Here is a 57,671-nt window from a genome sequence, read left to right on the forward strand (position 1 = left end):
GTTCCCATACCGAACACGGAAGTTAAGCTCTTCAGCGCCGATGGTAGTTGGGGGTTTCCCCCTGTGAGAGTAGGACGTTGCTAGGCATGCGAAGCCATTCCCTTTGGGGAGTGGCTTTTTTGTGTTTAATTATGAATATGAGCTAAATTTAGAGTTGAGTGATTGTAGATTTTAGTTAGTTGCTCAATAAATCTTGTTAAGCGCTCTATTGTCTCGCATATCTGCTCAATGAGTCGTGCTAAGCGCTCTATCACCCTGCCTAACCGCTCAATGAAACACACCAGGCACACTATCGCCTTGCCACTTACCCACTATAAACCTTGCGAACCAAGCACCAATCAATCATTCCCCGTAGCGAGACGATAAAAAAATCCATGTCGGAAAGCCCATGGATTAGACAGCGTATGTTTCTATTCGAGATGATTGAAGCTGGCTAACTAATCATACGGGGTAGTAAATATCGTCTTCGCTTTCATAGCGTAATGCAATGGATAGTCCATTGTCTGACTTGAATTTAAGTGTAGTTGTGTCCAGATAACCAGTTAGAATAGAAAATGAATGGCGATCTTGTTGTGGAGGCAAAAGAGAATAGTGGATAATATCATGAATAAGCGAAGACATTTCCTCGTACGACGTAAAAACGTAATACTCATTGACCATATAAGCCGGCATACTGCTCATCTCCTAAACAAATAGAATGAAGACTTGAGCGACGGGAGAAGGAGAGTAAACGATTGCCTATTCAGCAAGTATTTTAGAAAAGGCTTCAAATATAAAGCTGAAATTATACTTGCGAATAGAAGAATCTTTGTACAGTTATTATATAGTAAAATGTTACAAAATACTATTGAGTATTGTCGAAAAATTTAAAATGGTAAAAAAGATTAATTTTTAAAATTATACATAGTTTGCATGAATGCCAACAAAGCATTTTTATCAGCGTTGGATAACTTTATACCATTAAAGGATACTGGCTTTTGCAATAATTTCTCTAGCTCAATTTCTTTGGACGCCTCATCACTTTTTGAAGATGAAATGGCTTGATCTACTGTTTCATTCGGTAGGTAACCTGCCAATATTAGTAACTCATTCTTATCTGCCTCCAAGGCAGCTGCTAGTGCACAAATCGTTTCACGAGAAGGATTGTATCTACCTTTTTCCAATGAAGCGATGAAGGAGTAACTCAGATTAGCTAGATCAGCTAAATAACGTAAAGTCATTTGTCTTTGTTCACGTAATTTTCGTAGGCGAATTCCAAATTTGTTCAAACATATTCCCTCCTTAACTTCTTCATGACTAATATTGCAAAGTATGTACTTCTATCATAACCTATTTACTTATAAAAAGCAGAAAATACTTACCTAACACTTTTAGGTAGAAAGACTTTAAATGAAAAATCGTAAAGCAGTTTTTGAATTTAATTTAAAAGTCTATATTACTAGTGGATAGAATCTGAGAAAAAAGTTGTATATTCTATCACTAACACATTATATTGTGAGCGGCATTATCATTTTACAACTTGTTTAAGTGCAACTATCCTCCAAAGCCCCAAGTTTAATGACCTTTAGTGTAATGTTCAGTGCATTGAGAATAAACTAGGACTAAAAAATAGATGTCCGTGGTATTCCAAAAGTAATTGGCAGAATTAACTAACAAATGTGTTGACAAAAAGAACAAACCAATTTAATATGTGTTGTAACGCTAAACAAATGGTTTTTTTAACCTGTTTGTTTAGAAAAACAACACGAAAGTTAATGGTAAAAAGGAGGTGGTAAAAAACTTGATTATAATTGAACACGCTCTTGTAATATGCAAATGTCTGCCCTGACTTTTATCCGTATTTACAAGGTTTTCTACTTACTAACAACAGCGCCAGTGGTGAAAGACATAAACTACATTATTACGATAAAAAGATAGTGTAAAAGTTGTTAAGTAAAGAAAATGTACTAATAAATTAGCATAACAGCTGCTCTAAATTCTCTATTAACATTGGTTGATCAGAATACACATACAAGGAATGCGTTTGTTTTCAAGAATTACGCATAAAAGTATAAAAATTATGATGATACGGAAAGTGTAGGTGTTGAGAATGCGTTATGAATATCGGGAATCTCATAATCTTAACAAATTGAAATCTACCTCTCTTTTATTACTTCTAAGTTCTTTATTGGTAGTAGGTGGATGTTCTCCATTGTTTGAAGGTAAAAAGAGTGGTGATTCAGCAGCCGTTGCTCTAGCTAGTGAAAAGGTCGCTCCATACGTGGAAGGGAAAAGTGAAGTTCTTTCTTATGTATGGACTACTAGGAAGGAGTTATCCCTTACGTTTAATGGTATGGCTGACAAAAAGACAATGGTGGAGCTTTTGGATGCACTAGAGGAAAACAATATTCCAGCTACATTCTTTTTACCAGGTATACGAGTAGCAGAAGAGCCCGAAATTGCCAAAATGATTTTGGATCGCGGTCATGAAATAGAAAACAACACACTAAATCAATTGGATCTTCAGAATATGAGTTATGAGGAATTGTATAAAGAAGTCAAACTCAGCAATGAAGTAATTCGAAAAGAAACTGGTATAACGCCCCGTTATGTCAGAACACGATCGGGTGAATACAATGAGGATCTTCAAGCCGTTACTGCACAACTTGGTATGGATGCCGTTATTAATTACACAATCAACCCACGTGAAGGGGAGATGCAAGGAGCTAAGACAATCGGCAAATATATTGAAAGGTATATAACGCGTGGATCAATTATCTCCATGCATACGGATATTAATCCCGAGGTGGTTGGAGCCATACCGTATATCGCGAAGGCTGTTGAAAATACAGGTTATAAATTAATCCCGTTAAATGAACTAGTTAATAAAGGTACCAAGCATAAACCATTCGAACAAATAGCCGGCTATGATCGAATCAAAATCAATCCAAACTATAGCGATATTAAACCAAATATCTTTTACGAAGCACCTACAGAAGAAAAAGTGATCGCACTGACATTTGATGACTGGGCAAGTGATTACACAGTTACAAAGATTCTTGAGATCTTGAAAGAAGAGAAAGTTCCCTCCACCTTCTTCTTGATTGGTAAAGGGGTAGAGAAAAATCCAAACTTAGCTAGAGCAATTTATGAGCAAGGTCATGAAGTGGCTAGTCACTCATACGGTCATGAAGTAGTGACAAAAATCACACCTGAAGAACTGCAAGAGGATTTGGTTAAAGCGCATAAAGTCATTACTGAAGCGATTCAAGCAAAACCGACCATGCTATTCCGTCCAGCTACAGGTGAAATAGATGAAAAGACAGCAAAAATAGCTATGGCAACAGGTTACAAAAGCATTGCATTGTACGATGTCACGCCATTTGACTGGGATATAGAAAATGATGCCGATGAAATCGTTAAACGTATCATCAACAAACGCGGAGATGGAAGTGTCATTGTACTTCACATCCTAGACGGCACGCACACTATCGAAGCCCTACCCAAAGTTATCCATACTTTACGCGAAGAAGGCTACACATTTAAACATATGACGGAGTTAATGCGAATGAAGAATAACTAAATGACAGAGGTGGTATGAATGGTGAATTCATTATACGAGCGAATCATGTATAGACAAGAAAAGATTGCAGTAGTTGGATTAGGTTACGTCGGACTACCGGTAGCTATAGCTTTTTCTGAAGTAGCTGATGTCATTGGCTTTGATGTTAGTGAAAAAAAGATTGATCAGTTATTTGCTGGTATTGACGTAACAGGTGATATTGGGGATGAACGAGTCCGCAATACGAGTATGCTCTTTACATCAAATGAAACGGATTTGCAGGACGCAAAGTTTTTCATTGTCGCCGTCCCAACACCTATTCAGTCTGGAAACCTTCCCGACTTGAAAGCCCTTCAGTTGGCCAGCCAAGTGGTAGGTCGAAATTTGAAGAAGGGGTCAGTCGTAGTCTATGAGTCAACTGTATATCCCGGAGTTACAGAGGAAGTGTGCATTCTCGAACTAGAGGCAGCATCTAACCTGAAATTCGGTACAGACTTTACAGTAGGTTATTCGCCAGAGCGTATTAATCCAGGTGATCAAGTCCACCGACTAGAGAACATTGTAAAAATTGTTTCTGGCAGTGATGAGGAAACACTAAATACTATCGCAAGTGTCTATGAAATGATTATCGAAGCTGGTGTATACCGAGCGGAATGCATAAAGGTAGCAGAAGCGGCAAAGGTTATCGAGAATGCGCAGCGGGATATTAACATCGCATTCATGAATGAACTCTCCATGTTGTTCAATCAAATGAAAATTGACACACAAGCGGTATTGCGTGCAGCAAAAACAAAGTGGAACTTCCTACCCTTTTCTCCGGGATTAGTAGGTGGTCACTGTATAGGGATCGATCCCTATTATTTAACGTTTAAAGCAGAAGATTGCGGATACCGATCTAAAATATTACTTGCGGGTCGCCATATCAATGATTCGATGGCGGCATATATTTCCCAGCAAATCCTTAAGATCCTTGTACAGCAGAAAGTGAATCTGAAAAATATCAAAGTAGGTGTATTAGGTCTTACTTTTAAAGAAGATTGTCCTGACTTTCGTAACACAAAAGTACTCGATATTATTAAGGAATTAAAAGAGTACGGAATCGAGCCAATTGTCGCAGATGCATTGGCGGATCCCCAAGCCGTTAAAGAAGAGTGTGGTATCACGCTTGTCTCCACAGAGGAATTCAAAGGATTGCATGCAGTCATTGTAGCAGTACCACATGAAGCATATAGAGGACTCACGTTGGAGGACTTCCAGCAAATGTTCGAAACGGATACTACTCAACTACTGGTGGATGTTAAAGGAATCTACGAGAAAAAAGAATTTGAAGATCAGAATATCCGGTATTGGAGTCTATAAGAAAGGTGTGGAATTATGGTGAAAGAAAAATCAAATGCCAAAACAGTAATTAGACACACTAGTGAATCGACCCTTCTTCCAAACGTCCCAATACTGCAAAGAGATGACGAAGGTAAAATGGTCGAAACAAATCGCCTGTTAAATAATTCCTACTCATGTAATTTTACTATCACAATGAAAAATAAAAATGTTGGTAAAAAAATGAAAACAAAAGCGATTGAATTATCCAAGACAGACCTACTTGTCGACTTCGACCCATCTATGAATTCACTGAAAGCCGGCGATGTAGTAAACCTACGTTTTAAAATTCCTAGAGGAACGATGGAAGAAGGATACGAGTCGACAGTGAGGATCCGTGGAACAGTTAGTTGGCAGGAAGTGAAAATGCCAAATGACGAAATCACTTGGAAGATGGTCTTTACATTCGTCGAGTCACTAGATTCCTACTTCCGGAGAACGAAGTGGAAGTTTATCACAACCTTCACCCTTGCCAGTCTCTTACTTGTTGCATTCTTTATTGTATTGATGCGCATTGAAAGTCTAGTCTATTTTAAATTTAATAAGTTTATTTACTTTTATAGTTTGATTGCAGCTACATTTTTGCTCACTCGATATATATTTGGAGCTTTCTATAGGAATGTACCAATCAATTCTAATTATCGTCCAGGTGTCTCCATTATTATTCCGGTCTTTAATGAAGAAGAGTGGATTCATAAAACGATATATGGTTGCCTGAATCAAAACTATCCAATCGATAAGTTGGAAGTAATCGTCGTAGATGACCAGTCTACAGATCTCACAGTCGAGAATATCTGGAAAGCAGTAGAAAGGTTAGAACAAGAAGATGAAGTATACAAAATCAAAGAACGTTTACAAGTATACGTAATGCCGCAAAACGGCGGGAAACGCAAAGCATTAGTAGATGGCGTGGCAATGGCCAAACATGATCTTGTTGTTTTTGTCGATTCAGATAGTTTCTTAGAACCAAATGCCATTCTGAATTTAGTCCAACCATTTCAAGATCCTAAAATGGGTGGCGTTGCAGGACGCACAGATGTGGAAAATAAATATGTAAATAGTATTACAAAATTACAAGTTGTCCGTTACTATATCGCTTTTCGTGTCATGAAAGCAGCAGAATCTTACTTCGATTGTGTCACTTGTTTATCGGGTCCATTATCTTGTTATAGAAAGTCTCTGATTCTAGACCACCAAGAGGATTGGCTTAATCAAACTTTCTTAGGTCAGCCAGCGACTTTCGGCGACGATCGCAGTATGACCAACTATATTCTACAAACACACCGCACCGCATACCAAGATAGGGCCATCTGTTCAACAGTTGTCCCGGATAAATTTGGCGTGTTTTTAAAGCAACAAATGCGCTGGAAACGCTCTTGGTTACGTGAATCACTACGAGCAGGAACATTTATTTGGAGGAAAGAAGTATTTATGGCTTTGTTCTTTTACGTAGGATTGATTGTACCAATTGCTGCACCAGTCGTCGTATTGTACAACTTACTCTATGTGCCGCTGTTTTACGGTATATTCCCCACCACCTTCTTGCTGGGACTATTTCTTATGGCCTTCATGATGAGTGCCGCCTACTTGTTCTTTAAGAAAAGCAGTCTGTGGGTCTTCGGATTTGTCTTCGTTTTGATGTATGAAGCCGTTCTATTATGGCAGATGCCTATTGCATGGGTGACATTCTGGAAATCTACTTGGGGAACACGCGATACGCCACAAGATATTGAAGCGCGCGATAAGAAGTTGGGCAAGAAGTTGAAAAAAGATCCTCTAACTATTAAATCATAACTATATGAGTTTGTAGATAAGGAGAATGACGTATGAAACGAAAAAGTGATGAAATATTAGATTATCAAAAGAAAAACCGACGGAAAGTCAGACGGTCAATTCTTCAAGTAGGTATTTTATTGGTCATTGTATTTCTTGTGTTCCAAGCGTTTGTTGAAATGAATCGTTATGATGCATTGAATAATGAAAAATGGAAGAACAGGCAAGGTTTTATAGCCCTTTCATATCCAGGTGTATCAAGGGATGGATCAGATTCTCTGTTTGCAAAAAAGCAATTGCAACGGCAGTTGGAAGCATTGAGAGACCAAGGATATGAGACGATTTCTCAACAAGATATACTGAATTTCTACAAAAACAAGAAACCATTACCTGAGAAAGCATTATTTCTTGCATTTGAAGATGGACGTACAGACACGAGCGTTTACGTCAATCCACTGTTGAAGAAGTATAACTACAAAGCGACATTGCTCTCTTTCGCCAACAAGTTAGATGAGAACGATAAACGTTTTCTTCAACCTTCACACCTAAAGCAAATGCAAAAAAGTGGGTTTTGGGAATTAGGTAGTAACGGTAACCGCTTAACATACATCAATATCTTTAATAAGGAAGGCACGTTCTTGAATATTCGTGATGATGAAGAAGTGCTAAGTAAAGATAAAATCGAATCGTACAATCACTTTTCGATGGACTTCATCCGCGATCAATATTTGATTCCAAGTGAGAATCGATTGGAGATGGAGAAGCGCATCACAAATGATTACAAAGCGATGCGCAAAATCTATCAAGAGAAATTGGGTGCTATTCCTGGGGTCTACATGATTATGCATGCAAATAGTTTGTATAATACAGCAAACAAATTGGTTACAGACGTCAATGACAATGAGATTAGAAAAACATTTGACATGCACTTTAATCAAGAAGGAAATGCACTTAACACTAAAAGAAGAGAATTATATAACCTAACCCGCGTTCAGCCAAAACCATCTTGGTCTACGAATCATTTACTCATGAAAATACAAAATGATACAAATCAAAAAGTAGATTTCGTAAAAGGTGACGAAAAACAAGCCAACCAATGGAAAGCAATTGAAAGCGCAGCGGAATTTCGTGATGGTCTGATCACCCTTACTTCAAAATCAAAAGAGGCTGGAAAACTGGTACTGAAGGAGAATACCGCAAAGAATATACAGTTTACAGGAAAAGTGGGGGGGAGTATCGAGGGCCAACAATCCATTTTCTTACGACATAGCGATAATGGCGACTCTTACGTGAAAATTACAGTTGAAAATGATTATTTAGTGATCGAGGAAAAGGCAGAGGGACAATTGAAAGAACTACTTGTAAAAAAGTCCATACCAAAAGTTGAAATCGTCCAAACAACAAATAATGAAAACCCCACTTCACGAAAAGAAGATAAAGCACGGAGCGAGGGACTGCCTAATGAAAAAAGCATAGACATCAAACTTCAGAATAATACATTAAACATCAGGTTAAATAACAAAAAAATTGTAAGTAATCTAGAAGTCAATCAAGACATTCAAGCTGGAAAGCTAGCACTGGGTTCTACCTGGGTACCGGGAGGCTTCAGTGATCCAATTCATGATGCACAGTTTAGTGAAGTGACGATTGCTTCATTAGCAGACAGTGGTGTTGAGCAGACGATCTTGTTCACAAATGAAATACAAAAGCCACAGCAACTGATGTATACATTTGTTGGTTCTATCAAGTCAGCAATGAACTGGGTAGTCGATAACTTCTAATAACCGGCATCAGTTGAAAAGGCGGGATTTCAATGCTTACCAATAAAAAAATACTATTCATGATGATTTCCTGCCTCTTTTTTAGTGGATGTCAGGATAAAAAACAGCAAACCGTAGATTTATCCATTCTAGATGAATTGGAACTTTCGGCTTGGGTGACTGAGTGGCAGTGGCAAAATGGAGTGGGAGACCTCCGACAAGTTCAAGGTCTAGATAGGGCACAGGTTTTTGCAGCCTATTTTGACGGGGAGGATCACATATATTTACGGGACAAAATGGACGATGCCATTGGTGCTATGAAAGTACTATCAAAGGAACGTGATATCCCACTCGATTTAACCATTGTTAATGATCAGTTTCTGTCTGATGGAACGGTCGTTCACAAAGACTCCGAACTAATTGGACGCTTGGTAGAAACGCCGGAAAGTCGAAAACGGCATATTGATAATATTTTGGAATACATCAACGCCTATCAATTTGAAGGGTTAGAACTAGACTATGAAAATGTAGATGGGGAAGATCTGCCAAACTTGCTTCAATTTTATAAAGAACTATATGATGCTCTGTTAGCACAAGGAAAGCCATTGCGTATTATATTGGAACCCAACTTAGACGTCGAACAATACAATTTTCCTGTAGGACCAGTCTACGTCATGATGGCCTATAACTTATTTGGCGGCCATTCAGGTCCAGGGCCAAAAGCAGACGATGAATTCATCCGCAAAGTAGTGGGTAAAATGAATACCCTTCCTGGGCAACCAGTTATCGCATTGTCGGCTGGCGGTTTTAGTTGGCAACATGGAAAGGATGAAACGAAAACCCTCACTGAAAAAGAGGCAGAAGAACTTGCTAGAAAATATGAGGTGAAGCCCATACGAGATCCATCTAGTGGCGGTATGTACTTTGATTATCAAGATGAACACAGTGATACGTACACAGTTTGGTACGGAGACCAGCAAACCTTGTATCAATGGATGAAAGTTGCGGCTGAAGAGGGACAAATGAGAGTTTCCTTATGGCGAATGGGTGGCATGGAAGACACCACATTGAAATTCCTAAATAACGCAGTCAATTATAAAGCGAAAGTGAAAGGAGAAAACGAGATGTTTGCCAATCATATAAAGGAACTCAGGAAACAAATGAACCTGACGCAAGCTGAATTGGCTGAGCGGGTGGGCATCGGCCGTACAGCTTTATCCAAAATAGAGAATGGCGCTTACTATCCAAGTGCTAAGACCATGAAGAAAATATCGGATGTGCTCAATAAGCCAATTGGCGAAATATTTTTCAACACTGACATTTCGTAAAGGTGCGTAAAACTAGTACGTATAGTTGAGTTCTAGTGAGAGTCGTAATGCAATCGAAGGGAGTGAAGATTTGTGAAAGTATATATAGCTAATGAAAAGATTAAAATGCCTATAGCAAACGAAGAAGTAATCAGTAGAAAAGATATAGAAATTCCTATTCACTCGAAGTTGGTGCGACTTACTATTGTTCGCGCACCGGAGGGATATGGAAAGACCATGTTGCTAAGTAAATCATTCTCCCAAATAACAGATTCGACGGCTTGGCTCACATTAGACGAAATGGATAACGACCCCATTCGTTTTTGGACCTATGTGATTACGTCATTAGAGAAAAGCGGCAATATGATTGATGCAGAAAAGGTATTGTCTTTCATCAAAACAAGTCCGCCCTATTACATGATTGTCGATATGCTGTTGAATGAACTAAATGCTCAACGAAGAAGAGTTACACTGATTCTAGATGATTATCATATGATCACGAATCCTGTCATTCATAACATGATGAACCAATTCATCGATTCTTTATCGCGTCATATAAAGGTTTTCATAACAAGCCGAAATGAAGTGCCGTTATCCGTTTCCAAGTGGCGGACAAAGGGCTGGGTATACGAAATCGGTATCCAACAACTGCAATTTCAATTGAAGGAAGTCCGAGAGTTTTTCGACAAGCGTCCTTCACTATCGAGATATTCAATATTTTTCTACGAGCAAGTATTACGTATTACAGAAGGTTGGCCTTTAGGTATTCAATTGATAAGTCTCATCGGATTAGCAGAAGATCCCCAATGGAATGTGGAGGAATCTTCCGTCCTATCACCTGTCGTAGCAAATTACTTAGTGTATGAAGTATTGTGCAGTCTCACTCCCTTCATGCAAGACTTTCTCATGCGTACATCGGTATTACAATATGTAACACCCGAAAGTTGTAATCAGTTATTGAATCGTAATGATAGTGAAGAAGTCTTGAGAGAAATAGAAAAGAGAGGTTTGTTTCTTAATCAGTTAACCGACAGTCAACTGACGTACACGTACCATAGTCTATTTTCAATTGCCTTACAGAATGAAAGACGTCGATATTTTTCGAATGACTGTATAAATGAGGTGTATGTTAAAGCAGCACATATCCGCTATGGACAAGGCGATTATGCAACAGGAATTGAGTTGGCGATTAAAGGGGAGTTATTTGATGTAGCTGATCGTTGGATTAAAGAGAATCTGGTAAACATCATTTTATCCAAACAGACCGAGACATTCATGCGATGGATGTTGATACTACGTAAAAGCTCTTTCGAACTCCATGCGGAAACGCTTGCAGTATATGCGTTCAATCTAGCCATTCAGTTTGAAATGGAAAAAGCGGGATTGATTATTCGAGAGCTTGACCGTAGGGATCAAAAAACAGGTTGGAAAAAGGAAGACTCGTTAGAAGATGCCACACTAATTTTAGACATTGTAAAAGTGTTTATGTTGTTTACACAGGGTGGTCTGACAGAGAAAAAAGACTTAGGTTCGCAAGAGCGAATTAACAATCATTCATTTTCCACTGATTTACGATGGAAAAACGTATCGATGACGTATAACCACTATCAACCTCAATTGCTGAGAACTTGTTTAGGCAATAGAGGTGGACTACAATCTGTCAAACGACTGTCAACACTGAATAACGTCTTACGTACTGATAAATTCCTTGTTCATAATTTGGCAGGATACAGTCAGGGTCTACAAGCGGAAGCCTTCTATGAAATGAATCTATTATCCGAATCCACACATTATATGAAAAAAGCTATGGAATATACTGATCGTCATAGTGATGCAGGCTTGTCTATACCCATGTACATTCTACAGGCTAAAATGTATCTGGCTAATCAGCAGTTCGTTAAAGCTCAGGCCATATTAAACCACGCGATGGAATCAACGGTTAATACGAACTGGCAATGTATTTTAATTATAATGAAAGCACTAGGCTATATTCGTGAAGGATCCTTCGACCAGGCAGAGATTGAATTGAACAGATCATATAATTTAACACATCGGCAAGCGAAATTTGATATGGAGTTCCGAGTGCTTGTACAAGCGCGACTGCATATGGCCAAAGGCAATACACGAAAAGCCCTTTATTGTATAGATCAAGTTACGCAAGAAGCTAAAGAAGCATTGTATATAGCAACTACTATTGAGGCAAAGATATTGAGATCCATCTGTATGTGGAATAACAGCAAAAAAAGGCTGGCAATTAATATACTTCATGAAGCATTGGAATTAGCGGTAAAGTCGGGCTTTAAACGCATGTTTTTGGACGAAAAAGCATTGAATCCAGTGCTAATGAGTTATATAAAATGTCGAATAAACTTTGAACAACCGCATTGGAAGACAGTTCCACTTGTCTTTGCACAGTCGTTACGGACGGATCATATCGCTCATCGTGCGGCTGCTCATCAAAGTAGTAAACCCAATTTAACTCCCCGCGAGGAAGAGTTGATTAAGGCACTCGCAACCGGCTCATCCAACAGGGAGATTGCGGAACAGCTTTTTCTTTCGGAAGGAACCGTTAGAGTGTACTTATCGAAAGTCTATAAAAAACTCAATGTTAGCTCACGGACTCAAGCAATACTGCAAGTCAAGGATTGGCAGTAGAACAAAATATACTACTATTGATTAGGAGGTGACGGTCATGACCACATTACTAGCCTCAAAATTACAAAAACCTACCGTACGTGATGAGTGGATTAGCGGAGAGAATATGATTGCTGTCCAACATGAAGCAGTGCAATCAAAAGTACTGTTCATTACTGCTCCAACAGGTTATGGAAAGACAACATTTTTGACTAGTTGGTCAGGTAATTTGAATGAAAACGTCGCATGGTTGACAGTCGATGAAACTGATAATGATGCAGAGCAATTTTTTCGATATATCCTCTATACAGTCTACTCGGCGTGCAATTTGCTTCCGCAAGAAAAATTACAGCTAAAACTTGTCGATGCAGACCGCAACGATTTGAACACGATGTGGAATTTCTACAAAGAACTAGGTAATGTAATGACAAAGCGGGTTCGATTAATTATTGACGATTTTCATCATATTACTGCTCCAGAACTGTTGGAAATGATTCAGTATTTTGTAATGGATTTACCCGAATCCTTGAAGATATGCTTTGCTAGTCGCCACCTCCCTCCTTTTACACTTGCACTCTGGCAATCCTTATTCACTGTTACTGAAGTGAAAATGCAGCATCTGCGTTTTACGGTCGTAGATATGAAAAAATATTTGAAAAACCAACCCGAACAGCAACAATCAGTATGGCAAGAATTCGTGCAGACAGAAGGTTGGCCTGCGGCACTACGAAATGTTGTGCAGTCACAAGATACGTATGATCTGCAGCATTCTAGAAGGTACACTATGAATGTGTTAATGAATGATCTATGGGGTGAATTTTCAAGCTCGGCACAGCATTTCCTTTTAACAACATCCATCTTGAATACAATGGATCAAAGAATATGCGACGCATTACTCGGGAATAATGAAAGTCTGGTCCATTTACAGAATTTAGAGGAAAAAGGCTTTTTCATAGAAATGGACACGCAAAAAAACGCATGTTATCGTTATCATCCCCTTTTTTCTATAGCCTTACAGCAAAAGTTGCAACAAACCTACTCAAAGGAGTTTGTATTAGAGCTTCATAAAAAAGCAGCAGGTGTATACTTCCGGCAAGGTGATATTGTCTGTGCAATCACACACGCATTGATAGGAAAGGCGTATCCACTTGCTAGTACTTGGATGATGAATCACGGCGTGGACATTATCAAAAGTCGAGAAACCTCTACTTTCATATCTTGGTGCCGTGAATTTGAAGAAGCTCATATTCCATTAGCTTTGGATCTTCAGTTACTGTATGCCTTTTCTCTTCTTTCCGAGCACCAAATAGATGCAGCGGATCTTGTCATAAGTAAAATGACAACACAAGAGAATCGAAAAGAATGGAATGCTTTTACCAGTAGAAGCCCATCCGCTCCCTACGACTATTTCTTAATCAAGTCCTACATTACAATTATCCGAATGGGCGGTGTGACAGAAGTAGGGGAGTGGCTGCAAAAAGGATTTGATTTTAACGTAGAAAAACGCTCTAAGCTATATTTACTGCCACTTCAGTTCAATAAAACCGAGCCTACGTTATCACGTACACCATTAGGTTCACGTAAAATGTCAGCAACCCCTGAACAACAGAAATACCTATTGGAAAAGCAATCTTGCCAAGCAAATAAACTTTCTATAATCGGTTACTATCACGGAATTCAAGCGGAAACATTGTACATGAAAGGCTTGATGAAAGAATCTAGAGAACACCAAGTAGAAGCACTTCTGTCAGCCCATCACTTCCAAGATCCAGGTCTGCTAATTCCTATGTATGTATTGAGTTGTAAGCTACATATGGCAAATGGCGAAATGGAAAATGCGCATGGAACGTTGCAGAGTGCCCTGTTTTATACAGAAGATAGCTACTGGAAAGACTTTTTATATGCATTTGAAGCATTTATTTACTTGAAGCAAAGTCGTCTAGAAGAAGCAGAAATCTCCTTTTTGAAATTGAAGGAGGATTTCGTGGATAATCTTCAACATCCATTTGTCACACTCGTAGATGTAAGACTACTGTTGCAAAAAGGCCAATGGGGGGAAGCGTTAAAGAAAGCAGTACATGTGAAAATTGAAGCGTTACAGGAAGGGCAAATTGAGACATTTATCGAAGCAACAATTTTAGAAAGCTTGTGTTACGCCTATCAAGAGCACTGGTTGGAAATGGCACATTCTTTACATGAAGCCATGGTTTATAGTAAAGAATATGACTATACTCAGTTATTTATCAAAGAAGAGACGATAGGTTCACTGTTGAAGGAATATATCAGAGTTCGTAAACAACAACATGATGTGAACTGGACGCACGTTCCGTATTTCTATGTAGATCGACTAGTACAGGCAACAAATAACAGAATTCTATCATAGTGTTGCTGACACTACGCGAAAAAAAAGTGACAATAAAAAATACAAGTTAGGTTAACAGCGTATAAACAATAGAATGTGACTTGAAAGCGATACTCCTTTAGTCAGGAGTGTCGCTTTTTGCTATACTGAGTAAAGGTAAAGGAGTGCGTAATAAATGAAATATCAAGATCGTCCACTTGTGCAAGCATTGCAGAATTTTCATAACCGAAAACCTGTTTCATTCCACGTGCCGGGACATAAAGGGGGCACATTATCTGATTTGCCGTCCGCTGTGCGTCAAGCACTTGCTTATGATCTGACGGAGCTGACAGGACTAGATGACTTGCATGAACCGACAGGAGCGATTAGAGAAGCAGAAGACAAATTGGCACATCTTTATAAAAGTGAACGGAGTTTCTTTCTAGTGAATGGTTCGACTGTGGGAAACCTGGCTATGCTGTATGCAACAGTTCAGCGGGGAGACTTGGTAATTGTGCAACGTAATGCACATAAATCGATATTCAATGCACTGGAACTGACAGGTGCCAATCCAGTGTTTCTATCTCCGGATTGGGATGAACAGACGCAGACGGCTGGAACGGTATCATTGAAGACAGTAAAAGAAGCACTCAAGCAGTATCCGAATGTGAAAGCAGCCGTTCTCACCACACCTACTTATTACGGAATAATAAATAAAGATTTAAAACAGATTATAGAAGTATGTCATAGCTACAGTATACCGATTCTCATTGATGAAGCGCATGGTGCACATTTTATAGTGAATGATGCATTTCCAACGAGCGCACTTGAACTCGGAGCAGATCTGGTCGTTCAGTCTGCGCATAAAACATTACCCGCCATGACGATGGCCTCTTTTTTACATGTTCGATCGCAATTTGTGAGGGTGGAAAGAGTAGCACACTTCCTTCAGATGCTACAGTCGAGCAGTCCATCCTATTTATTGATGGCCTCTTTGGATGATGCAAGGTATTATGCAGAGACGTATAGCGAAGATCACTATAAAAGCTTTCAAATATACCGAAATAATTTAATCCAAGGTCTGTGCAATATGGAGTGCGTCGAAGTAGTGGAGACTGACGATGAACTGAAGTTGCTGGTTCGTGCTACGGGTCATACGGGATACGTCTTGCAGGAAGCATTGGAGCAGCAAGGGATTTATCCAGAATTGGCGGATATATATCAAGTATTGCTTGTACTGCCCTTGGTGAAGGCGGGGGATGAAGAACGATGCGCTGACGTAATTGGTAAATTTAAGCGAGCGATGGACTGTGTAGCGGAGAAAAAAGCTACTTCAGTACGGGTGAACAACTTTTTATCGATCAGTTCTCCGTCATCGGTAGTATATTCAGCAACTCAGCTTCATACGATGGATACGGAGTGGCTAAATATCCAGTCGGCAACGGGAAAAGTAGCAGCAGACGCGATTATTCCATATCCACCCGGCATACCACTTTTATGTGCCGGAGAACGTATTAGCCAAGAACACACCGAGCAAATGCATGATCTTTTAATGGCTGGCTGTAGATTTCAAGGGGCGGTCAATATGGAGATGAAAAAAGTAAAAGTAGTTTTGGAATAGATAGGGGATAAGAAGATGGCAGGATTATTTATTAGTTTTGAAGGGCCAGAAGGGGCTGGTAAGACAACTGTATTGCAAGAAATTGCAGAACGCCTAAAGGCACAAGGACAAGACGTAATCATGACACGAGAACCGGGTGGAATTCCTATTGCAGAAAAAATTCGTGAAGTCATCTTGGATTCAAATCACAGTACGATGGACGGTAAGACGGAAGCGCTGTTGTATGCAGCTGCACGTAGACAACATTTAGTAGAAAAAATCATACCTGCACTACAACAGAATAAAATTGTTCTATGCGACCGTTTTATTGATAGTTCATTGGCATATCAAGGGTTCGCACGTAAATTAGGCATCGACGAAGTACTGGCAATCAACTTATTCGCGATTGAAGAGTATATGCCGGATTGTACTATTTTCTTCGATGTGCCGCCCGAAGTTGGACTAGCCCGGATATGGAGAGATAAGGAACGTGAACAGAATCGTCTAGATTTAGAAAAAATGGAGTTTCATGAGCAAGTGTACAAAGGCTATCAAGAAGTGATGTTACGGGATGAAGGGCGAATACAGATAGTTGACGCACAACAATTACCAGCACAAGTAATTGAAAATGTTTGGCAAATTGTAAGTACGGAAGTCAACTTACATAAGAATTCATGATATAATAAAGAAGAAATACGTTTTATGAGAAATCGGAAAAGGGGAGAGTACATTGAAACTGATTGTAGCAGTCGTACAGGACCAAGATAGTAACCGATTATCTTCCGCATTGACTAAAAGTGATTTTCGGAATACAACATTAGCCAGTACTGGTGGATTCCTTCGCGCAGGTAACACAACATTTCTAATGGGTGTGGAAGATGAGTTAGTCTCCAAAGCACTAGATTTAATTCGTGATAATTGCCGTTCTCGGGATCAAATGGTTGCACCGGTTTCACCAATGGGTGGTAATGCGGACTCATATATTCCGTATCCAATTGAAGTAGAAGTAGGCGGAGCTACTGTATTTGTCTTGCCAATTGAGCAGTTCCACCATTTTTGATTTAGAGGTGAATGCTGATGAAAGTCAATGGTGAATACCGTACAGGGATGGATAAATTATCGCCTGATCCTCTTCGGCATGCACAGGGTAATCCCAAGTTTGGACAAATGGTAGAAAAACAAGGATCACGTCTGCAAGGAGAACAGATTGCCCGGTTGTTTGGGGATATCTCAAGTGCTGGAGATCGTCTCGCAAGGTCTCGAAATTTACGTGACATGGCGAAATACAAGATGCTGATCAAACGTTTTTTGAAAGAGGCAGTAGATTCAGGTATTGAGTTAACACAATCTCATACATGGAACCAGTTCGGTGAAGGTCGCCGGTTAAATTTGGTGCAAACAATAGATGAAAAACTAATCGCGTTGACGGAAGCACTGTTGGATGAAGAAGAATCATCCATTGATTTACTCGCCAAAATTGGTGAAATCAAAGGTCTTCTGATCAATTTATATACGTGATCCCGTGCCGCACTCACATGTAGCACGGGGTTTTTTGCAACATCTTTACTAACTAAGGAGGAGCTTGCATGTCACAGACGTTGCACGACCATGCATTGCAGTCTCAGAAGCAAGTTATCGACAAATTAACTATGATTCACAAAAGACAGCGTATTGGACATGCCTATTTATTTGAAGGTTCGAATGGTGCAGGCAAAGAGGCAGTTGCACAATATTTCACGAAACTGCTATTATGCATGAATCCGAAAGAAAATGTTCCATGTGAAACATGTCACTCGTGTAAACGTATAGAATCAGGTAATCATCCGAACGTAGTCTGGATCAGACCTGATGGACAGGACATCAAAAAGGATCAAATGTCTGAATTAATTATAAAAATGACGAAAAAAGGGTATGAAGAGGGACGGAAAGTATATGTGATTGTTCATGCGGAGAGAATGAATGCCTCAGCAGCCAATACATTGCTGAAGTTCCTTGAAGAACCTGAAGGAAATGTCACAGCTATTTTACTTACGGATTCCTATCCATCCATTTTGTCAACAATTCAATCACGGTGCCAGCGAATTTCGCTTCAGCCGATGAATCGCCAAAATAGTATTGAAAGTCTCGTGGAAAAAGGAGTTACAGCTTCTATGGCATCTACTGTAACGATGATGACAGCAAATGTTGAAGCGGCTTATAGGATGGCTCAAGAAGATTCCTTTGTACAGAGACGGAAATTAGTGTTAAAATTAGTAGAGGCAATCGAACAGCGATCCCCAGGTGAGGCGTTGCTGTTCATTCAGACAGATTGGATGCCTGTCATGAAGGAAAAAAGTGATTGTGAACAAGGCCTTGATTTGCTTCTCTTCGCGTACCGTGATATTGTGGCGGTGAAAGCAGGTTTGCAATCAACTATATCGTATCCCGATCAATTAGAAGTCTTCACGGGACATTCTGTCAAAAATACTTATAGCAGTTTAACTGTTAAAATAGATGCCGTCTTGCAGGCGAAAAAACGATTGCATCAAAATATGAATCGTACGCTTTTACTAGAACAATTGGTGCTTACTATGCAGGAGGGGTTATCGTTTGTATAAAGTCGTAGGCGTCCGCTTTAAAAAAGCGGGAAAGTTATATTATTTTGACCCATTGGATATGCCGATTGAAATTGGCGACTATGTCATTGTGGAAACAGCACGAGGTGTAGAGTACGGTAAGGTAGCCAGTCGAAGTAATGAAATAGATGATGAAGATGTCGTCTTGCCACTGAAAAAGATCATTCGTCTTGCAGATGAGGGTGATCGTGAACGAGTCAAAGAGAATGAGCAAGAGGCAAATGAAGCATTTGATGTCTGCGTTGAAAAAATTACAGAACATCAATTAGATATGCGTTTAGTAGATGTGGAATATACATTTGATCGTAATAAAATTGTTTTTTACTTCACCGCTGAAGGCCGAGTGGACTTCCGCAACCTAGTAAAGGATCTCGCTGCGATTTTCCGGACTAGAATTGAATTGCGCCAAATCGGTGTACGTGATGAAGCGAAAATGCTAGGCGGTATCGGTCCATGTGGTAGAATGCTTTGCTGTTCAACATTTTTAGGTGATTTTGAGCCGGTATCTATCAAGATGGCGAAAGATCAGAACCTTTCATTGAACCCATCAAAAATTTCGGGTCTATGTGGTCGTTTGATGTGTTGTCTGAAGTATGAAAATGATGCATATGAAGAAGCGAAAGCGCTAATGCCCGATCTTGGTAAACAAGTAGTTACACAAGATGGAGTAGGAAAAGTAGTCGGACTGAACTTATTGGAGCGTGTACTTCAAGTGAATATGCCGGCATTTGAACGAGTAGTGGAATATGCGTGGAGTGAGATTGAGGATTTACAGAAAGAAACAGCTCAATTGACTAAATGATGAGGTGGAACAGTTGAAAGAAGTGAACTTTCTTGACAGGGTAATGGATTTTGAACAACAGTTGGATTCTATGCAAAAACAATTCCGGGAACTCATTGGATTTGTTGCAAAGATGACTGAAGAAAACCACTCGCTTCGTCTGGAAAACCATCATCTGCGAACGCGACTTGATGAAATCGATAAGATTACACAAGAAATAGAAGAGGCCGCGCGTGATGAACGTCCAAAGAAGCTTGACGTGGGCGAAGGCGTAGACAATCTAGCTCGTTTGTACAATGAAGGTTTTCATGTGTGCAATGTGCACTACGGCAGCAGCCGTAAAGGCGAAGATTGTCTATTCTGCCTGTCATTCTTAAATAAACAGAACGGTTGAGAGGTCAATTCCTATTTTTAGGTATTGGCTTTTTCTTTTGATTGAAGGAGTGTAGATTGTGAACTTAGAAAATGATGAACGAATGGACTATTTATTGGCAGAGGACTTGCGCATCATTCAAAGCTCTTCTGTTTTTTCCTTTTCACTAGATGCAGTGCTGTTGGCACGTTTTGCCTATATGCCGATCCGAGGAGGAAAGATTGTTGATTTATGCACAGGTAACGGTGTAATCCCTTTGTTCATGAGTGCCCGGACGAAAGGCGAAATCATAGGTATTGAATTGCAAGAACGCCTAGCGGATATGGCGCATAGAAGTGTAGTGCTTAACGGTCTAGAACAACAGATCACGATTGAAAATGGAAACGTCATAAATATTGCAAAAAAAATTGGTTATGAGTTATATGATACGGTTACATGCAATCCTCCTTATTTCCCGGCAAATGAAAAAAGTGCTAGAAACAAAAGTGAGTATTACACGATCGCTAGGCATGAAGTAGAGCTAACACTAGATCAAGCAGTAAAATCTGCAAGTGAATTATTGAAACAAGGTGGGAAAGCAGCATTTGTTCACCGTCCCGGTAGACTTCTTGACATCATCACATCCATGAGGCAGTATCGTTTAGAACCAAAGCGTATTCGTTTCGTCTATCCGAAAGAAGGGAAAGAAGCAAATACACTATTAATCGAAGCAATTAAGGATGGAAAACCTGATCTTAAAATTCTACCTCCTTTATATGTCTACCGTGAAAATGGAGAATATACGGATGAAGTAAGGCGGCTATTGTATGGGGAAAATTGAGCACTTCTTCTATGTACTAGTATGCAATGACGGATCATATTACGCTGGATATACGAATGATTTAGAACGCCGCTTACGTGTACATAATGAAGGAAAAGGCGCAAAGTATACGAGAGGGCGTCTACCTGTAAAGTATATTTATCAAGAATTATTTGAAACTCAACGGCAAGCGATGCAAGCAGAGTATCAGTTTAAGCAATTAACCCGAAAACAAAAAGAACAATATATAAAAAAGGAGCGGTCCACATGATTACGTCACAAAAGAGTGCTGAAGCAACAGAGTTCGGGAAGTTGTTCATCGTAGGCACACCAATCGGCAACCTCGAAGATATGACATTCCGTGCAGTTCGGATCTTACAGGAAGCAGATTATATTGCGGCGGAGGATACGCGTAATACGATTAAATTATGTAATCATTTTGAGATTACTACACAAATGATCAGTTATCACGAACATAATACACGTGTGGCGGGAGAAAAAATAATAGAACTCCTTCAAGATGGGAATAACATTGCTATTGTCAGTGACGCAGGGATGCCATGTATTTCAGACCCCGGCGCAGATCTTGTAGAATTAGCGATTGAACAGGGATTCGCTGTCGTTCCCGTTCCGGGACCGAACGCAGCTATTACAGCATTAGTAGCTTCAGGTATTACAGCGCAACCGTTTTTGTTTTTTGGATTTCTATCGCGTCAAAAAAAGGAATTAAAAACACAGCTTGAGAACTTACAGCACTATGAGGAAACAATAATATTTTACGAGGCTCCACATCGTTTAAAACAGACATTGCGCGGTTTAGTAGAACAATTTGGAGATGAACGAAAAATTGTGATGGCCCGTGAATTAACGAAGCGATTTGAAGAGTTCTTGAGAGGAACGATTGCAGAAGCAATAGAGTGGGCAGAATCCAATGAAATCAGAGGGGAGTTCTGTTTGATTGTGGAAGGTAATCAGAACGTGCAACACGAAGCCGCAATTGCTTGGTGGACAGACCTATCCATTAAGGAACATGTAGAACGTATAATAGAAGAAAAGGAAATTCGTTCGAAAGATGCGATCAAAGAAGTGGCAGATGTCCGTGAGTTGAGTAAACGAGATGTTTATCAAGCCTATCATGTAGGGTAAGAAAAAATCCTGAACGTGTACACGTTCAGGATTTTTACAAATTAATTGATTTTATTTTGAATTTCATCCATCAATTGCTTTGCACCTTCAGGACTCAAAATTAACTTACCATCGATCAAACGAAGATTATCATCCGACACTTCTCCTGTAATCGAACATGTCATATTAGGCATGTACTTTTTTAAGATGATTTTGTCGTCATCCACGTATATTTCTAACGCATCTTTTTGCTCAATACCGAGCGTACGACGAAGTTCAATCGGGATCACAACACGACCTAGCTCATCAACTTTTCTCACAATTCCAGTAGACTTCATGGAAAAAATTCCTCCTACACTCCAGATTTAACATTCGTCAAAATTCGACAGGATTCTCTTGCCTGTTAAATATCATACCAACTCTTCCAATAACCGTCAATTATCATAACTCAAATAAACACTATTAATATTTATTAATTATTTGATAGGTAAAAAATGAGAGATGCTGAAGGTATGGGGATCGTAGCCAATGAGCAAGCTGAAAGAAGTTATAAAAATATAAGGTTCGGAGGAGAACATGGCACTTTCGTGCAACATCCTATAAAATGAAAATATACATTAATTATTTGGAGGAATTACGCGTGGAGAATCAATCAAAAACATTTTATATCACAACACCTATTTATTATCCAAGTGGGAAATTTCATATAGGAACGGCATACACGACAATTGCATCGGATGCAATGGCGCGATATAAGCGTTTACGTGGCTACGATGTCAGATTTCTGACTGGAATGGACGAGCATGGCCAGAAGATTCAAGAAAAGGCAGAAGAAGAAGGTCTGTCACCAATTAAATACGTCGATGGCATTGCAGATATTGCGAAAGATTTGTGGAAACTGATGGATATTTCTTATGATGACTTAATCCGTACGACGGAAGATCGTCACAAGACAATCGTTGAAAAGATATTTAAGAAGTTTCTTGATAATGGAGATATTTATAAAGGAAAGTATGAAGGATGGAAATGCGTTCCATGTGAATCATATTTCACCGAATCGCAACTGGTAGATGGAAACTGTCCAGACTGTGGTCGTCCAGTTCACCGAGTAGAAGAAGAGTCATACTTCTTTAATATGAAAAAGTATGCAGATCGTCTGCTTGCGTATTATGAAGAGAATCCTACATTCATTGAGCCGGAATCACGCAAAAATGAAATGATCAATAACTTTATTAAACCAGGTCTTGAAGATTTATCTGTTTCCCGTATGTCATTTGACTGGGGAATTAAAGTGCCTGGAGATCCAAAACATGTTATTTACGTCTGGGTCGATGCATTGACGAACTACATTACAGCACTTGGTTATATGTCCGATGACGAGTCTTTATTCGATAAGTACTGGCCCGCGGATGTTCATGTGGTAGGTAAGGATATCGTTCGTTTCCATACGATTTATTGGCCAATCTTCCTGATGGCACTTGACTTGCCATTGCCGAAGAAAGTATTCGCACATGGTTTCATCATGATGAAAGATGGCAAGATGTCGAAATCTAAAGGCAATGTAGTTTATCCAGAAATGCTTGTTGAACGCTATGGCCTTGATGCTACACGTTATTTCTTGCTTCGTGAATTACCATTTGGTCAAGACGGTGTATTTTCACCGGAAGCATTTGTAGAGCGTATTAACTATGACTTAGCGAATGACTTAGGAAACTTATTGAACCGAACCATCTCAATGATCAATAAATACTTTGATGGCGAGGTTCTGACTGAAGGTCTTGTACCAACTGAATTTGATGCACCATTACGCGACATGATTCAGTATACAGTGAAGAAATATGAGGTTTCTATGGAAAAGATGCAATTTAGCGTCGTACTTTCTGATGTATGGGCATTAATTTCCCGTACAAATAAATATATTGATGAAACATCTCCGTGGATATTGGCGAAGTCAGAAGAAGATCGCATGAAATTGGCTTCAGTTATGTATCACTTAGCGCTATCCCTTCATCATACAGCGGTTCTCTTACAGCCATTCATGACAAACGCACCGAAACAGATGATCGAACAACTAGGTCTGTCCGAAGATTCATTAGGATGGAATACTTTAGATGAAGGCTATGCAATCAAAGCAGGCACAACAGTCATCAAGAAAGGTATTCCTATCTTCCCGCGTCTGGAGACAGAAGTAGAAGTTGAGTACATTCGCCAGCAAATGGCCATTACTGCACCTGCTGAAATGGAAGAGAAACTGGAAGAAGAAACAAATGAAATCACGTTTGAAGAATTCATGAACGTAGACATGCGTGTAGCGACTGTCACGGCGTGTGAAAAAATACCAAAAGCCGACAAGCTGTTAAAGTTACAAGTAGACTTAGGCTATGAGCAGCGTCAAGTAGTATCCGGCATTGCACAATATTACAATGCTGAGGATGTAGTAGGCATGAAAGTCATTGTCGTTGCGAATTTGAAGCCGGTTAAACTACGTGGTGAATTATCACAAGGCATGATTTTGGCAGGCGAAAAAGATGGCGTGCTAAAACTTGCGACAATTGATCCAGCATTAGAGAATGGCGCACAAGTAAAATAATTGATCGCGTAATAAAGCTGTCATTAGAGGTCGGAATCAACGACTTCTGGTGGCAGTTTTTTGCGTTTAGGTATCAATTAGGTCATTGGAGAGTAGAATGCGGAGTTATGTTGTTGCGCATGAGTGATTATGCCTGTCCTGTAATGGTTTGGAGACTTGGCAAGTAGGAGACAGTTGTCGGATGAATCCTCAGACTAGTTTTTTTACAAGGATACTGGTTCTGCCGGGAGACTTACGCGATGTGTCTAGTGTAGAAATGGAAGAAGTGTTTACCTTTTCAATCGCACTTTCTTGGTCTAGAAAAAAACAATTTCACTCAACCTAGAAAGCGATATACCCACTTTACTTGATTTTATGTCGCAAATGTTACAACAAACTTATAAATGTCAAAATTCTTCCATATACCCCCTAATACTTTTGCACGTCTAGTAGTAAAGCGTTTCGAAAACAGTAGACGGAATAAACAAACTATTTGTTACACAACTGTAATACAAATGAGATGAAAGACACAATCAAAGACAATAGAATAGAAAACAGTGTTAGGAGAGATACTATGTTTATTGATACACATGTTCATTTAAATGCAGATCAATACGAAGAAGACGTGGAAGAAGTCATTCAACGTGCAATTGATGCAAACGTAGAAAAAATGGTCGTAGTTGGGTTTGATACAAAGACTATCAACAAGGCTATGGAATTAGTAGAACAATACCCATTCATCTATGGTGTTATTGGTTGGCATCCTGTTGATGCAGTAGATTGCACGGAAAGTGATCTACAATGGATCAAAGAGTTGTCGGCCCATCCGAAAGTCGTCGGCATTGGAGAAACCGGTCTCGATTACTACTGGGATAAATCACCGAAAGATATACAGCAAGAGTTGTTTCGTAAACAGATCCAACTAGCAAAAGAAGTAGATTTGCCAATCATCATTCACAATCGCGATGCGACAGGAGACGTAGTTCGGATTTTGCAAGAAGAAAATGCGGCAGAGGTCGGTGGGATTATGCATTGTTACAGCGGTAGTGTTGAAACAGCTGCACAATGTATAGAAATGAACTTTCTTATTTCGCTAGGCGGACCTGTAACGTTTAAGAATGCTAGAATGCCAAAAGAAGTAGCAACAAAGATACCACTAGACAAGTTGCTGATCGAAACGGATGCACCGTATTTGGCACCACATCCTTATAGAGGGAAGCGCAATGAACCTTCCTATGTCCCATTAGTGGCGGAGGAAATCGCGCGGTTGAAAGAAGTGTCGGTTGAAGAAGTAGCAAAACAAACGACTGCGAATGCATTACAACTGTTTAAGATTCAGTGAACGACTTACGGCAATTATTTATTTAGTAAATCTGGAATGCCTCAAGTTAAGAATGATTAGTAGTTTAGAAGTTTGACAGTGTAAAACAAACGCTTTATACTCAGCCGTGTAATGAAAGGGGAATTTTTTAACATGTCTCAGAAGAATACAAAGGTTATGCGCATTGCGCTTTTATTTATGGCGATAGCATTATTCGTAACCACAACGTCACTCGTACTGATTGACGGAAAAAAGAAGAATATCTCAATGGATCTTAATGGCAAGCAAATAGAATTACGTACAGCAGCGGCTACAGTCGGAGAAGTACTAGCAGCAAATGATGTAAACGTACAAAAGCATGATCTAGTAGAACCAACAGTGAACACACCCATTGAAAATGATACTGAGATCAAATGGCAAAAAGCAAACAAAGTAGTAATTGACGTAGATGGCAAAACTCAAGAACTTTGGACAACAGAAGCTACAGTGAATGATGTACTTAAAACAGCAAAAATTGAAGTCTCTACACATGACGAAATTGAACCCGCTCTAGAGACGAAGATTACGGAAAATCAACCAATTACGATTGCTAAAGCATTCCCTGTGATTGTTAAAGACGGCGGTAAAGAGCATACTGTATGGTCAACACAAACAACCGTCAGAAAGTTTTTGACAGATCAAAAAATCCGTCTTTCAAACTTGGATAAAGTAGAAGGCGACACAAATGCAAAATTGACGGCATCTAATGCAGTGGTTAACATTGCACGTGTTGAAAAGATCACAGATGTAATTGAAGAAACAGCGGACTTCAAAACAAAAAGAAAAACAGATATGACTATGCTCAAAGGTAAAGAGAAAGTTGTCACGAATGGTAAAAAGGGTAAACTACAAAAGAAATTCCAAATTACGAAAAAGAATGGAAAAGTAGTTTCTCGTGAATTGATTGGTAAGACAATGGTAGAAGAACCTACACATAAAGTAGTTCACGTAGGAGCTAAAGCGCCGAAAGTAGAAGTTGCAACTGCAACGCCGGCTATAGCAAAAGCATCTACCAATACAACAGCAAAATCTTCAAGTACACCAGCACGGGCGCAAGTTGCAGTATCACGTGGTAACGATGGTGAACCAAGCGGCGGCAAAGAATTCTACGCCAATGCAAGTGCGTATACGGCTTATTGTAATGGATGTTCGGGTATTACCGCGACAGGTATTAACTTGCGTGCGAACCCGAATATGAAATTAATCGCAGTCGATCCACGAGTGATTCCATTAGGATCTAAAGTGTGGGTGGAAGGCTATGGTTATGCCATCGCTGGAGATACAGGTGGCGCTATCAAAGGAAACCGTATCGATTTACACATGCCTACCAAAGAAGCGGCTTACTCATTTGGTCGTCGTCAAGTGAAAATTAAAGTTATTAACTAATAGCAATGTACCGATAAGAAGAGAAAAACTCTCTCTCTTGTCGGTTTTTTCTGTTTCCTACCGGTATGGATGTACAGAATTGAAAAAACACAGTAAAATGGGAAGAATGATATCGTAAGAAAAGAGGAATAGTGTGAATATAGAAGAAGTAGTCGTGGTGGAAGGGAAATCCGACACTATTGCTGTCAAACGAGCGACAGGAGCAGATACGATTGAAACAAACGGTTCAGCGATTTCAGATAAGACGATCCAGCGCATACGCCATGCACAGCAGACGCGTGGAGTCATTGTATTTACTGACCCCGACTTTCCGGGCCGACGTATTCGGGCAATTATCGAAGAGCAGATTCCCGATGTGAAGCATGCATTTTTACCAAAGAAAGAAACTATAGCAAGAAATGGACGGGGAGTAGGAATTGAACATGCGAACGATGAAGCGATTCGTCAAGCGTTGGCTTCTGTTTATACGGTGAGTGAGCATACAATAGAAGTGATACCGATGGCAATATTATTGGAAGCTAAATTAATCGGTCACACCGACTCAAGAAAGCGTAGAGAATGTCTGTCGGAGTTATTAAATATTGGGCAGGTAAACGGCAAAGGATTGAAGAAACGACTGGAGATGTTCCGAATTTCTATCGTAAAGTTGAATGAAGCGATACAAGTTCTTGATGAGGAGGAAATGAAAACAGATGTATAAAGATATAGCAACGCCAGTGAGAACGAAAGAAATTTTACAGAAACACGGGTTTTCCTTCAAGAAGAGTTTAGGCCAGAACTTCTTAGTAGATTCGAACGTATTGCATAATATCGTTTCTCACGCAGCGATCACGAAAGACACAGGTGTCATTGAAGTGGGACCGGGAATCGGTGCATTAACTGAACATCTCGCACGACAAGCAGGGAAAGTTGTGGCATTTGAAATAGACGGTCGACTGTTACCTGTACTCGAAGATACGATGTCTCCTTATTCGAATGTCACTGTGATTCACCAAGATGTACTAAAAGCGGATATTCATCAAGTGATTGAAGAGCAATTTGCAGACTATGAGGATATCGTGGTTGTCGCCAATTTACCGTATTATATAACAACACCAATCATCATGAAGTTCCTGATGGAAAAAGCCCGCGTAAGTCAGCTTGTCATCATGATGCAAAAAGAAGTAGCAGATCGAATCACAGCAGTACCAAGTACAAAGGCATATGGGTCATTATCAATCGCTGTCCAGTACTATATGGATGCAGAAGTATCTATGATTGTGCCTAAGACGGTGTTTATTCCTCAACCGAATGTCGAATCTGCCGTACTTAGTCTGACGCGCAGAGAAGTGGCACACGCTCCTGTAGTGGATGAAGACTTCTTATTCACTGTGACACAAGGTTCGTTCTTGCATCGTCGTAAGACGCTGTGGAACAATCTCCAGTCCTCACTTCCTGAAGGTAAGGAAAAAAAGGAATTGATTCAGCAAGCGTTTGAACAATCTGGAATAGATCCAGTCAGAAGAGGGGAAACATTATCGATTCCGGAATTCATCAAACTGGCCAATGCACTATACCCTTACTTTGGCAAGACAAAACTGGAATAAAATTAATGACAATTTCATACGAAAAAATAGTGAATTTCATCATAAAGTGATTGACAAAGACATATACAAACTGTTAAAATAAAAATTTTGTTGACAAACGCTTGGGAAAATGTTATGCTTGTATTTAGTGAGGTGTAAGTAACATGCCAAAAACATTAGCAGACATTAAAAAGTCACTGGACGCTCATTTAGGGAAACGTCTCCACTTGAAAGCAAATGGTGGTCGTAAGAAGACGATCGAACATGCTGGAGTCTTGCGCGATACGTATCGTGCCGTTTTCGTAGTAGAGTTGGACCAGGATGACAATGCGTTTGAAAGAGTTTCTTACAGCTATGCTGATATTTTAACCGAAGCGGTTGAAATAACAGTCCTTGATGGTTCGGACCAAACGGCCTTTATCATCAAATAATTTATCATGCTATTTTAATTTATTTCCTAGTGAATCCGCCCAGAACGTTCAGGCGGATTTTTTATTACGTTAACTAATTGGAGTGTAATTTTCTCTGTTTGGCGCACACTATAGATGTCAGCCGAAAAGGAGGAAACTAAAATGGCGAGAAAAGGCGTCATGTCAGATCAATTGAAAATTGAAATCGCGAAAGAGCTTGGCTTTTATGATGTAGTACAGAAAGAAGGCTGGGGCGGTATCCGCTCTCGTGATGCAGGGAACATGGTAAAACATGCAATTGAAATGGCAAGTAGACAAGCGGAGGAAAGAAAATAATCCAACCGATGTCCGTAGAATCCAAAACAGGCTGACAAATGGAACTGCAAAGGAGAAATTACTTTGCAGTTCTTTTTTACGATAAAATTGTGGACTATCTACCAGTCATTATAACTGGTAGATAGCCCTGCAATCATATGGAATTATTTACGTTTCCACTGTTTACTATCACTCGGAACATTCGCGCGGGTCCACCATTTCGCTTCATATAGATTGCCGTCATAGATTACTTGATCGCCAGCAACGTATACATTCGCAGTGCGCCATTGCGGTACACAGGTAGTGGCGGATTTTACTAGTTTCCATACTGCCGAATCTCCTGGAAGATCACCACGAGTCCACCATTTTGCTTCATATAAACTATTTTCATACAATACTTGATTTCCTACTAAATAAACAAGTTTCTTTTCCCAGTTCTTCACATTGGCATTAATGATCTTAATGAATTTCCAAACATCTTTCTTTTCTGGAGTGTCACCGCTCGTCCACCACTGTGCTTCGTATACGATACCCTCGTGAACCACTTGCTCACCAACTGTGTAAACATTTTTCATCCTCCAGTCACGTAAGTTTGAGTTGGCAGGTTCTACTAGCTTCCATACAGCCGAATCACCGGGAAGGTCTCCGCGGGTCCGCCATTTCGCTTCATATAAAGAACCTTCAAATCGTGCTTGATTTCCTTCAACATAAACCATGCCTTTATCCCATTTGCCCACTTGTTGGATTGGCTTCTCTATAGTAGATTTTTCTGGCTTCGTTTCAGGTACTGGTTTGCTAGGTAGAATAGGAGTCATCTCCAAAGTCTTGTCCAACTCGGTTGGTAATGCTTGCTCTCCACCGAAATCTACGTCAATGACGTTATAGAATGCATTCTGTGTATCGCCTATATTCCATACAGCGAGGATCACGTGATAACCCGTACGTTCAGGTAAGTTGCAAGTATGCGTTACTTCTGAAGGGGGTTTCTGTTTCTTGCCATCTACTGCACAAAACTTCTGAAAATCTGCACGTTTTAACGGTTGGTTCGTATCCCATCCTGTACGTGTTATGTAATATTCCCATGAACTTGTAACATGTGGTGCTGTGAATTTCCATTTGAATTGATAGTCACCACTTTTCAATGCGACTTTGTGCCAACGAAGGCGGGTTTGTGTATCTAACTCAAAGAAAATATTTGCGCTGGCAATTTTACCATCGGCTGGTCCGCCAATTGGAAAGTTCCCGGACGCTTCTAGGCTCTGTGGCTCATAGATGATTCTCCCGCAGTTCCTATTATCGCCTTGCTTGCATAGTAGTGCTCGACTTTCTGGCTGGCTGACATAGCCGTGTGCAGAGACTTGATTTGTAAATGGAAAAGTGAATACTATTACAAAAAGTACACCGAATAGTATAGGCACGATAGTTATATGGGGCATTCGTAACTTCATTTCTTTCTTCCTCCTTGTAGTTTGGAATAACTAGGTTCAATATAGATTCATCATAGAAGCATTTCGTTTAAGAATCAATGTTTGAAAAACAGCACTAGTATGGGAGACTTGTTTAGTAATTAACGTAAATATGGCGTGAAAGAAATTTTTAACAGTAAAAATGGATAATAGTCAACACTATATACCTACGACTAGGAGTCTATATATATAGAAATTTCATTTACAATTTGAGTGAAAATAGGATATTATGCTCGACTACTTTTTTAGCGTTGTATTGCACAACACATTATAGAAAGTTAATTCTGACTACTAAATTTTTATGTGATAGCAGTGTACTGTTGAAGTCTTTAGATAATAGAACTGCGTCAATGTATATAGACAAATTATGATTTTTCACTTAGCGAATTTGGTACATTTGTGTAGTAAAACAACGTCTTTTAACGTATTCAACTTTTCACTTAATGAACGTGATATAGTCATTACATCTTATGGCGAAAAGGAGATCAACACGTATGAAGAAAGTTTTTGCAGTAATTCTACTACTTATTTTAACGTTTTCAGTAGCTCCTAAAACACAGGCTTCCACTAAAGTATTTACGGATGTACCGAAAAATCATCCGAATTATACTGCAATTATGTATTTGTTAGAAAACAAAGTGATTGAACCTAGCGCGCGCTTTGGATTGAATGACAAAGTGTCACGTGAAGAAGTAGCGGTCATGGTGGCTAAAGCTACGGGTCTTAATGGAAAGAAAACGAAGACGAAGTTTAAAGATGTTCCTTCTAGCAGATATTCCTCTGGCTATATCAATTCCGCCGTGAATGCGGGAATTATTAATGGATATCCAGACGGTACTTTCAAACCTACCCAAAAGGTAACACGTGGACATATGGCTGCTTTCATTGCGAATGCGTTCAAACTGACGAAAGAAAAAGACATACGATTTAAAGACGTACCAAAGGGTTCTACTGCTTATAATGCGGTGCGTAAACTGGCTTTTGAAAATATCACCTCAGGCTATCCAGACGGTACATTTAAACCAAATGAAACATTAACCCGGTCTCATATTGCCGCTTTCGTAGCAAGAGCCATGGATCCCGCATTCCGACCTGCACCGCCAGTCATGGTGACAAGAGGAATTCACTTTGGAATGGACCCGGCTCAAGTGATGAGTGTTGAATCGAAGTCACCGGCAATATTACTTTCTAATTTACGTGAAGGAAATAAACGATTATTGATTTATCGAACTACAAAATATAATTACTATACAGATTTAATTTATTACTTCGAAAACAACAAGTTGCAGTTTATAACCTATGACTTTATGGGAGGCGAGGATCACTATCATACTTCGGATGAAATGTTTGCGATGTACAATGAATTAAACGAGCACGCGCAACGTGAATTTGGAGTGGACCATTATTCTGAAACTGACTATGAAACCACGTTTAATTCGGGATGGGAAAAGACCGGCTATGTGGTAATACTGACAGTGAACGATGATAATGTAAATACAACGGCGAACTTAGTATACTTACCGAATTCGATGATAAAGTAACAGATGAATTATTAGAGTTGCAGAGTGAAATAACTTTGTAACTCTTTCTAATACATAGAATGATGGTGGAAACTTCAATCATCTATGATTTACGATATGATGGAGTGAACATTCATTATACGTATTCGAATTCTTAGGGCCTTTGTAGGTCTCTAGAATGGCAGTAGAAGGAGAAAGTGTGAAGAAAGGAAATATAGTTCGAGGGCTATTCACTGGCGTTTTTGTCGGTATCATCAGCTTGATCAAGGAGTTGTTTTTTTCGGGTTTGAATTCATTTTTTTCGATTGCACTTATGGTAGCAGCTGCTTTAATCGGTTATTGGTTGGGAAATAAAGTATTGATGAGACATGAGGAAAAGAGAAACAGTAAAACTACTACATAATCTTTCGAGGGGGTAGTAAAGATGTGGAATAAAAATGATGTAACAAAAAAGCTTGGAATTACATACCCAATCATTCAAGCAGGAATGGCTGGCGGTACGACCACGCCTGAATTAATAGCTGCTGTTTCCAATGCAGGTGGTCTGGGTACGCTTGGGGCAGGCTATATGCAGGCGGAAGATATGCGAGAAGCGATTAAGAAGATAAAGGCATTAACGGATCAGCCTTTCGGTGTCAATTTGTTTATTCCGGAGACGTCAGAGGTATCCGCAGATAAGATTAAAAAGGCCAATGAATTATTACGACCTTATCGTGAAGAGTTACACGTAGCTGAGCCTGAAGTAAAGCAAGCATCTAGCGCGAACTTTGATAAACAAGTGGAAGTCATAATTGAGGAGAAGATAGCGATTTGCAGTTTCACATTCGGCGTGCCATCTAAAGAGAATATCCAAAGATTAAAAGAAGAGAATATCGTCGTTATGGGGACTGCCACAACTGTGAGAGAAGCTATGATTAATGAGAAGTACGGGGTTGATCTGGTCGTGATGCAAGGAAGCGAGGCGGGCGGGCATCGTGGTACATTTTCAGGAAGCTTCGGTGATTCCATGATCGGAACGATGTCGCTTGTTCCTCAAGCAGTGGACCATGTGCAGATTCCAGTTATTGCTGCAGGAGGAATTATGGACGGAAGAGGTGTCTTAGCAGCTCTCACACTAGGAGCGCAAGCGGTTCAAATGGGGACCGCTTTTGTGACGGCCATCGAAAGTGGTGCAAAAACACAACATATTGATGCCATTCTCCAAAGTACAGAAGACCAAACCGTCGTCACGTCAGTATTTAGCGGTAAACCAGCAAGAGGTATTCAAAATGCCTTTATCCGTGACATAAAACCTTACGAAGAAGAACTACCGGATTATCCTATAATGAATACATTGACGGCAGGGATTCGTAGTGAAGCTGCCAAGCAAAATCGTCCCGAATGGATTCATCTTTGGAGCGGCCAGTCACCTCGCTTAAGTGCGAGACGAAATGCCGCGGATTTGCTGTCGCACATCGTTTTTCAAGTAGAAACTATCCTAAGTAACAGATGATTGGAGAGTAACGATGACTACACATAAAATATATACAATGAGTTTTGCCAAAGTGTACCCGCTCTATATTAACAAAGCGGAGAAAAAAGGGCGCACGAAACTGGAGGTCGATGAAATCATTCGTTGGTTGACAGGGTACAACCAGGAAGAGCTGGAAGCACAGTTGGAAAAACAGACAGACTTCAAAACGTTCTTTGCGGAGGCTCCTAAGTTGAATTCTTCACGGACGCTAATCATAGGTGTTATATGTGGGATTAGAGTGGAAGAAATGAAAGAATCAACGATGAAAGAAATACGTTATTTGGATAAACTGATTGATGAGTTGGCAAAGGGAAAAGCGATGGATAAAATCTTGCGAAAATAACGAATGAAATGTTAGGCATGCAAAAGTAACTGTAGGAATCATCTACTACAGAACTGTGGTACGGAATTTCACGTGACAAAGAGACCTGCAAAGCTTTTGCAGGTCTTTTTTATTTAATCCTCTTATGTTCTATCCATTCTGTGGTAATATATGAGCAAGAACAATGCAGTGGGGAGGGAGCTTTTATCATGATTTACGAAAAGGCGCCTGCGAAAATCAACTTAACATTAGATGTGTTAAGTAAACGGCCGGATGGCTATCACGATGTCGAGATGATTATGACAACGGTTGATTTGGCTGATCGTATCTGGCTATGTCCTACGACGGATCATGCCATTACGATTAAGTCATCTCATCGATTTGTGCCAAATGATCGCAAAAACTTGGCGTACCAAGCAGCAGATTTATTACGCAAACGCTATCGCTTGGATTACGGAGTTGAAATTACTCTGGATAAAAACATTCCGATTGCGGCGGGGCTGGCTGGCGGTAGTTCAGATGCAGCCGCGACACTTCGTGGATTAAACCGTCTATGGGAACTAGGCTTAACTTTAGACGAGTTAGCAACCCTGGGTGCGGAAATAGGATCAGATGTATCATTTTGCGTGTACGGCGGCACTGCAATTGCGAGAGGGCGAGGAGAAGACATTACACATCTACCTGCTCCACCTAACTGCTGGGTCGTGCTGGCGAAACCAACAATCGGTGTATCGACCGGAAATATCTACGGTCAGTTGAACTTGTCTTCTATCGTACATCCGCAAACGGACCGTATGATGGAAGCGTTGCAAGAGAGTGATTATGACAAGATGTGCGCATCACTAGGGAATGTATTGGAGCCTGTAACAATGGGTATTCATGAGGAAGTTGTCACACTCAAGGAACAAATGGAGCGTTTTGGTGCGGATGCTGTTTTAATGAGCGGTAGCGGTCCAACGGTATTTGGACTAGTGAAACATGAATCGCGTGTACCGAAAATTGTCAATGCGTTGAAAGGGTTTTGTCAGGACGTACATGCCGTGCGTATGCTTGGGGAACCTATTGTAGTTGATTAATGCCGGACGATTATGATAACCTACTTATAAAACATTCGGGTTTAGGAGTCGGTATTATATGAAATGGAAAAGAAGTGAAAGGCTTGTCGATATGACACGTCATTTGCTGGAGAATCCGCACACACTCATTTCTTTGACGTTTTTTTCAAACCGGTATTCAGCGGCCAAGTCCTCAATTAGTGAAGATCTTGGTATTTTGAAAGAGACATTTGAAGAGAGTAGCACGGGTCGTTTAGTGACGATTTCAGGTGCTGCTGGCGGTATTAAATATATTCCGTTAGCCGGCCGTGAGGAGATAGAGGAAGTTATTCATTCATTAATGAATGAACTAAGGAAATCGGATCGATTACTTCCTGGCGGTTATTTGTATATGACTGACTTATTGGGAAATCCCCGGTTTCTTGATCGAATCGGTAAGGTAATTGCGACAGCTTTCTTTGATAGAGAAATCGATGCAATCATGACAGTTGCAACAAAAGGTATTCCGATTGCTCATGCGATAGCACGTCATTTAAACGTGCCTGTCATCGTGGTTAGACGGGACAGCAAAGTGACGGAAGGTCCTACCGTCAGCATTAATTACGTATCTGGTTCTGCTCGCCGGATCCAGACAATGGTGCTGTCAAAGAGAAGTATGCAGAGCGGTCAAAAAGTATTGTTAACAGATGATTTTATGAAAGTTGGCGGCACCATGCAAGGCATGAAAAGCTTACTTGAAGAATTCAACTGCGAACTTGGTGGTGTGGCAGTCTTAGTAGAAGCCGAACATCTTGAGGAAGTACTAGTAGATGATTATCTTTCATTAGTGAAACTACATGCAGTTGATGAAAAGCGCCGTAAGATTGAGTTGGAAGAAGGGAATTATTTCACGAGAGGCGGGAATGAATTATGGAATATGTAAAAACAGAAAATGCACCACAAGCGATTGGACCTTATTCACAAGCTGTAAAAGTGAACGGGGTAGTGTACACGTCAGGACAGATTCCTCTGACGCTTGCTGGTGAAGTAGTTAGTGGCGGAATAGAGGCACAGACAAACCAAGTTCTTCAAAACTTGGGCAAAGTACTTGAGGAAGCGGGTTCAAGTTTACAACAAGTCATTAAAACCACAGTATTTATTCAAGACATGAATGAATTTGGAGCGCTAAATGCCATTTATGAAGAACACTTCGGAGAGCATAAACCGGCACGCTCGACAGTGGAAGTGGCCCGTCTTCCTAAAGATGTACGAGTAGAAATCGAAGCGATTGCAATTTGTAAGTAATTGAATGTGTTGCCCGCCCTGACAGCATCTAGATCAGGGCGGTTTTTTCTCGTGAGTAGAAAAAGAATAGGTAGAAAGTAGATAAATGTGTAAATGAATATACAAATTTTAAAAATTCACAAAAGATTCTATTTTCATTCGAGGTGAAAACTAGTATTATAGAATGAGCACCAGTATTATGGTTAAAAAAGTAATCATACCAACTAACCTAGAATACGTTTAGTGTGAAAATGACAACAAGGGAGTGGGGAAAATGGAAATCACAGATGTGAGATTACGCAAGGTAGACACAGAAGGTAGGATGAGAGCAATTGCTTCCATTACGCTTAACGATCAATTTGTCATCCATGATATCCGAGTCATCGAGGGGAATGACGGATTATTTGTGGCAATGCCGAGCAAACGCACACCGGATGGGGAGTTCCGCGATGTGGCGCATCCGATTAATTCAGATGCACGAACAAAAGTACAGGAGTCCATCCTGGCAGCTTATCATCAAGTAGACGAACAGCAAGGGGAATTGCAAGAGGCTGTTCTATAATTTTATATCGTTTGGGAAAGCGTTTCCATTCTTCATATTCATAAAAAGGCCATCTATTCGATGGCCTTTTTATCGTCTTGAAATATAAGTGGAGAAGCTGGCAGCTGGATGGGGGAGGAGATCAGACTGATAAGGCGAGACAACTAAAGGAACGTAGTGACTAGTAGGCTCACCACTCCTAATCACTTGCATTTGAACACATCATCTATATTTACCTACCGCTCTTATTCCTATACCAATATAATCGCAAAAAGATTAACAATCATAAAATAAAGTTATGTAATTGTCAAGGGGGTATGCTTGAAAAAAACAGTCATTTCCGATATAGTCAATTATGAATTTATCAAACAAGGATGGAGGCTGACAGATGACAAATACATATGCGATCGTCCTAGCAGCGGGACAGGGCACGCGAATGAAGTCGGATCTTTATAAAGTGCTTCATCCAGTCTGTGGCAAACCGATGGTAGAGCACGTGATCGACCACATTCGCGATCTTCACTCAGATCGGATTGTCACGATCGTCGGTCATGGTGCCGAGACGGTAGAGCAGACGCTGGGCAACAAAAGCGAATATGCGCTACAGACACAACAGTTGGGCACAGCACATGCCGTGCAACAAGCTGAGAGGGTACTTGCGGATCTTGAAGGTACTACGCTCGTCGTCTGTGGTGATACACCGTTAATCAGTACTGAGACAATGGCAGCGCTTCTTGCACACCACCATGAAACGGAAGCAAAGGCGACCATACTTACTGCAATAGCAGATGATCCAACTGGTTATGGCCGCATCATTCGTGCGGAGAACGGTGACGTAATGCGAAACGTCGAACATAAAGACACGAATGACGAAGAGCGCCTCGTTAAGGAAATTAATACAGGCACATACTGCTTCGACAATCGCGTGTTATTCGACACACTGAAAAAAGTGACTAACGAAAATGCGCAAGGCGAGTATTATCTTCCGGATGTATTGGGGATTTTAAAATCTGAAGGACAGCGGATTTCAGCTTATACGACGCCGAATTTCCATGAAACGCTGGGTGTCAATGACCGTGTAGCGCTGGCACAAGCAGAAAAAAATATGCGTCAATTGATTGCGGAGAAGCATATGCGCAACGGCGTTACCATTATTAGCCCTGATCAGACAGTGATCAGTGCGGAGGCTGAAATTGGACGTGATACTGTCATCCAACCTGGTGTACTCATTGAGGGCGCTACGAAAATTGGATCACAATGTGTCATTGGTCCGAACAGTCACATCCAAAACAGTACAGTGGGCGACAACACGACGATTCATTCATCAGTTGTTCGTGATAGTACAGTGGGAAGTCAGACAGCAGTTGGTCCATTTGCGCACTTACGTCCCGAAACACAGCTCGGTGACCATGTAAAAGTAGGCAATTTTGTTGAGGTGAAAAAATCTCAGCTTGGTGACGCTAGTAAAGTTTCCCACCTTAGTTATATAGGGGATACAGAAATAGGTAAGAATGTTAATGTTGGCTGTGGTACGATTACAGTGAATTACGATGGTAAAAACAAGCACAAAACAGAGATAGAAGACAATGCCTTTATTGGCTGCAATGCCAACTTGGTCGCACCGGTCACGATAGGAAAGAATGCGATTGTGGCAGCGGGGTCCACAGTCACAAAAAATGTCCCGGAAAATTCACTTGCAATTGGACGTGTTCGGCAAGAGAATAAAGAAGGATACGTAAAAAACTAATCTTACCCAACCAACAGGAGGGCCATCATGGCAAATCAATATCCAAACGACAAACTGAAAATCTTTTCTTTAACTGCGAACGAACCACTTGCTAAAGAAGTAGCAGATCAAGTCGGGCTTCCGCTCGGCAAGCTCTCAGTCAAACGTTTTAGTGACGGGGAAATTCAAATCAATATCGACGAAAGCATCCGTGGCTGTGAAGTATTTGTTATTCAATCCACTTCTAATCCGGTCAACGACAACTTAATGGAACTTCTCATTATGCTGGATGCCTTAATGCGTGCATCTGCACGTACGATTAACGTGGTCATGCCTTATTATGGATATGCGCGCCAAGACCGTAAAGCGAGTTCACGTGAACCTATAACGGCTAAACTAGTTGCAAACTTACTTGAAAAAGCAGGCGCTGACCGTGTAATCGCAGTAGACCTACATGCGCCACAAATTCAAGGATTCTTCGATATTCCAATCGATCACTTGATTGCAGAACCCATCCTAACGGAATACTTCCAGAGTCAAGGATTAGCAAGCGATGATCTTGTTATCGTTTCACCTGACCATGGCGGTGTTACGCGTGCACGTAAAATGGCAGATCGTATGAAGGCACCAATTGCAATAATTGATAAGCGTCGTCCGCGTCCGAATGTAGCGGAAGTGATGAATATTGTTGGCAATGTAGAAGGAAAAACGGCTATTTTAATTGATGATATTATCGATACAGCCGGAACTATAACAATTGCTGCGAGCGCTCTAATTGAAAGTGGAGCAAAAGAAGTGTATGCTTGTTGTTCACACCCTGTTTTATCCGGACCAGCGATTGAGCGTATTAATAATTCTCAAATCAAGCAATTAGTGATTACGAATTCTATTAAATTGCCGGAAAGTAAACAATCTCCAAAAATCAAACAACTATCGATTGCGCCATTGTTGGCATCTGCAATCATTCGTGTGTTTGAGAACAAGTCTGTAAGTACATTATTTGAGTGATAATAAGTTAACTGATATCTTCTGATATTGAATATCCAAAGATGTATAAAAAACTTTTGATGGGATAGGTGACTATACAAATGAGCACAATTAAGTCGAACTTAAGAGAAACTGACAAGAAGACAGTAAGCGAATTAAGAAAAAGCGGATGGATTCCTTCAGTAGTATACGGTTATAAAACAGAAAGCACGCCAATCGCAGTAAAAGAGCGTGATCTTCTAGATACACTTCGTGAAACAGGAAGAAACGGCGTAATCAAATTGACTGTTGACGGCAACGATGTAAACGTCGTATTAAACGATTATCAATCTGACGTTTTGACTGGTTTCCTTACACATGCTGACTTCTTGGCGATCAATATGACAGAAGAGCTTGAAGTAGACGTAGCGATCAACCTTGTTGGGAACGCGCCAGGTGAAAAAGCAGGCGGAACAATTCAACAACCGGTATGGGAAGTTACAATTCGCGTAAAGCCATCTGACATTCCTGATCATATCGACGTAGATGTTTCAGAACTTGAAATTGGTGAAACAATTCTTGTTAGCGATATCCGCGACAAAGTGAAGTTTGAAATCTTGACTGAGGACGAAGTAGGGTTAGTAACTATTTCTGCTCCACGTACTGAAGAAGAAATGGAAGCATTAGATGAAGCAACTGAAAGCACTGAAGCTGAGCCGGAAGTAATTGGCGAAGATAAAGAAGAGAAATAAGTTACAAAATGGGCGCACGTGTTTGAATCGTGCGCTCCTTTTCTATGTATATATATCATTTAGAAAAGGAAGAGAAGAACATGAAATTACTAATCGGTCTCGGAAATCCCGGAAAAAAATACGAAAACACGCGGCATAATATTGGTTTTCAAGTCATTGACGAATTGGCTGAGCGGTGGCAAGCTCCACCATTCCAGCAAAAGTTCAATGGCCAATTTACAACTGTCCATACAGCTGAAGGTAAAATAATATTATTAAAACCTATGACCTATATGAACTTATCCGGTGAATGTGTCCGTCCCTTAGCGGATTACTTTGAAGTGGACGATGAAGAAATAGTCGTGTTATACGATGACTTGGATTTACCTGCGGGGAAGATCCGACTTCGTCAAAAAGGAAGTGCGGGCGGTCATAATGGTATGAAGTCACTCATTGCACATCTAGGTACTTCTGAATTCAATCGCATTCGTATGGGTGTCGATCGTCCTGCGGGCGGTATGAAGGTCGCTGATTATGTATTATCTCCTTTTAGCAAGGACGAGCAACCGTTGATTGAAGATGCGATACAAAAGAGTGCAGACGCCTGTGAAGAATGGACAATAAAAAAGATGCCATTTCTTGAAGTGATGAATAAATTTAACGGAAAAGCATAATATATCAATTCTTTGCCTATACTTTGAAAAAGGAAGGTGAAGAGAATATGATCCGTTATTCTTGCAATCACTGTCATACGGAGATCGGCTCCATTCCATTCGAATCGGCAAAAGATACGTTGAGTCAAATAAACGGTGCTGATAAAAACACGTTTTTGTCTGTAGATCCGGATGGTGGCCTGCATATACGATGTATTTGTGAACACTGTGAGCAATCATTGCAGGCGTTCCCGGATTATTACACCTTAAAAAAATGGTTACAATAAGTAACAGATGCTTTGGCGCTGATAGCCAAAGCTTTTTGTGCATAAAGCATCCTGTTCAATAGATAGATACACTTAGTCAATAGATAAGGAGGAGTAGTTGAGTGGGAGTAATAGAACAGCTTTTTCTAGAAGAGAAAGAGATTAAAGGCTTGCTGAACGACTTGGAAGATGGGCTGGATCGGCAGTTGATCACAGGCCTTGCAGGAGGATCCAAAGCGATCTTCTTTAAATTGATTCAGCAGTCACTGACACGCCCTGTCCTAATTGTTTCACCAAATATGCTTCAAGCACAGCGAACGTATGAAGATCTAAGCAAATTGGTCAATGATGAACATCTTCACTTATATACAGCAGAAGAACTTGTTGCCGCTGACTTTTCATTCGCGAGTTATGAATTACGTGCTGGCAGGATTGATACATTGGATCACATGGCGCGTGTTGGTAGTGGTATTTATATCACACCTGTTGCAGGTTTGCGCAAGTTGTTGCCGTCAAAGGAACGGTGGTTGACACACTACGTAACCGCTTCAACGGATGAAGAGATCGATATAGGTGTCTGGCTAGAGAACTTAGTATCTATGGGCTATATACGAAAAGACCTGGTGAGTGCACCGGGTGAATTTGCGTTACGCGGTGGAATAATGGATATTTATCCGCTCACAATGGCAGAACCTGTTCGTATTGAGTTATTCGATACGACAATTGATTCCATTCGTACATTTTCAGCAGAAGATCAGCGTTCAACAGGAAAATTGGAATCTATTACGTTATTGCCAGCGACCGAATTCATCTGGACGCCTGAAGAATTACAGCAAGTTTCACGAAAAGTGGAACAAGCGCTTGGCGAGAGCTTGACCAAAATCAAAAGTGAAGAATTACAACAGCAATTATTGATGACAATCATGCAAGATATCGGCATGATGAAAGATGGGATAGTGCCAGACACAATAAAGAAATATGCCTCATTTTCTTCTGAAGCTAATGCCATGTTAACGGACTACTTCCCCGCTAATGGTGTCATAATATTTGACGAATTGGGGCGAATACAAGAGTCTGTAGCTACATTGGAGTCGGAGGAGCAAGAATACCAGCTAGCGATGCTCGAAGATGGAAAAATGTTGCATGACGCGAAACTGGCATGGAAATACGAGCAAGTACTTGAAAATATTAATCAGCAGCAACTCTACTTGTCTTTGTTTACACGCTCAGTACCTGGCTTCACTATCAAGAAGTCTATTTCAATTTCTTGTAAGCCGATGCAACAGTTTCATAGTCAGATGCCATTATTGAAAAGTGAAATTGAGCGTTGGCGACAGGGGAACTATAATGTTTTTCTTCTGGCTTCGTCAACCGAGAGAATGAAGACAATCCAAGATATTTTACGAGAGTATGATATAGAAGCAGTGATAGACGGCAAGCCGAATAAAGATGGTGTGTTATCCATTATAGAAGGGGATTTATCAGTAGGCTTTGAATTGCCGTTCCAGAAACTTGCTGTCATTACAGATGCGGAATTGTTTACTGGCAAACCAAAACGCAAAGCACGTCCCCCTAAACTAACGAATGCCGAACGGATCAAAAGTTATTCAGAGATCAAGCCAGGCGACCATATCGTCCATGTTCATCATGGTATTGGAAAATATTATGGCGTCGTTACATTAGATGTTAAAGGTATCCAGAAAGATTACCTAGATATTCGTTATCGCGGTGAGGATAAGCTTTTCGTACCCGCTGACCAAATTGATTTGATTCAAAAGTACGTTGCTACAGGAGAGAAAGAGCCAAAGCTACATAAACTTGGCGGCACGGATTGGGTAAAAACCAAACGTAAAGTAACCGCGGCTATTCAGGATATTGCGGATGATTTGATCAAATTATATGCCAGACGAGAAGCGGAAAAAGGGTTTGCCTTCAGTGAAGACGATGACTTGCAACGTTCATTCGAAAATGCTTTTCCTTACGAAGAGACACAGGACCAGTTACAATCCATCGAGGAAATTAAGAAAGATATGGAACGTATACGACCTATGGATCGATTATTATGCGGTGATGTAGGGTACGGGAAAACAGAAGTTGCAATCCGTGCAGCGTTTAAGGCGGTAACGAACGGTAAACAAGTGGCGTTCTTAGTGCCGACTACGATATTGGCACAGCAACATTACGAGACGATGAAAGAGCGTTTCGCAGATTATCCTGTGACGGTTTCATTACTGAATCGTTTTCGTACTAAGAAAGAGCAGGATGAAACGATCAAAGGGTTGAAAGCGGGGACTGTTGACATTGTCATCGGTACACATCGCTTATTGTCGAAGGACGTAGTCTATCAGGATCTTGGGCTTCTCGTAGTTGATGAAGAGCAACGTTTTGGCGTGACGCATAAAGAAAAATTGAAGCAATTGAAAAATAACGTAGATGTACTGACATTAACTGCAACACCGATACCAAGGACTTTGCATATGTCGATGGTCGGGGTGCGCGATTTATCCGTAATCGAAACACCGCCAGCCAATCGTTTCCCTGTCCAGACATATGTCATGGAGCATAATGGAGGGCTCGTTCGTGAGGCGATTGAGCGGGAGATGGGACGTGGCGGCCAGGTTTTCTATTTATATAATCGTGTAGAAGATATGGATCGCAAAGTTCAGGAAATTCGTGACTTGGTGCCAGAAGCACGTATTGCCTCTGCCCATGGTAGGATGGGGGAGGCCGCCCTCGAAGCAGTAATATTAAGTTTTCTTCAAGGGGAATTTGACGTGCTTGTTACGACGACCATTATTGAAACCGGAATCGATATTCCGAACGTCAATACGTTGATTGTCCATGATGCAGATCGCATGGGACTTTCACAGCTTTATCAATTACGTGGTCGGGTTGGTCGTTCCAATCGCGTAGCATACAGTTATATGCTCTATCAGCGCGATAAAGTGCTAACGGAAGTCGCGGAAAATCGCTTACAGGCAATCAAAGAGTTCACTGAGCTTGGTTCGGGTTTTAAAATTGCTATGCGTGATCTATCCATTCGGGGAGCAGGGAATTTACTTGGTTCACAACAACATGGATTCATTGACTCTGTTGGTTTCGATTTGTATTCGCAGTTACTACAAGAAGCGATTGAAGAAAGACAGACAGGTGTTGTAAAAGAAGACAAGGTGGATGTTGAAATCTCCTTGCCTATCAATGCATATCTCCCTGAATCATACATCCAAGACGGTTATCAAAAAATTCAAATGTATAAACGCGTAAAAGCAATTACAGGCGATGAGGATTATCTAGAGCTTGTTGACGAGATGATCGACCGTTTCGGTGATATGCCATTCGAAGCTGATTTATTGCTCCGTGTTGGACGTATGAAAGCGTGGGGTCGTGATGCTGGTGTGATATCCATTAAAAATGTACAAGGAATAGTGGAGATCCGCTTGTCGGCAGAGGGAACGGCTCGTGCTGACGGTGCAAAACTGATGGAACGTTCATTGAAGTTTGGTCATGCGGTTGGACTTACAATTGACAACGGGCAAATAACCGTAACCGTGAATGAAAAAAAATCTAATCAGTTTACGGAATTCGACATGGTAGAAGATATGGTACACACAATGCAGGAAACAGCAAAGGAAGTAGAATCTACAGATGCCTCGTAACACCTCGATTGCATAAAATGACCAATGTTGATGCATACTATTCTCAGAAATACATTTAATTTCGAGAAAGTGAGGCATTATACATGAAAGCAACGGGTATTGTCCGCAGGATTGATGACTTGGGAAGAGTAGTTATACCAAAAGAAATTAGAAGGACACTTCGCATTCGTGAGGGGGACCCTTTGGAGATATTCACTGATCGAGAAGGGGAAGTCATTTTAAAGAAGTATTCACCTATTTCAGAGCTTGGCGAATTTGCGGCAGAATATGCAGAATCACTTTATGAAACAATTGGTACACCTACACTGATCAGTGATCGCGATGAGATGCTAGCGGTAGCAGGTCTTGCAAAAAAGGACTATATGAACAGACAATTAGCCCCGATATGCGAAGAAATCCTGAACGGCCGATCTACTGTCGTGGAAAAGCATGAGAAGACGGTAGAATGGGTGCCAGGTCAAGTAGAGCAGATTAAGTCTTATTGTATTGTACCAATCATTACAAATGGTGATGCAATCGGTGCGGTCTATTTGCTGTCAAAAGTTCATTTTGTCGGAGAGGTCGAGCAAAAAGCGGCAGAGACGGCAGCCAACTTCCTGTCAAAACAGATGGAAAGCTAAATGGATTTGATATAAATATTAAGTTTTTAATTAAAACTCACAATAGATGTATCTATTGTGAGTTTTTTTGATGTGTAATTTACTATAAATTAAATTGTGCATCTTATTATCAGAATCATGATATGTAAAGGAACATTGTTTAACCCATTAATTGGTAGTCAGGCAATAATTTTACTTGAATATAGTTCCTAATTTGGTCCGTGTGACCAAAATGCAAGTTACTATTTTCCAACACTTAAAAAGTGAAGTTTTTCACATACTACATCCATACACCGCTTTTTGGCATCACTTTTCTTTACGTGAAGCTTTTCACAAAAACCTTTAGTGAAGGGCTTCACAAGGCATAAATTGAAAAGTGAAAGGTTTCACATACTACGAAAAAGCATAAAAGTCAAAACTTTTTTCAAAAATTTTTGATGTCCTGAAAAACCCCAGGCAAAGGCAATGTAACCGCTTACGAATTTTTAATTTTTGGAGTTAATAGAAAATTGATGCTTGTAATTACTTCGCATTTGCGCTTATAATCACTACCAACACGAATGAACAATAAAAAACCAGACAGGGAGAGCGATATTATGAACAGGAAATACAAATCTTCTTTACACATGCATCAAATTCACAATGGAAAAATGGAAGTGGTTTCGAAAGTGCCACTAGAGAATAAAGAGGATTTGAGTTTGGCGTACTCACCGGGAGTTGCTGAACCCTGTGTGGAAATTGCTCATGATCCATCACTTGCGTATGAATATACAATCAAAGGGAACTTGGTTGCAGTTGTAACAGATGGAACAGCTGTACTAGGTCTTGGAGATATCGGCCCCGAAGCAGCTTTGCCGGTAATGGAAGGGAAAGCTCTATTGCTGAAGCAATTCGCAGGGATTGACGCATTCCCGATTTGTCTGGATACAAAAGATGTAGATGAAATTGTCAATATCGTAAAAGCTATGAGCCCGACATTTGGTGCTGTAAACCTCGAAGATATTTCGGCTCCACGTTGTTTTGAAATTGAACGTAGATTGCGTGAAGAATGTAATATTCCAATCTTCCATGATGATCAGCATGGAACGGCAATTGTAGTAGGTGCAGGTTTACTAAATGCATTAAAAGTAGTAGGAAAAGAAAAAGAAGATGTAAAAATAGTATTAAATGGTGCAGGTGCCGCTGGAGTTGCGATTACGAAATTATTGTTGAGTATGGGCTTCAAAAACATTATTATGTGTGATTCCAAAGGCATTATTTTTGAAGGTCGCGAGAATGCGATGAATGACATTAAGCATGAAATGTCACGTATCACAAACCTAGAAAAAATAGAGGGTTCATTAGAGGCTGCAATGGAGGGTGCTGACGTATTCGTTGGTGTATCTGTTGCGAACTTGCTGACGAAGGAATTGATAGCGCTAATGAATACAGATCCTATCGTATTCGGACTGGCAAATCCAATGCCCGAGTTAAAGCCCGAATTGGCAGATGAGTATGGCGTACGTATTATCGCGACAGGCCGTTCTGATTATCCTAATCAGGTCAACAATGTCTTGGCATTCCCTGGTATCTTCCGTGGAGCACTAGATGTTAGAGCAACTGAGATCAATGAAGAGATGAAACTTGCAGCAACATATGCGATTGCTGATTTGATCAAAGATGAGGACCTACGTGATGATTACATCATTCCGGATCCATTTGATGACCGTATTCCGACAATTGTTGCGCACGCAGTAGGAAAGGCAGCGATGCGTACAGGTGTATCTGTTGCGAAGGAATTTGTTTTGCCTACACCCAGATGAAGATGAATAGAGACCCGTCTTCCCTATCACGTATAGGGAAGACGTTTTTTAATTTGTAAAGTGAGTGGTTGATGCGGACGGGGCGTTGTTTGACGTTCTGGGTGGACCGTTGGTTATTGGCTCACAGACTAGGAATAAGTGCAGGGTAGCGGTGCTCATAAATTCTTGCAAGCACTCATAGTTCATGGTTAAGCGCCCTATAGTGTGTAAATTCCGCTCTATCCACATTCAAAGCGCTCTATCATACTCTATAAGCGATCATACTTGTTTGGTAACCGCTCAATGCGTTTATGAACGTATTAGATCCCGACCGTAAACGAGTAATTACATGTCGTAAAATTAGGCGGTACCTATAATAAAGTCCTAGATTACCCATAGTTTGTAGCGGATACCTAAATTCGTCCCCTTCTATCTACATTTACCACACAGTCTACCCACGTTCATGGAAAAGTCCGGTTCTATTACGCGCCTAGCGCACACACGCCTGCCTCATTGCGCGCGTATAGTATGATAAAACCAAATGGGGGAGCGAAATGACTTGGCTACTGATTGCAGGCTTTGCAGTTTCATCTAGCATTGACAACTTTGGAGTTGGACTTTCTTATGGTGTACAGCAAGTCCGGATTCCATTTACATCGAATGCACTCATTGCAGCAATTTGTTTTATCTTTAGTTTAATAGGCATTGTCGCCGGTGCGTGGCTGGCTGAAATGTTACCGGGCCTACTACCCGATCTTATAGCATTTGCTGTACTTAGCATGATCGGAATACGTATTATGGTTATGGCCTTTCGTCAACCAAGAAAACATCAAGCAAATGTATTTAGTGAACCGGAAAAAATGGACTTTGACGGATCTTCACATATTAGTATTGGGGAAGCTTTATTGCTTGGTATTGCGCTTTCCGCGAATGCACTAACGAATGGTGTCGGAGCAGGTCTTCTAACATTGTCGCCGATTGCAATCGCATTATCAGCGGCTGTCGGTAGTTATATTACATTATCTATTGGCGTAGGACTGGGCGCAAGACTGGCAGGCGTGCGGATTGGCAAGATGTCAGTAGGGCAGTTCGGAACATTCATGAGTGGAGTTATTATTTTATTGATTGCGGTCACACGCCTATTCTGACGTGATGAAATGGTATACTAGAAATCATCATCGAATGAAAGAGGCGCGTATATGGCGTTGACTAAATGGAATATGAAGTCGTTTATGAAAGGTGCATCGATTCTAACTATTGCCGCCATCATCGTCAAAGTGCTGAGTGCGGTCTATCGTGTGCCATTTCAAAACTTAGTTGGAGATAAAGGTTTCTATATTTATCAGCAAGTGTATCCGTTTATCGGAATATTTATCGTTTGGACGTCTTCGGGTTTTGCTGTCGCGGTGTCTAAAATGCTTGCAGAAAGCAAAAATCCTGGGGAAGCACGTGGGATTTTACGTGTGTCACTCGCATATCTTCTCGTTTTATCAGTAGGAACCTATCTATTATTGCGTTCAGGTTCATCTTTCTTTGCTGAACTAATGGGAGATACCGCATTGGCGCCCGTTTTGCAGGCTGGTGCGTATATCGTTCTCGTACTTCCGTTCCTAGCTGTACTGAAGGGCGTCTTTCAATCAGAAGGGCAAATGATACCTGTAGCGATTTCCAACGTCTCGGAGCAGTTGTTTAGGGTGATCATCGTACTTGCAGGTACGTGGATTGCGATACGTGCAGGAACATCTCTTTATAAAATAGGGGAAATTACGATGTGGGCGGCGGTTGCAGGAGAAGTGGTGGGTGTTTTGATCCTGACTTGGTTCTTCCTACAGCGGGAAAGTTTGGCGGTAGCTACTGTAAAGCCATGGCAAGTGATGAAAGATTTGACCAAGATTAGCATTGGCGTCAGTGCAAGTTCATTAATTTTACTGGTATTTCAATTGGTGGACTCTTTTACGATCTATAACGCATTAGTCGAGGCAGGGGCAATGAGTGAGACCGCCATGGAAATGAAAGGTGTTTATGATAGGGGACAGCCGCTTGCGCAAATGGGTATTTTGCTAGCATCTACATTGGCGCTAGCACTCGTGCCGTTAATCGCGCACCATGCCACTAAAAATGATGGACGGGGTGCCTTACCGTTCATTGGCTTGACGTTCCGGACATCCATTTTATTCGGTTGGGCAGCGACGATCGGATTGGTTCTTGTACTTCCTTTCGTCAATGAAATGCTATTTCAATCACGAGCAGGCTCTGTTGCGCTAATCATCTTCTGTATACAGATTTTCTGGTTGTCGATTATTTTACCGCTAACAGCAATTCTTCAAGGAAGTGGTAAAGTGCGTGGGCCGTTGCTACTCATGCTGCTTGGAATCGTAATAAAACTATCAACTACACCTTTGATGGTTCGCCAGTATGGAATTGAAGGTGCCGCTGCATCGGGTACTATTTCATTCGCAGTCGTTGCTGTGTTATTGATTCTCTACTTTAAGAGATGTTGGAGATTCCCACTAGCTTCGCGACGTTTTTATATCGTGCTGATTATTGCCGGCGTGGCAATGGCGGGGGTATTAATTCCTTGGATGCTTCTAGCCGATTCATGGCTATTTGATGGATTATCCTCACGCACTAGCTCAATGTTCACTGCATTTTCTGCTGTTACAATTGGAGCAATCATATTCCTTTTCGTCATCTTGAAATCACGTATAATGAAAGAAAAAGAGTGGTACTTACTGCCTTTCGGAAAACGATTGGCGACTGCTCAACTATGGCTAACTAAAAATAGAAGGTGAATTATGTGAACAAAATAACTGTTATCGGACTTGGCGCAGGTGATTTAGAGCAATTGTCGCTAGGCACGTACCGATTATTGAAACAAGCGGATCATCTCTATATTCGCACGGAAGAACATCCTGTAATTGCAGAATTGCGTTCGGAAGGGCTAAAGATGGAAAGTTTTGATTCAATCTATGAAGCAAATGATGCATTTGAAGACGTCTATCGGCAAATTGTTGATAAACTTCTCGAACTGAGTACGCATCGGCCGATTACATACGCTGTGCCAGGCCACCCGCTCGTAGCGGAACGTACAGTCCAACTATTAATTGAAAAAGAACGTGCAGGTGATATTGAACTTCATATCGCAGGTGGTAGTAGCTTTTTAGATCCGATTTTTACAGCGTTGCGTATTGATCCAATTGAAGGATTTCAGTTGCTGGATGGGACTGACATGAAACGTGACGATGTACGGATGGATCAGCACGTATTAATAGGACAAGTGTATGACGCATTCGTCGCTTCAGATGTGAAATTGTCTTTGATGGAGAAATATCCCGATCATCACGTTGTCACCATTGTTACGTCAGCCGGTTCCCAAGATGAAAAATTAACTGAAATCCCACTGTTTGAGCTTGACCGTACAGTAACATTGAATAATTTGACGACTGTATATGTACCACCGCTACCTGATCACCAACAACGACTAAAAGAGTGGAGTTCGTTCAGGGACATCATCGCAACGTTACGTGGGCCGAATGGCTGCCCTTGGGATCGCGAACAAACGCATGAATCCTTAAAGCGCTATTTAATCGAAGAATCCTTTGAGTTGATCCAGGCCATCGATGAAGAAAATGATGACGCTATTATCGAAGAACTGGGAGATGTTTTACTACAAGTCTTTCTTCATGCACAAATCGGGGAAGACAATGGGTACTTCTCGATGGAAGACGTACTCGAAACTGTAGGGTCCAAAATGATACGTCGTCATCCACACGTATTTGCGCAAACGCAAGCTGATACAACCGAAGAAGTGTTGACGAACTGGCAAGCCATCAAGGAGCAGGAAAAACCTAAACCGCCTACGCTGTTAGAAGGACAAGAACGTTTGGCATCATCCTTGCTGACATCTTATAATTACCAAAAGACTGCAGCCAAAGTGGGGTTTGACTGGCCATCTATAGAAGGGGCTTTCGACAAGTTCCAGGAAGAGTGGCAAGAATTTCAGGAAGAAGTAAAAAGTGGTGGACCTGAGCAACAGCTAGACGAGCTCGGAGACGTATTGTTCACTATCGTCAACATCGCAAGATTCCTGAAGCTCTCACCAGAAGAAGCCATGTGGCATGCCAACGAAAAATTCAAATCCCGTTTTCAGTCCGTAGAGCAATCCGTGAAGCAAGGAAGCGGAAAATTTGAAAGTTATACAGTAGACGAACTAGAAGAATTCTGGAAACAGGCTAAACGAAAGGAAGGAACTAAATGAGACTCGATAAGTTTTTAAAAGTATCACGCTTTATAAAACGCCGAACGCTTGCGAAGCAAGTGGCTGACCAAGGTAGAATTACGATTAATGGAAAAGTAGCCAAAGCATCGTCCGTTGTCAAACCAGGTGATGAACTTTCAATACGTTTCGGCCAAAAGATCGTTAATGCTACGGTAAATGAGCTGAAGGCGTCAACGAAAAAAGAAGATGCAGCAGGTATGTACACAATCACTAGCGAAGAGCGCTTAGAGAAAGTGGAGCCTGAGTTTGTGGATGACGAAGAGGCAAACTAATTAACCACGAGACAGACTAAAGGGTTTAGAATATAGAATTTGCACCTCAACTTAAAAACGGCTTGTCATGTTTGGCCAAGCCTCTGCATATGATAAGGGGAACGTACTAGAGAAGGGGGACGCATATGCAGATTCAAACAGACAGCTCCATGTATACTATTCCATCAGGAGACCACGTAGTGACGATGCGCAATCGCAAAAGAATGGACCTCACATCCGTGAAAACGATCGACCGCTTTGACCAGGAGGAATTTCTCGTTAGAACATCGCTAGGCGTACTGCAAATCCGTGGGGAGGAACTGCGTATTGTACATTTAGACGTGGACAAGGGCCTGCTAACGCTTGAAGGCACAGTCCAAACACTTCAATATGATGACGAAGAAGCAGGCTCACGCAATTTCCTCCATAAACTATTCGGATGAGCCTATCCGTCCAGTTCTTCAGTCTGTTGGCGATGATCGGGACAGGAATTACTGCTGGAATTGTACTGGATTTATTCGGAACCATTGTCGCCGGGTGCGATAAACGTTCGTTCACTAGAAGGTGGGCATTCTGGTTTGAATGCCTTATCTGGATTATGTTAGGCATTATGTCGTTTTGGGTATTAATGATGGTACGCGACGGGGCATGGAGAATGTATGACCCCGTCGCACAGGTTAGTGGCCTGTTATTGTATGCAGCCATCTTCCATTATCCTGTGAGATTCGTAGGTAGACTACTGTTACTTGTGGTGCTTAGGCCGATTTGGCTCATCATTCGTCTTGTCTACCTAACGATTCAACGGATTTTCTCTGTAATTGTCTCTATTCTGTCATTCATCACATCACCGTTTCTAAGATTAGTAAAGAACATAGGGAAATTCCTTCAAAATAAATGCAGAGTACTATATAATAGAGTGCAATAGTAGAACTACGCCAGAAAGGTGTGTGCGCCATGAAAAAAACACAGAACCCTTCAACAAAGAATGTGACATCAATCGATACAGACTATGTGCGCTCTATGCAAAAAAAAGAAAATTTTAAAAAAGCACAACAAAAACGCTTGCGTAATCGGTTGGCCGTATTTTTTGTCATCGTCTGTGTGGTTGCTGGAAGTTTATTCAATATGAATGCTGGTCAAAAAGAAATCTTGGCAGCCAAACATAAGGAAAAAGCCCAAGCAACGGCTACACTAGAGGATTTGAAAGAACAGCAAGAACAACTGAAAACACAGTTGATTCGATTGGACGATGACGAGTATATTGCTAAACTCGCGCGGAAAGAATATTTTCTTTCAGAGTCCAATGAGATCATTTTTTCAATTCCTGATAAGAAAAAAGAGTCAGAAAAAGACATAAGAAAAGAGTAGTCATGTTGACACTCTTTTTTTGTTGGCTATAATATAAGTAGGAGCCTGTAAAATACAGGCACTGCCAATATGGTTGATAGGCTTACGAGCCGCTTAAAACTTAAGGAGGAGCATTTTTTTTATGTCAATTGAAGTAGGCAGCAAGTTAGAAGGTAAAGTAACCGGGATCACAAATTTTGGGGCATTTGTTGAATTGCCAAGCGGGTCCACAGGATTAGTCCATATTAGTGAAGTAGCTGACAATTATGTCAAAGATATTAATGATCATTTAAAAGTCGGCGATATGGTTGAAGTCAAAGTAATGAATGTGGGATCTGACGGTAAAATCGGTCTTTCCATCCGTAAGGCGAAACCTGAGTCAGAACAACGTCCACAGCGTCCACAACGTCCAACTAGACCTCGTCAAGGAAGCAAACCGAGCTTTGAACGACCAGAGAATTTTGAACAGAAGATGGCAAAGTTCATGAAGGACAGCGAAGAACGTCTAACTACCTTAAAGAGAGCAACAGAGTCCAAGCGTGGCGGTCGTGGAGCCAGAAGAGGATAACTTGCTGACTGTTTCAACTGTAAACTAAAATCAGATGACATCCTACACGTATGTTCCCTATTATGGAGCATGCGTTTTTTTATGCGCGAAATTCGGAGTTGAGAGCTAGGCACACTTGATTAATGTTCTGGCTCGTAGTCGGCAAAACAAAACTTAACACCGCCCCTCACGCACCCATAAAAGAATCGTAATCCAAATCGCACTGAATCGACGTTAACCAAAGTTCATAAGCGTTCCTCGGATTATTTTTTTCAACAAAAAATCCTCTGCCTAAGCCAGAGGATTTTTTGATTTACTATTATAGCGGCGGAGGGGGTCGAACCCACGACCTTTCGGGTATGAACCGAACGCTCTAGCCAGCTGAGCTACGCCGCCAAGATATTGATGCAATGAAATGAGGTAATTCCATACGCAACGTCTCTTATCATACTAGGCATTTGGAGAAGTGTCAACATATCTTTTACTAAAAAATATACATACGGAATACGTCGAAATGTTTTGTGAATATGCCGCCACAAACAGACAAATTTTCTCGTGAACCCCATGTATAGTTTTACGTAAGAGAACATAGGGGGTATGGGAAATGAAGATGATTGACAATATGGAGCGACCAATTTTGCAGATGTTTAGGGCATACTGGCAAGAATTTATGAATCGTAAAGTATACTTGCTAACTGCCCTACTGTTCTTGGTAGGATCATTCTTTCTATCACAAGCAGTAGTATTCGATATGGCAGTACCATTCTTCTTGCCAATCTGGGCATTAGCAAGTATGCGCTACCGTCAACACATGATCTACGTATTTATAGGTGGAATGGCGGGCAGCGCGTTTCTTGGGGTGGGACAAGCTGTCATTCATTTGGCGCAATTATTACTGTTTCATTCAATTATAAAGATTCCAGTCGTGAAAAGGTCTATTCCAATCGCTGTGGCTGGAGGAATGATTATTCCGCAATTAATCTGGCAGCTCGTAAAATACGGCGACGGGATGTTACCTTTAGCGGTTCAGTTGTCAATAGGGTTAGAAGCATTGCTTGCATTGTTTATGACCATTTTCATGTTACTAGCTTTTCCTTCTATAGAAAGAATGCTGTATGGGCCGTGGAATCCCGAGCAGATCAGTGCGATGTGTATTGTGGGAGCGCTTGCAGCCACCGGAATGGGAGGGTTCCAAATCGGTACAGTATCGGTTGCTGGGGTATTCTTGTTTTTAGCGATATTTGTAGCTGCAGTTGTTGGGGGAGTGCCGTTCGCTACAACCGTCGGAATGATTATCGCGTTGATCATAGGTGTATCAGAATTGTCCTTTACGGGCATGATGGCGTTATATGGTATGACTGGTTTGTTGGCGGGTTCACTAAAACGCTTTGGAAAGCTTGGGGTCATCACCGGCAGTGTCTTTGTTTCGCTCTTTTTCCTTCTATATGATGCGACGCTGCCTCTTGATACCGTTCATTTTTCCACAGTTGGCGCCGCAGCTTTACTGTTTATATTGATACCTTCGCGCAAATTAAGTCAAATACGACAAGTTTTATTACCGAAACAAGAAGGAATATCAGAAAAACGACAGCAATGGCTCGCGGATAAACTGGATGGGCAGTTAGAGGAGTTCCAACAGTTTGCTCATTTCATGTCAACGCTCGTGAATGATCGTCTGTCCCCCGAGGAGGAAGTGGCAGCGACAAGTCAAGTACCATCTATTTGTCAATCCTGTTTTCGTTACCGCAAGTGTTGGGAAAGTGAAGAGGACAGTATAGAACCGTTGATTGACGAATGGGAAACCACCTATTCTGCAACGAAGAAAGCAGCTCGTGTACGTGTTGAACAGAAGATGAAATATAAATGTCTACGTTTTAAGGGGTTAATGAATGAATTGGAGGAGAGAGGGGCCAATAAATTATTGATGGGGCAGTTACAGCATGGTCGAAAGATGCTAGCATTGCAGTTACGCGATATGAGTACGCATATCGAAAAAGTTATGAGAGAGGTAAAGGAAGATCTGACTACGTATAAGTTGGCTGAAGAAGAGCTTGCGAATCGTTTACAATCACAAGCCATAGAGTTTTTTCAAATAGATATATTATCGGAAGAACGGGGTGCCTGCAGAATTGTGATTTCTGTACCGGAAAAAAAGGCGGATTTTGAAGCGGAAACGACGGTTGGAGAATATTTATTACTGCCCATCTTGGAGCAAATGTACGATGAACCGATGCATATTTCAAAATCGACTTATCAGCCATTCCCGTTCCCACATGTGCAATTAACCTTTAGTTCCGCTGTTCGCTTTTCACTTGATTATGATATCGTCACAACAGCCGGGAAGGGATCGTTCAATGGTGGCGATGCGTATGAGTTATTCAAGATTCACGAAGGCTTGTCGGCTGTATTGTTGTCGGACGGAATGGGACAAGATATCAATGCATACCACGAAAGTAGAAAGGTAATCCGGCTGATGCGGGAATGTCTGGGTCAAAAAATGGATCCGGAAACGGCGATCCACACCTTGCATTATATGATGGCGTTAAATGGACTGGATGATATGTATGCAACGCTCGACTTGGCGTTAATTGATTTACAAGAAGGGCGACTTTGGTCGTGGAAGGCAGGTTCGATGAGTACCTACATTAAAAGAAGTGATGATTGTATCCGGTTAGACAGCAAAACAGTACCATTTGGCTTCTTGCCTTCATTTTCTATAGAGGCGAAAAACGAAAAGCTCAAGTCCGGTGATATCGTCGTTATGATGACGGACGGCATATTTAATGGGGATATACCGCTTGATATTCAAGAAGACGTGATGAATCAAACGATAGAACGTTTTAAAGATATGGATTGCCGGACGATTGCCGATCAAGTAATGATGGAGATGGAACGGGTATTTGAGTCAGTAGAAGATGATCGGACGATTCTCGTAATGAAAGTCGGTCATATTGTACCAAAGTGGGCAAAAGCTAATAAGCAACCTCGAATCATTTCTAGCTAAACAATGGTAGAATAGAGAGAGGAGGGAGATGGATCATGAAAAGTTTGCAGCAGAAGGTATTAAAGTTTATTGACAAGCAAACGTTGATTCCTCCCGGCTCTCGTGTATTGGTCGCGTGTTCGGGTGGTGTGGATTCCATGGCACTGCTTCACTTTCTTGCAACGCATCAGCAACCTCTGGTCATTGAAGTAGCGGCCATCCATGTAGACCACATGTTGCGTGGAGTTGAATCCGCTGAAGATGCGTTTGTTGTGAAGCAACTGTGCGAGGAATTCGGGCTACCCTTTTATTCTGAACAAGTACCTATTCCGGCTATCTTGGAAAGCCAGGGCGGTAATATGCAACAAGTGTGTCGGCAACAGCGTTATGCGTGTTTCGAACAAACGATGAAAAGCGAGGGGTTCACGGTTCTCGCAACGGCCCATCATGCAGATGACCAACTGGAGACGGTGCTGATTCAATTGAGTAAGGGGCAATCATTAAATGGTATGCCAATACAGCGGGCAATTGACTTGGGTAAAGTTATACGTCCACTTCTTCCATTGAGAAAGAGC

The 57,671-nt window shown here is 40.9% G+C and carries 54 protein-coding genes, 1 tRNA gene and 1 rRNA gene (1 of these 56 running past the window's edge); 51 read left to right on the forward strand and 5 right to left on the reverse strand.

Annotated elements, in window-relative coordinates:
• A 5S ribosomal RNA gene (gene rrf / locus CSV60_RS13250) occupies positions 1-86 on the forward strand; the annotation flags it as partial.
• Positions 87-441: 355 nt separating this feature from the next.
• Here the strand turns inward: rrf and CSV60_RS13255 are convergent.
• Together CSV60_RS13255 and CSV60_RS13260 are read right to left on the reverse strand one after the other, a co-directional pair.
• Complete coding sequence (locus tag CSV60_RS13255; protein WP_099637340.1) at positions 442-672, reverse strand: hypothetical protein; 231 nt, start codon at positions 670-672, stop codon at positions 442-444.
• A gap of 212 nt (positions 673-884) precedes the next feature.
• Positions 885-1,268 (reverse strand): helix-turn-helix domain-containing protein, encoded by a 384-nt coding sequence (locus tag CSV60_RS13260; protein WP_099632495.1) that lies wholly within the window; start codon positions 1,266-1,268, stop codon positions 885-887.
• A 923-nt stretch (positions 1,269-2,191) separates the two neighbouring features.
• Between CSV60_RS13260 and CSV60_RS13265 the strand changes: the two genes are divergently transcribed.
• From CSV60_RS13265 to rsmI, 17 genes are all read left to right on the forward strand, one after another.
• Positions 2,192-3,562 carry a polysaccharide deacetylase family protein gene (locus tag CSV60_RS13265; protein WP_233189629.1) on the forward strand — a complete coding sequence of 457 codons (1,371 nt, stop codon included), beginning with the start codon at positions 2,192-2,194 and terminating at the stop codon, positions 3,560-3,562.
• 18 nt (positions 3,563-3,580) lie between these two features.
• A complete protein-coding gene (locus CSV60_RS13270; protein ID WP_099637342.1) occupies positions 3,581-4,900 on the forward strand; it encodes a nucleotide sugar dehydrogenase in 1,320 nt (439 codons plus the stop codon).
• A gap of 15 nt (positions 4,901-4,915) precedes the next feature.
• Complete coding sequence (locus CSV60_RS13275; protein WP_099637343.1) at positions 4,916-6,712, forward strand: glycosyltransferase family 2 protein; 1,797 nt, start codon at positions 4,916-4,918, stop codon at positions 6,710-6,712.
• Between the two features lie 32 nt (positions 6,713-6,744).
• Entirely contained in the window at positions 6,745-8,472 is a 1,728-nt protein-coding gene (locus CSV60_RS13280) for a polysaccharide deacetylase family protein (RefSeq protein WP_099637344.1), read from the forward strand.
• Positions 8,473-8,504: 32 nt separating this feature from the next.
• Positions 8,505-9,779, forward strand: a complete 1,275-nt coding sequence (locus CSV60_RS13285; protein ID WP_099637345.1) for a helix-turn-helix domain-containing protein — start codon at positions 8,505-8,507, stop codon at positions 9,777-9,779.
• 72 nt (positions 9,780-9,851) lie between these two features.
• Complete coding sequence (locus CSV60_RS13290) at positions 9,852-12,413, forward strand: helix-turn-helix transcriptional regulator (protein WP_099637346.1); 2,562 nt, start codon at positions 9,852-9,854, stop codon at positions 12,411-12,413.
• 37 nt (positions 12,414-12,450) lie between these two features.
• On the forward strand, positions 12,451-14,775 hold the full coding sequence (locus CSV60_RS13295; RefSeq protein ID WP_099637347.1) for a winged helix-turn-helix domain-containing protein: 2,325 nt from the start codon (positions 12,451-12,453) through the stop codon (positions 14,773-14,775).
• A gap of 154 nt (positions 14,776-14,929) precedes the next feature.
• The gene (locus CSV60_RS13300) at positions 14,930-16,354 is read left to right on the forward strand and encodes an aminotransferase class I/II-fold pyridoxal phosphate-dependent enzyme (RefSeq protein ID WP_099637348.1); all 1,425 of its coding nucleotides are present in this window, start codon (positions 14,930-14,932) and stop codon (positions 16,352-16,354) included.
• Between the two features lie 15 nt (positions 16,355-16,369).
• Positions 16,370-17,011, forward strand: a complete 642-nt coding sequence (gene tmk, locus CSV60_RS13305) for a dTMP kinase (RefSeq protein ID WP_099637349.1) — start codon at positions 16,370-16,372, stop codon at positions 17,009-17,011.
• Positions 17,012-17,063: 52 nt separating this feature from the next.
• Complete coding sequence (locus CSV60_RS13310; RefSeq protein WP_099637350.1) at positions 17,064-17,393, forward strand: cyclic-di-AMP receptor; 330 nt, start codon at positions 17,064-17,066, stop codon at positions 17,391-17,393.
• Positions 17,394-17,410: 17 nt separating this feature from the next.
• A complete protein-coding gene (locus tag CSV60_RS13315; protein WP_099632504.1) occupies positions 17,411-17,851 on the forward strand; it encodes a YaaR family protein in 441 nt (146 codons plus the stop codon).
• Between the two features lie 68 nt (positions 17,852-17,919).
• The gene (holB, locus tag CSV60_RS13320; protein ID WP_099632505.1) at positions 17,920-18,930 is read left to right on the forward strand and encodes a DNA polymerase III subunit delta'; all 1,011 of its coding nucleotides are present in this window, start codon (positions 17,920-17,922) and stop codon (positions 18,928-18,930) included.
• Positions 18,923-19,750: a PSP1 domain-containing protein gene (locus CSV60_RS13325; RefSeq protein WP_099632506.1), complete on the forward strand. Its 828-nt coding sequence runs from the start codon at positions 18,923-18,925 to the stop codon at positions 19,748-19,750. The genes holB and CSV60_RS13325 overlap by 8 nt, the downstream gene beginning before the upstream one ends.
• A 13-nt stretch (positions 19,751-19,763) precedes the next feature.
• Positions 19,764-20,123 carry a DNA replication initiation control protein YabA gene (gene yabA, locus CSV60_RS13330; RefSeq protein ID WP_099632507.1) on the forward strand — a complete coding sequence of 120 codons (360 nt, stop codon included), beginning with the start codon at positions 19,764-19,766 and terminating at the stop codon, positions 20,121-20,123.
• A gap of 55 nt (positions 20,124-20,178) precedes the next feature.
• Positions 20,179-20,922 (forward strand): tRNA1(Val) (adenine(37)-N6)-methyltransferase, encoded by a 744-nt coding sequence (locus CSV60_RS13335; protein ID WP_199173206.1) that lies wholly within the window; start codon positions 20,179-20,181, stop codon positions 20,920-20,922.
• On the forward strand, positions 20,909-21,172 hold the full coding sequence (locus CSV60_RS13340; RefSeq protein ID WP_099632508.1) for a GIY-YIG nuclease family protein: 264 nt from the start codon (positions 20,909-20,911) through the stop codon (positions 21,170-21,172). Before CSV60_RS13335 ends, CSV60_RS13340 begins: the two co-directional genes overlap by 14 nt.
• Complete coding sequence (rsmI, locus tag CSV60_RS13345) at positions 21,172-22,047, forward strand: 16S rRNA (cytidine(1402)-2'-O)-methyltransferase (protein ID WP_099632550.1); 876 nt, start codon at positions 21,172-21,174, stop codon at positions 22,045-22,047. The genes CSV60_RS13340 and rsmI overlap by 1 nt, the downstream gene beginning before the upstream one ends.
• Before the next feature lie 41 nt (positions 22,048-22,088).
• On the opposite strand, the gene CSV60_RS13350 is transcribed toward rsmI, so the two are convergent.
• Positions 22,089-22,364 (reverse strand): transition state genes transcriptional regulator AbrB, encoded by a 276-nt coding sequence (locus tag CSV60_RS13350; RefSeq protein ID WP_029054857.1) that lies wholly within the window; start codon positions 22,362-22,364, stop codon positions 22,089-22,091.
• Positions 22,365-22,630: 266 nt separating this feature from the next.
• On the opposite strand from CSV60_RS13350, the gene metG reads away from it, so the two are divergent.
• The 7 genes from metG to CSV60_RS13385 all read left to right on the forward strand — a co-directional run bounded on the left by metG (position 22,631) and on the right by CSV60_RS13385 (position 29,652).
• Positions 22,631-24,616, forward strand: coding sequence for a methionine--tRNA ligase (metG, locus tag CSV60_RS13355; RefSeq protein ID WP_099637351.1), 1,986 nt, complete (start codon positions 22,631-22,633; stop codon positions 24,614-24,616).
• Positions 24,617-25,169: 553 nt separating this feature from the next.
• Entirely contained in the window at positions 25,170-25,937 is a 768-nt protein-coding gene (locus tag CSV60_RS13360) for a TatD family hydrolase (RefSeq protein ID WP_099632510.1), read from the forward strand.
• 132 nt (positions 25,938-26,069) lie between these two features.
• The gene (locus tag CSV60_RS13365) at positions 26,070-27,341 is read left to right on the forward strand and encodes a G5 and 3D domain-containing protein (protein ID WP_233189631.1); all 1,272 of its coding nucleotides are present in this window, start codon (positions 26,070-26,072) and stop codon (positions 27,339-27,341) included.
• 133 nt (positions 27,342-27,474) lie between these two features.
• Positions 27,475-28,041 carry a ribonuclease M5 gene (gene rnmV, locus CSV60_RS13370; RefSeq protein ID WP_099632512.1) on the forward strand — a complete coding sequence of 189 codons (567 nt, stop codon included), beginning with the start codon at positions 27,475-27,477 and terminating at the stop codon, positions 28,039-28,041.
• The gene (gene rsmA, locus CSV60_RS13375; RefSeq protein WP_099637352.1) at positions 28,034-28,927 is read left to right on the forward strand and encodes a 16S rRNA (adenine(1518)-N(6)/adenine(1519)-N(6))-dimethyltransferase RsmA; all 894 of its coding nucleotides are present in this window, start codon (positions 28,034-28,036) and stop codon (positions 28,925-28,927) included. The genes rnmV and rsmA overlap by 8 nt, the downstream gene beginning before the upstream one ends.
• A 143-nt stretch (positions 28,928-29,070) precedes the next feature.
• Positions 29,071-29,337, forward strand: coding sequence for a biofilm formation stimulator Veg (gene veg / locus CSV60_RS13380; protein ID WP_029054863.1), 267 nt, complete (start codon positions 29,071-29,073; stop codon positions 29,335-29,337).
• A 141-nt stretch (positions 29,338-29,478) separates the two neighbouring features.
• Positions 29,479-29,652 carry a small, acid-soluble spore protein, alpha/beta type gene (locus CSV60_RS13385; protein ID WP_099632514.1) on the forward strand — a complete coding sequence of 58 codons (174 nt, stop codon included), beginning with the start codon at positions 29,479-29,481 and terminating at the stop codon, positions 29,650-29,652.
• Positions 29,653-29,795: 143 nt separating this feature from the next.
• On the opposite strand, the gene CSV60_RS13390 is transcribed toward CSV60_RS13385, so the two are convergent.
• Entirely contained in the window at positions 29,796-31,079 is a 1,284-nt protein-coding gene (locus CSV60_RS13390; RefSeq protein WP_099637353.1) for a lytic polysaccharide monooxygenase, read from the reverse strand.
• Between the two features lie 512 nt (positions 31,080-31,591).
• Here CSV60_RS13390 and CSV60_RS13395 point away from each other — a divergent pair.
• From CSV60_RS13395 to CSV60_RS13510, 24 genes are all read left to right on the forward strand, one after another.
• On the forward strand, positions 31,592-32,638 hold the full coding sequence (locus CSV60_RS13395) for an S-layer homology domain-containing protein (RefSeq protein WP_158233184.1): 1,047 nt from the start codon (positions 31,592-31,594) through the stop codon (positions 32,636-32,638).
• A 178-nt stretch (positions 32,639-32,816) separates the two neighbouring features.
• Complete coding sequence (locus tag CSV60_RS13400) at positions 32,817-33,020, forward strand: hypothetical protein (RefSeq protein WP_099632516.1); 204 nt, start codon at positions 32,817-32,819, stop codon at positions 33,018-33,020.
• Positions 33,021-33,041: 21 nt separating this feature from the next.
• Positions 33,042-34,109, forward strand: coding sequence for an NAD(P)H-dependent flavin oxidoreductase (locus tag CSV60_RS13405; protein ID WP_099637355.1), 1,068 nt, complete (start codon positions 33,042-33,044; stop codon positions 34,107-34,109).
• Positions 34,110-34,122: 13 nt separating this feature from the next.
• Positions 34,123-34,473, forward strand: a complete 351-nt coding sequence (locus CSV60_RS13410; RefSeq protein WP_099637356.1) for a DUF2200 domain-containing protein — start codon at positions 34,123-34,125, stop codon at positions 34,471-34,473.
• A 188-nt stretch (positions 34,474-34,661) separates the two neighbouring features.
• Positions 34,662-35,528: a 4-(cytidine 5'-diphospho)-2-C-methyl-D-erythritol kinase gene (ispE, locus tag CSV60_RS13415; RefSeq protein ID WP_099632519.1), complete on the forward strand. Its 867-nt coding sequence runs from the start codon at positions 34,662-34,664 to the stop codon at positions 35,526-35,528.
• Between the two features lie 58 nt (positions 35,529-35,586).
• Complete coding sequence (gene purR, locus CSV60_RS13420; protein ID WP_099632520.1) at positions 35,587-36,429, forward strand: pur operon repressor; 843 nt, start codon at positions 35,587-35,589, stop codon at positions 36,427-36,429.
• Positions 36,417-36,791 (forward strand): RidA family protein, encoded by a 375-nt coding sequence (locus tag CSV60_RS13425; RefSeq protein WP_099632521.1) that lies wholly within the window; start codon positions 36,417-36,419, stop codon positions 36,789-36,791. The genes purR and CSV60_RS13425 overlap by 13 nt, the downstream gene beginning before the upstream one ends.
• A 253-nt stretch (positions 36,792-37,044) precedes the next feature.
• Positions 37,045-37,332 (forward strand): septation regulator SpoVG, encoded by a 288-nt coding sequence (gene spoVG / locus CSV60_RS13430; RefSeq protein ID WP_099632522.1) that lies wholly within the window; start codon positions 37,045-37,047, stop codon positions 37,330-37,332.
• Between the two features lie 367 nt (positions 37,333-37,699).
• Entirely contained in the window at positions 37,700-39,058 is a 1,359-nt protein-coding gene (gene glmU / locus CSV60_RS13435) for a bifunctional UDP-N-acetylglucosamine diphosphorylase/glucosamine-1-phosphate N-acetyltransferase GlmU (RefSeq protein WP_099632523.1), read from the forward strand.
• Between the two features lie 27 nt (positions 39,059-39,085).
• Positions 39,086-40,045: a ribose-phosphate diphosphokinase gene (locus CSV60_RS13440; RefSeq protein WP_099632524.1), complete on the forward strand. Its 960-nt coding sequence runs from the start codon at positions 39,086-39,088 to the stop codon at positions 40,043-40,045.
• Between the two features lie 80 nt (positions 40,046-40,125).
• Positions 40,126-40,755, forward strand: a complete 630-nt coding sequence (locus tag CSV60_RS13445) for a 50S ribosomal protein L25/general stress protein Ctc (RefSeq protein WP_099632525.1) — start codon at positions 40,126-40,128, stop codon at positions 40,753-40,755.
• A gap of 80 nt (positions 40,756-40,835) precedes the next feature.
• Entirely contained in the window at positions 40,836-41,408 is a 573-nt protein-coding gene (gene pth / locus CSV60_RS13450) for an aminoacyl-tRNA hydrolase (protein ID WP_099632526.1), read from the forward strand.
• 47 nt (positions 41,409-41,455) lie between these two features.
• The gene (locus tag CSV60_RS13455) at positions 41,456-41,674 is read left to right on the forward strand and encodes an anti-sigma-F factor Fin (protein WP_099632527.1); all 219 of its coding nucleotides are present in this window, start codon (positions 41,456-41,458) and stop codon (positions 41,672-41,674) included.
• A 101-nt stretch (positions 41,675-41,775) separates the two neighbouring features.
• On the forward strand, positions 41,776-45,309 hold the full coding sequence (mfd, locus tag CSV60_RS13460) for a transcription-repair coupling factor (protein ID WP_099637357.1): 3,534 nt from the start codon (positions 41,776-41,778) through the stop codon (positions 45,307-45,309).
• 83 nt (positions 45,310-45,392) lie between these two features.
• Positions 45,393-45,929, forward strand: a complete 537-nt coding sequence (gene spoVT, locus CSV60_RS13465) for a stage V sporulation protein T (RefSeq protein WP_099632529.1) — start codon at positions 45,393-45,395, stop codon at positions 45,927-45,929.
• A gap of 575 nt (positions 45,930-46,504) precedes the next feature.
• Positions 46,505-47,710, forward strand: coding sequence for an NAD(P)-dependent malic enzyme (locus CSV60_RS13470; RefSeq protein ID WP_099632530.1), 1,206 nt, complete (start codon positions 46,505-46,507; stop codon positions 47,708-47,710).
• Between the two features lie 533 nt (positions 47,711-48,243).
• Complete coding sequence (gene ytaF / locus CSV60_RS13475) at positions 48,244-48,837, forward strand: sporulation membrane protein YtaF (RefSeq protein ID WP_099632531.1); 594 nt, start codon at positions 48,244-48,246, stop codon at positions 48,835-48,837.
• A 51-nt stretch (positions 48,838-48,888) separates the two neighbouring features.
• Entirely contained in the window at positions 48,889-50,481 is a 1,593-nt protein-coding gene (locus tag CSV60_RS13480; protein ID WP_099632532.1) for a putative polysaccharide biosynthesis protein, read from the forward strand.
• A gap of 5 nt (positions 50,482-50,486) precedes the next feature.
• Positions 50,487-51,947 carry a bifunctional methyltransferase/pyrophosphohydrolase YabN gene (yabN, locus tag CSV60_RS13485; protein ID WP_099637358.1) on the forward strand — a complete coding sequence of 487 codons (1,461 nt, stop codon included), beginning with the start codon at positions 50,487-50,489 and terminating at the stop codon, positions 51,945-51,947.
• The gene (locus CSV60_RS13490; RefSeq protein ID WP_099632534.1) at positions 51,944-52,240 is read left to right on the forward strand and encodes an RNA-binding S4 domain-containing protein; all 297 of its coding nucleotides are present in this window, start codon (positions 51,944-51,946) and stop codon (positions 52,238-52,240) included. The genes yabN and CSV60_RS13490 overlap by 4 nt, the downstream gene beginning before the upstream one ends.
• A 125-nt stretch (positions 52,241-52,365) precedes the next feature.
• Complete coding sequence (yabP, locus tag CSV60_RS13495; protein ID WP_029054884.1) at positions 52,366-52,662, forward strand: sporulation protein YabP; 297 nt, start codon at positions 52,366-52,368, stop codon at positions 52,660-52,662.
• A complete protein-coding gene (gene yabQ / locus CSV60_RS13500) occupies positions 52,659-53,144 on the forward strand; it encodes a spore cortex biosynthesis protein YabQ (protein WP_099632535.1) in 486 nt (161 codons plus the stop codon). Before yabP ends, yabQ begins: the two co-directional genes overlap by 4 nt.
• 29 nt (positions 53,145-53,173) lie before the next feature.
• Positions 53,174-53,587, forward strand: a complete 414-nt coding sequence (locus CSV60_RS13505; protein ID WP_099632536.1) for an FtsB family cell division protein — start codon at positions 53,174-53,176, stop codon at positions 53,585-53,587.
• A gap of 121 nt (positions 53,588-53,708) precedes the next feature.
• Positions 53,709-54,134, forward strand: coding sequence for a S1 domain-containing RNA-binding protein (locus CSV60_RS13510; protein WP_029054887.1), 426 nt, complete (start codon positions 53,709-53,711; stop codon positions 54,132-54,134).
• 301 nt (positions 54,135-54,435) lie between these two features.
• Here the strand turns inward: CSV60_RS13510 and CSV60_RS13515 are convergent.
• Positions 54,436-54,509 (reverse strand) — tRNA-Met (locus CSV60_RS13515).
• A gap of 208 nt (positions 54,510-54,717) precedes the next feature.
• Between CSV60_RS13515 and CSV60_RS13520 the strand changes: the two genes are divergently transcribed.
• Both CSV60_RS13520 and tilS read left to right on the forward strand, forming a co-directional pair.
• On the forward strand, positions 54,718-57,117 hold the full coding sequence (locus tag CSV60_RS13520; protein ID WP_099632537.1) for a SpoIIE family protein phosphatase: 2,400 nt from the start codon (positions 54,718-54,720) through the stop codon (positions 57,115-57,117).
• A gap of 35 nt (positions 57,118-57,152) precedes the next feature.
• Positions 57,153-57,671, forward strand: partial view of a tRNA lysidine(34) synthetase TilS gene (gene tilS / locus CSV60_RS13525; RefSeq protein WP_099637359.1) — the 5' end (the start) only. The gene runs 891 nt beyond the window's last position; 519 of the gene's 1,410 nt are visible here — the first part of the coding sequence; the start codon lies at positions 57,153-57,155; the stop codon falls past the right edge of the window.

It is taken from the genome of Sporosarcina sp. P7, assembly GCF_002743425.1.
Taxonomy (GTDB): domain Bacteria; phylum Bacillota; class Bacilli; order Bacillales_A; family Planococcaceae; genus Sporosarcina.

Bases quoted from the DNA above. Each gene is read 5' to 3' on its own strand.
- CSV60_RS13255 (WP_099637340.1), bottom strand. From the start codon at position 672: ATGCCGGCTTATATGGTCAATGAGTATTACGTTTTTACGTCGTACGAG.
- CSV60_RS13270 (WP_099637342.1), top strand. From the start codon at position 3,581: ATGGTGAATTCATTATACGAGCGAATCATGTATAGACAAGAAAAGATT.
- CSV60_RS13275 (WP_099637343.1), top strand. From the start codon at position 4,916: ATGGTGAAAGAAAAATCAAATGCCAAAACAGTAATTAGACACACTAGT.
- CSV60_RS13280 (WP_099637344.1), top strand. From the start codon at position 6,745: ATGAAACGAAAAAGTGATGAAATATTAGATTATCAAAAGAAAAACCGA.
- CSV60_RS13285 (WP_099637345.1), top strand. From the start codon at position 8,505: ATGCTTACCAATAAAAAAATACTATTCATGATGATTTCCTGCCTCTTT.
- CSV60_RS13295 (WP_099637347.1), top strand. From the start codon at position 12,451: ATGACCACATTACTAGCCTCAAAATTACAAAAACCTACCGTACGTGAT.
- CSV60_RS13300 (WP_099637348.1), top strand. From the start codon at position 14,930: ATGAAATATCAAGATCGTCCACTTGTGCAAGCATTGCAGAATTTTCAT.
- tmk (WP_099637349.1), top strand. From the start codon at position 16,370: ATGGCAGGATTATTTATTAGTTTTGAAGGGCCAGAAGGGGCTGGTAAG.
- CSV60_RS13315 (WP_099632504.1), top strand. From the start codon at position 17,411: ATGAAAGTCAATGGTGAATACCGTACAGGGATGGATAAATTATCGCCT.
- holB (WP_099632505.1), top strand. From the start codon at position 17,920: ATGTCACAGACGTTGCACGACCATGCATTGCAGTCTCAGAAGCAAGTT.
- CSV60_RS13340 (WP_099632508.1), top strand. From the start codon at position 20,909: ATGGGGAAAATTGAGCACTTCTTCTATGTACTAGTATGCAATGACGGA.
- CSV60_RS13350 (WP_029054857.1), bottom strand. From the start codon at position 22,364: ATGAAGTCTACTGGAATTGTGAGAAAAGTTGATGAGCTAGGTCGTGTT.
- metG (WP_099637351.1), top strand. From the start codon at position 22,631: ATGAAAATATACATTAATTATTTGGAGGAATTACGCGTGGAGAATCAA.
- CSV60_RS13360 (WP_099632510.1), top strand. From the start codon at position 25,170: ATGTTTATTGATACACATGTTCATTTAAATGCAGATCAATACGAAGAA.
- CSV60_RS13365 (WP_233189631.1), top strand. From the start codon at position 26,070: ATGTCTCAGAAGAATACAAAGGTTATGCGCATTGCGCTTTTATTTATG.
- rsmA (WP_099637352.1), top strand. From the start codon at position 28,034: ATGTATAAAGATATAGCAACGCCAGTGAGAACGAAAGAAATTTTACAG.
- veg (WP_029054863.1), top strand. From the start codon at position 29,071: ATGCCAAAAACATTAGCAGACATTAAAAAGTCACTGGACGCTCATTTA.
- CSV60_RS13385 (WP_099632514.1), top strand. From the start codon at position 29,479: ATGGCGAGAAAAGGCGTCATGTCAGATCAATTGAAAATTGAAATCGCG.
- CSV60_RS13390 (WP_099637353.1), bottom strand. From the start codon at position 31,079: ATGAAGTTACGAATGCCCCATATAACTATCGTGCCTATACTATTCGGT.
- CSV60_RS13395 (WP_158233184.1), top strand. From the start codon at position 31,592: ATGAAGAAAGTTTTTGCAGTAATTCTACTACTTATTTTAACGTTTTCA.
- CSV60_RS13405 (WP_099637355.1), top strand. From the start codon at position 33,042: ATGTGGAATAAAAATGATGTAACAAAAAAGCTTGGAATTACATACCCA.
- CSV60_RS13410 (WP_099637356.1), top strand. From the start codon at position 34,123: ATGACTACACATAAAATATATACAATGAGTTTTGCCAAAGTGTACCCG.
- ispE (WP_099632519.1), top strand. From the start codon at position 34,662: ATGATTTACGAAAAGGCGCCTGCGAAAATCAACTTAACATTAGATGTG.
- purR (WP_099632520.1), top strand. From the start codon at position 35,587: ATGAAATGGAAAAGAAGTGAAAGGCTTGTCGATATGACACGTCATTTG.
- CSV60_RS13425 (WP_099632521.1), top strand. From the start codon at position 36,417: ATGGAATATGTAAAAACAGAAAATGCACCACAAGCGATTGGACCTTAT.
- spoVG (WP_099632522.1), top strand. From the start codon at position 37,045: ATGGAAATCACAGATGTGAGATTACGCAAGGTAGACACAGAAGGTAGG.
- glmU (WP_099632523.1), top strand. From the start codon at position 37,700: ATGACAAATACATATGCGATCGTCCTAGCAGCGGGACAGGGCACGCGA.
- CSV60_RS13440 (WP_099632524.1), top strand. From the start codon at position 39,086: ATGGCAAATCAATATCCAAACGACAAACTGAAAATCTTTTCTTTAACT.
- CSV60_RS13445 (WP_099632525.1), top strand. From the start codon at position 40,126: ATGAGCACAATTAAGTCGAACTTAAGAGAAACTGACAAGAAGACAGTA.
- pth (WP_099632526.1), top strand. From the start codon at position 40,836: ATGAAATTACTAATCGGTCTCGGAAATCCCGGAAAAAAATACGAAAAC.
- CSV60_RS13455 (WP_099632527.1), top strand. From the start codon at position 41,456: ATGATCCGTTATTCTTGCAATCACTGTCATACGGAGATCGGCTCCATT.
- spoVT (WP_099632529.1), top strand. From the start codon at position 45,393: ATGAAAGCAACGGGTATTGTCCGCAGGATTGATGACTTGGGAAGAGTA.
- CSV60_RS13470 (WP_099632530.1), top strand. From the start codon at position 46,505: ATGAACAGGAAATACAAATCTTCTTTACACATGCATCAAATTCACAAT.
- ytaF (WP_099632531.1), top strand. From the start codon at position 48,244: ATGACTTGGCTACTGATTGCAGGCTTTGCAGTTTCATCTAGCATTGAC.
- CSV60_RS13480 (WP_099632532.1), top strand. From the start codon at position 48,889: ATGGCGTTGACTAAATGGAATATGAAGTCGTTTATGAAAGGTGCATCG.
- CSV60_RS13490 (WP_099632534.1), top strand. From the start codon at position 51,944: ATGAGACTCGATAAGTTTTTAAAAGTATCACGCTTTATAAAACGCCGA.
- yabP (WP_029054884.1), top strand. From the start codon at position 52,366: ATGCAGATTCAAACAGACAGCTCCATGTATACTATTCCATCAGGAGAC.
- yabQ (WP_099632535.1), top strand. From the start codon at position 52,659: ATGAGCCTATCCGTCCAGTTCTTCAGTCTGTTGGCGATGATCGGGACA.
- CSV60_RS13505 (WP_099632536.1), top strand. From the start codon at position 53,174: ATGAAAAAAACACAGAACCCTTCAACAAAGAATGTGACATCAATCGAT.
- CSV60_RS13510 (WP_029054887.1), top strand. From the start codon at position 53,709: ATGTCAATTGAAGTAGGCAGCAAGTTAGAAGGTAAAGTAACCGGGATC.
- CSV60_RS13520 (WP_099632537.1), top strand. From the start codon at position 54,718: ATGAAGATGATTGACAATATGGAGCGACCAATTTTGCAGATGTTTAGG.